This is a genomic window from Vibrio genomosp. F6 (assembly GCF_005146325.1).
Taxonomy (GTDB): Bacteria; Pseudomonadota; Gammaproteobacteria; order Enterobacterales; family Vibrionaceae; genus Vibrio; species Vibrio cortegadensis.
In genome coordinates, this window is sequence record NZ_SYUT01000010.1 from 314,250 (window position 1) to 355,859 (window position 41,610).

Sequence of the window (41,610 nt, forward strand, 5' to 3'; positions counted from 1 at the left end):
ACCCCAAACGAAGTTATCGATGGTTTGCAGTAAAGATTGTAAGTTATTCATGGTTCCCCTTAATAAAACAAAAGTGCGTGGTGCACGATTTAAGGAGAAGAGGGAAAGGGCAGTGATCTGACAGATAGAACCATCAGCCACTACTTAATAGTGATACTTATACATAAAGCAAAGTTAATATTAAGGTTGTAGCTTTCCACTCCTCTGTCCTTTTGCCTGAGAGTTTCACTAAATCATCGAATAAGATGATAAAGCTTGCTCCTTCGGCGACCGATCTAACGGTTCTCTCCAGAGGTTCCTCCAACGACAGTCCTCACTTTTCTGGATTTCTCCAGCATAAAGCGCCTGAAAGATTTACTTCTTCGGCGGGTTTATCTAACCAAATGTTAATATTTGGTTAAAAACCACTCTCCTGCAGTCTTCATCGGAACAATTACCTATAATTTATAGATAATCTGTATGCGAATCCTAACTGAATAAAAGTGTGATGTCAGCAGCAAAAAAACTGTTTGCGCAAAAGTTAAACAAGTAATCGTTGAAACTACTTTTCTCTGACGTTTTCTTCTTACAAAATGAGTTAGAATAGAGAGACTAAGGAGGGGTTATGACTCGATTAATTGCTATCGTATTTCTGATTGCTTTGGCGTTTTTACTTTTTCGTTATCGCACCAATGAAAAGCTTCAGAAGGGAGTGGTATTGAGTGTTATTGTTGGATTTTTAGTTTATACCGCATCGCTTGTGGTTTCAGAATTGGCTCGATAGAACGAGCGCGTTACTTACGGAGTATATGCGAGTGAATCAGAATACTGATTTAGATGAACAAGATGAAGTTGTTGTTATAGAAGAGCGTGATAAACGCAGTCATATCTATATTGCCATCGCTGCCGTCATTGGTATTGCTCTAGGTGGCCTTGTTGGCTCAGCGGTTACGACCAGTAAATGGGAAGCGAGTTATCAAACGTTAGAGAATCAATACCAAGCATTACAAGTCGATAAATCACAACTTGTAACTCAAGTTGAGCAACGATCTGCGAATGTCGACTCTGAAGTTGATGAAAAAATAGCGGCTGCGTTAAAAGAGCAAGATGTTGTTCACCAACAAGAACTCGTTGAGGCTCAGCAGATATCGACAGAACTAGAGAAGGCCAACCTAGCGCTAGAGTCGCAACTCGCTGTACAGAAAACTAAGATTGAAGAGTCTCAAAAGATAAACTCGAAACTGAATCGTCAAGCGGACATGCAAGCCACAATGTTTGAAGGCTCGCGTGATCTTTTTCGTCGTGAACTGAAGGTTTCGCAAGAACTGGAAGCACTGCAAACGGAGAAGAGCCAGTTAGAGCCGAAGCTTAAAGTATTGAAGAAAGAGTGCGATATTTATTTGGATGGAACATCTTGGGATGCGAAATCGGACTCATGCGATAAGCAAGATGAAGTTAACTCGCGTTTAAGCCAGATAAATCAAATGATCGAAGTTCACAAAATGGACTTAAGGCAGATAGAAGCACTAACGGACGAAATGGGTTTGTAATTCCGAAATTTACTCATTATACGGTTGGGTCGAAGTGAAACGCGACAATAACAAAATTAAAGGCTCATTGAGCCTTTTTTTATACCTATCATTCAGAGTGTAAGGAACTGAAGTCGAATAAAATGCATAACTAAGCGGTTTGTCACGGTATGTAGGCGTAGCTTATCAATATATTTATCAACTTAAATTTATAGAATGGATAGATATTATGAGCATGGAGCTAAATCGACAGCAGGCACAACTGGCCTTTGTTGAGAGTGGAGAAAACATTGTAATTGGAACTTTGGATGGAGTTGGAGTCTCATTAGAAGCACTTAAAAAGATAGATGACGACTCCTCTTATGTTGTAGAGTCTTTTTCATCTGGACTGACAGCCAAGGTTTATCACTTGCGGATAAGAGGACGAGATTGGACTCTAAAACGTAAACGGCCAGAGAGTTTAGTTAAAAATGTTGATGGACAAACGTCATTTCTAAATGAAGTTCAAAGGCGACGCGACCTAACCGCTTTAAAGCAAAAGAATCCTGAGAAGTATTCGCACATTGTCGAGACTCAATATGCATCGTTGAATGATGGGATTTTACTCTCACCTTGGATTGAAGGATCGCTCATTACCCATTTTGATGCTGATATTTTTAAGCAGATCTTTTCAACAATATCAGAACTAGAACTGGCAGGTCTGTTTGAGTGGGATTTCTGTCCCGGCAACATACTGATAGATAAGATGAATCAAATAAAGTTGTTCGACTTTGGCTATATGTATCAATTTAAACCCATGACACAATTCAATAGTAATGGGCAAGATACGCCGCTTTTCAATGGTGTGGAACGTTTCGAAACACGCTTTCTGTTTGATTACTTATTAAGAAATCCGCTTGATTTGACCCTTGAACAGATCCTTGATTTGTATCGAGTGGAAAAAAGCGCTGCACTTGCGGCTTATCAATTCAAAAGGGATAAGCTGATTGCTGGTGGAGCCGATAGCCCAGTCGTCGAGTGGGTCACTAACTCTATCGATCAGTGGCAACATGCTTTGGAAAGTCCTTCCGGATTAGAAGCCTTGTATCGTATCGAAAGTTTCCGCTCAAACTCTTTAGATCTTATGGATGATTTGCACGGAAAATCGTGTAGCCCAATCACTTTGAAAAAAGCTGATCAGGTACTGCAATACATTGAAAATGATTTTGATGTGCTAAAGCAAGCGAATGGGTTTTTCTTTGGGGATGAAAACATGAGCCAAGCTGAATTGCTCAGTAAATATCGCGGTCTTAAAACTGACGCTAAGAAATATCAGCTCTGAGAGTAATGATTCTCAAGGTAAAAGATAACCATCACCACAACTAAAATTAAAACTAAAACCGTTAGCGAGCTTGAGTTGTATGTGCTCGCTAACGGCATTTGATTATAAATTCAGCCGATTAAGGGTGAACACGTTGATCAAATTGTAGGCTCCGCTTGAATGACCAAAAAGCTAATGCACCCCAGCCTAATGTTTGCAACCAAAGTTGTGTCCACTGACTCGCGATTTGGCTCCATTGGGCACCTAATTGGTTAACCGATACAAATGCTTGAATACCTGAAGTACTTGGGAATAGTGACGAAACCCAAACCATAGGGGCAGGAATCATTTCAATTGGCCAAATAAACCCGGCGGAAAAAATGAGAGGCATTGAGCTAATCAAAATAATAATGGTGACTAATTCACGGCGTGGAAGGATTGAGCCAAGCCAGATTCCGATAAAGCAAGATGACAACAAAAATGGCACTAAAATAGCCAAAAGTGTCGGAATTTCAGCGAGTCGGGTTATGCCATGCATATCGAAACTTGCGCCGAAGTAATACATACTCAGTAAGAAATAGACACCAACCAGCACTAGCGCTCTGATACTAAATACTGCACGTGGCGAATATTGGTTCCAATACCCAGTCCCAAATTTTTGGCTACCAACCATTAGCCCAGACGCCATGGCTAAGGTTTGCTGTAAAATCAGAACAAAAACAGCAGGAACAACATAATCCACATAACCCATTCTTGGATTAAACGTTGGCTTCAAATTGAGCTTAATTGGTGAAAAGTGCTCTGAAGCTAAAGCGAGTGGTTCACCTTCCATCACAAGTCGAGAGACTTTGGCTTTTGCTGCTAAAGTGCCTCCTGCTTGGGCTAACCCCTCGACAACGGTTCCGTAAACTAAGAAAAACGAAGCATCACCTGCATATGCAAGCGTCGGGCTTTTACCAAGAAGAATGTCTTTATAGAAATGTTCAGGAATCACCAGTATTCCGCTAACAGAGCCGTCAAGAAATGCAGTTTTGGCCGATTCAATCGTGTGATCACGTTGCACTATTTGGACTTGCGGGGTGGCATCAACCATTCTTTCAAGTTGGTAGCTTGATTGACTTTTATCCAAATTAACGACAGTGATCGATTGCTCTCTTGGCGTTTGTTGTGCATATGGAAGAGGGTATAGAAAAGAGTAAAAAACCACTCCGCCAAATACAGTTAATACGACAACTGGATTGGTCATTAAAGCTTTGAATTCTTGCTTGAGTAGAGACAACAAACTCATCATACTTTCTCACTCTGCTTTAAGTGTTTATTGATCAGTAAAGCGGTCAATAACAGCGGGAATAAATATCCAATCATCGGAATCAAATGTACGAGCGATTCAATTTGCGTGACGCCGTAACTCGACTGGCTCACTTGTGTCTCAATATAATGGCTAATTGGCAATAAATTACGCCATGCTTGAGCAAAAGGGTTCATGTCCGTAACGGGAAATGTAATCCCCATGAAGGCAAAACTAGGCGCGGTGAATGCACCAGCAAAACTCATTGCTCTTGCTGGATCTAGGGTCAAAAAGAAGAATAGTGAGCCCATAATCATACAAGCGATAACCGTGGCTAATTGAGCAAAAATTAACACACTAAAACCGCCATTCATTGGCCATTCAAACCCTTTATAGAACCAAAGTAAAAAGCCAATGCCTTGAATCAAGAAAACCGGTATGTAAGCAGCTAATGTTTTGACTACCGTTGTCATCGGTGATGATTTGAGCCACTTTTGAGTGCCGTAAGTACGGTGGTTAGCGGCTAATATCATGATGGTTCCCACTACAATGACAATCTGCCATAGCGCAGGGACAACGGCAGACACAAGAAACTGTGCGTAGTTGGTATTTTTATTAAACAGAGGCGTTATCTGAGTTCGAACCGCTACCGCTTTGCCTAATGCACTTTTGGTGGTTGTATTGCCTGATGTTAACGATTTAACCACATCAAGTTGGGCGTTGAATGTACCTTGGGCTTGAAGTATTGCTGAGTTCACTAATTTACCAATCAAGATGTATTGGCTGTTATAAAAAACAGAAACTTGTGGCGGTGTACCACGGTATATGTCTTTAGTGAAGTTGCTAGGGATAATCACATAGCCGTAAATATCCCCAGAAATTAAGGCAGTTTTAGCTTGGTTTATATCGGCGTAATTGTCGTGAATTGCAAGGCTTGAAGTCGCATCAAATTCACGAGACAAAGTTCGAGAAAGTTGACTGTGTTCCAGATCGACAATGCCAATAGGTAGGTCGCGAGCGATACCCTGCGAGAAAATCCACCAGATAGAAAGTGCTAAGAGCAATGGCACCCATGTTAGGCAAGAAAGTAGCCATTTATCATGTCGAACTATCTGCCATTGGGTACTAACACGCGTCGTTGTTGTCATATTTTTCACAAAACATTTTTTCCACAAAACATACTTTCCACAAACCGGTAGCATACAAAGATTACAGCTCAACAACTAAACTCATGCCCATGCGAAGCGACTGAGTTTGATCAATTGGGCGGGCTTCTACTTCGAACGTTCGTAGGTCGAAGCCTTGTGCTGAATCTGTTGAGCGCCAAGTGGCAAAATCACCCATAACAGCAACATGAGACACTTCAAACTCTAAGGTATCATCAAGGGCAGGAAGGTAAGCTTGAAAGCGAGTCCCTTTTTGGAATGATTTAAGTTGATCTTCACGTACATTTAAAACGGCCCAAGAGTCTTTAGTATCAATAACGGTTACAACAGGGAAGCCTTGTGGAGCAAGTTCACCACTGTTAAGCAGTACTTGTGACACTTCACCGTTGAACCAACTCTCGATTTTTGTATCCGCAGCATACGCTTCCACTTCTGCAACAGCGCCCGCTGCCATTACCGCTTTTTGTTCAGCAGCCAGTTTACTCTCATCACGTAAACCTTCTTTGGTCAGTTGGTACATCTGGAACGCTGCACTTTCGGTGTATTTAGCCGCTTGCCACTGGGTTTTGGCTTCATCTCGTTTCTGTTCAGCAACCACGCCATCGTTATATAGGTTGTTCACACGTTGGTAGGTTTTTTCCATCAAGTTTGCCGCAGCTTTGGCTTTTTGCCATTGGTCTTTAGCGGCTTGAATTTGCTGTGTTCGAGCGCCTTTCTCCGCTTCTTTTGCCATTGCGCCAGCCGCTTTTTGTCCAGCAATAGCTTGCTCTAATTTAGCCGCAATTTCTGGGCTATGAAGAGTGAAGATAAGCTGACCTTTTTCAACCATGTCACCTTTGCGCACGAGAACCTGATCAATTCGCCCCGGTACTTTCGAGGAAATACTGTATTGTTGCGCCTCGATTTGGCCTTGCAAGCGAATCGGTTGAGGTTGATAAGCGTGATAGAAACTACTTCCTACCCAGCCAACGACACCAATTGCAAAAATAGAGATAAGTGCTGGCTTTAGTCGTTTCATGATGGATCCTTTTGTGTTGCATTGTCAGTCGTTGATGCAGAATACTGGTATTGAGGGAAAGCGTTCATTTCACTGCTTAAAGCCAGCAGTTTATTGAGTGAGATTAAATATTGAAAACGTGCAACGGATTGTTGAGTTTTAATGCTGGCTAAGTAGAGTTGTGCGTCAACTACTTCTAATGAGTTAGCCAAACCTTGCGTAAAGGCTTTGCTGCGAAGGCGAAGGTTTTCATCGGCAAGTTTTAAACTTGAATTCAATCCACTGACTTCTTCAACGGATTGTTCTGCTTCTAAATAGGTTTTCTCTACTAGCACGCTTAAGTCTTGTTTGGCTTGTGCTTTTAAATACTTCACCTGAGATACAGCACTATGGGCCGCTTTAATATTTTCCGAACGCCCAGAAGTTTCAATAAGCGGAATATTAACCCCAACGCCAACTAGCCAATCAGGTTTCATCTGGCTTGCGAGTGAATCGTCTTCATGCAGACTGTAATCACCAAATAGGAAAACTTCAGGGTAATATTTGCCTTTTTCAGCGGCGATAAGGCTACTGGCTTGTTTTTGTTTAGCGTCTAAAATAGCGAGGCCAGGGTAGGTATTCAGTGTTTGATCAATGAAAGCGCTGAGCGGCGGTAGATTGTCATTGGTAAACAGAATATCACTTGGTTCTACTTGTGCATCTTGGCTAAGAATTTGAGTGAGAGCCGACTGAGCAATATCAAGGTTACGCTGGGCTTTCTTTCTATCTACGATCGCTTTATCAAGAGAAGCTTCTGCTTGAAGTCGTTCAACATGCGCGATTTGCCCTTGTTGCTCCATTTTTATTGCAAAATCTCGGTGCTGCGTTAACCCCGTTTCTACACTTTTACGTGTCTCTAATACGTCTTGGGCCAGCAATACGGAGAAGTAATATTTGCTTAAGTCTTCGTAACGAGCTTGAACTTCCATCGCCAATTGACTTTTCGCTTCATCCGATTGACCTTCCGCTGCGTTTTGAGCCGCAGTAATTCGACCACCTGTAAAGATAGGCCAGATAGCTCGAATTGATGAACTGAAAATGTCACGTTCGGTAATGGTCGACGTTGTACTGAGTAGAGCATTTGCAATAGCATTTTCAAAGGGAGGAAGTGGTGGTAAAACCGCACCTGTACTATCGAGCAGTTGCTGTCCAGAAACGGTCACATCGGTATCAAGGCGAATGTATTTCGCACCAAGAGTTACTGAAGGTAAGTTCAGGTCATCCTTCGCGCTTTGTAAATGTTGGTAGCGTTCGACGTTAGCTCGTTGTGCAGCTAAAGAGTTGTTGCTTTGCTGCAAAATTTGCCAAGCATCTTGGAATGAGATTGGTGCCGCATAGGGTTGGAAAGAGAGGGCGCTAGAGAGCAAACCTAATAGCGCAGATGCGTATTTAACCTTCATGACAGCCTTGAAATTAAAATTAGAGTAATAGCTCTAATTGTATCATAAAACGATTGATTTGTCTCGAAGTGATGATCAAGTTGAATATATTAGAACTAATTGAAAGCAGAACTGTGAGCCAGAATTTATTGTGATGCAATAAAAAAGAGTACGAACAATATCGTACTCTTCCTTAAGGTTGAGTATAGATGAATCAGCCCGACGTGCTGTTAAAACAAAGCTTAGTCAAATGCAGGACAATGGTGATCGGCTCGCCATTCAAGTTGTCGTGAACCTTGCATGGTGTTCAGCAGATCTCGACCAGACATTTGAGGAAAAGCAAGTAGTACATGCAAATCACTTGGTGAGCTTGCGTTTTTTTCATACGCACGAACGTGTGTGAAAGTAGCTTGTACATTATTTAACAGCATCGCCTTAGTTAGGCAGATTCCAAAACAGTCTCGTTGCATTGTTTTATTCCTTTTAACAATGTTAGAACGTTATGATTATTGTACTATTTTGAATAGACATCCTGATTACGTAGGTAAGTATTCATGATGGAGGCTTGGTTCCTCTCTGCTATTTGCCTTACCACAGGGCAATTCCATTGCGTATTATTTATCCACTGAAATAAGTATATGCGTATTGATCTAAAAATAGATAAAAAAGAGCTAAAATTTACATGATCTAGATCAATTAAATGGCTTATTGATATGCATCTGATAGCGACAGCTTACAGAAGGTTCGGAAAGAATAGTTAGGCATTATATAAAGCAGACTAAGTTTGAATTTATGTGTTACTGAAGAGGTAAAGATAAAAGCCCTCTGTTCACAGTTATTTATACCATCACAAGCCTTGTTGTTGCTTAAATGTTAAATTAGATCCGTTGTAGTGTTTGAATTTTTAATGGGGTGCATTCATGAAGTGGAGGCAAATCAGTTTTCGAAAACGAATGCTGATCATCATGACGTTATCGGGCTTAATTGAACTGCTGATTTTATCGGCGGCGGGCTTTGCCTATATTAAGCACTCTCAAGAGAAAGAGATAGGTTTAAAAGCGTTGGGTGTGGCCTCGTTTTTAGCAAAGTCGGATGCGGTCGTGAATCTGATCGAAACGCGAGATTTTCGTGCAATGAATAGTGCCGATGTACAAGACCGATACCGAAAACTAACGGAAATGATCGGGGCCGCGTTTATTGTGATTGGCGACGACGAAGGCGTTCGTCTGGTTCACCCTGTTGATCATCGTCTAGGTAAGCCAATGAAAGGCGGGGATAACGCTCGGGCTTTAATTCACGGCGAAGCTTATGTTTCTATTGCTCAGGGATCTCTTGGGCGCTCGGTTCGTGGGAAAGCAGCGATATTCAATCGCGATGGTGATGTGATAGGGGTGGTTTCCGTTGGTTATCTACTCGACACATTACAAGACAAAATCGAACCTTACCTCGCTTTTCTGATCTTAATGGCACTTCTAGTCGTTGCCGCAAACGCATTGCTTTCAAGTTATGCTTCACGCCGATTTCAAAAAGCCATTTTAGGTTTTGAGCCCGAAGAGATTGGCCGTTTATATGTGGAGCTGGACGTTACCATGAGTACAATCAAAGAGGGGATCATCAGTATTGATTCAAATGGCATACTGCGCTCAATCAACAAAAGTGCCTGCCAGATTTTAGATATCGACAGGAAATCCTCGCTTAATCAGCCATTAACGAAAGTGTTGCCTGACAGTGACTTGAATAAATTACTCAAATCTGGTGAACACGATCATGATATTGAACTGTATCTAAAACAGAAACGCTTAATTGCAAACCGTAGCCCGATAGTTGTAGAAGGAAAAGTGGTTGGTGCGGTGTCGAGTTTTCGTTTACGAGATGAGATAAATGAACTGACAGAGCAACTCTCCCAAACCAAAGAGTATGCGGATTTATTGCGTTCCCAGACCCATGAACATCAAAATAAACTGAATACTATCAGTGGATTAGTTCAGATGGGGGAATTAGATGCTGTACAAAATTTAATTGGACAAGAAACAGAGCATTATCAAGCATTGATTGAGTTCTTGCGTGAAACAATTAAAGACCCATTGATTGCTGGGATGTTGCTGGGAAAAACAGAACGGGCACGAGAATTAGGCTTAGTGCTAAAAGTTGAAGAAGGCTCCAGGCTTGAAGTCATGCCAACTTGGCTAAACTCCGATGATGTCGTTACGGTATTAGGAAACCTCATTGATAATGCGTTCGATGCGACCATGAGTGTGATTAACAGTGATCAACATGTATCCCCTGATAGGAGGGTCATCGAGGTTTCTTTAAGTGATTTTGGAAATGAAATTATTCTAGAAGTGGATGACCAAGGCTGTGGTTTGCCCCACGATTTAGATACCACAACACTGACGAATAAAGGGGTTTCAAGCAAAGCTAAACACAACCGAGGTGTGGGCTTGTATTTAGTGAAGACGCTGGCAGACCGATATCACGGACAGCTAGAAATGACGAGTGACAAGGAGTACGGAACGAGAATGACGGTCTATCTACCGAAGGAGTCTCAGCTATGATCTCACCCACTAAAGTGATGATTATTGAAGATGATGTTGCGATTGCTGAGCTGCATCACCGCTATTTACTTCAAATGGGTGGCTTTGATGTTGTAGGCATTGCGACGACTCAATCTGAAGCTGAAATGCAACTTGAAGTATTGAAGCCTGATTTAGTGATTTTGGATGTTTATCTTCCTGACGGAAATGGCCTCGATATTTTACAAAAAGTGCGCGGTAATAATCAGCACTGTGATGTTATTTTGATTACTGCTGCTCGTGATGTCGACACACTACAACAGGCGATGCGTGGTGGTGTGGTCGATTATTTGCTTAAGCCTGTGATCTTTTCTCGGTTGGAGGTGGCGCTTAAAAAGTACCAATCTCAACAAACAGAGCTGGATAATGTGGCCGATTTTAACCAAGGTTTGGTTGATAAAATGCTTCAAGCGAATGCCAATGTAGAATCGAGCCATCAACGCTTACCGAAGGGTATTGATAGTGTGACACTCGATAAAATTCGCAACTTATTTCAAGAACCTGTTAGCTTAACGGCGGATGAAGCTGGTGATCAAATAGGGGCAAGTCGAACCACCGCAAGACGCTATCTTGAGTACTTGATCAGTTCCGGAGAATTAGAAGCGGATTTGAACTATGGAAGTGTAGGTAGACCTGAGCGGTGTTATTGTCGAGTCGTTCGTTAGCTAGATCACCATCATGGGCTTGACACTCTAAAGAGATGAACTAATGTTTATGTAACGTTGTACGGTCTGCAACGTAAGGCTTAGGATAATAATAAAAGGGCGTAAATATGGAGTTACTCGAATGTCAGTTGCAACTGAATGATGACAGTTTATATGTGTTTGATTCAGTAGAAAAATCGCTAGCGTATGTAGATAATAACCCGTTAGATAATTTCCACTCTGCTAGTCTAAAAGTGGTTAAGAACGGTCAACAGTACAGTTTTAATGCTCATAGCAGTGAAGATATGATGGAGAGTCTATTCAATCTTTAGTGCTATTTGATGATTTTCCGCAAAAAAGAAGGATCTCATTGAGATCCTTCTTTTTATTGTTATCTACGAGCACGAGAGCCTAATTGTTGTTAGATGACGGCTGTTCAGGTTTTGTTGCGGTTGTGTTCGCTCTTAATCGATTGATTAATGTCATTACCACTGGGCTGGCAAGAACTAGAACAGCAATAACGGTGAAAGTGAGGGTAATTGGTCTCTCCCACAAGAAACTTAATTCACCATCGGCAATCATTAAAGCACGGCGTAAGTTCTCTTCCATTAACCCTCCTAAAATGAACCCAAGTAATAATGGTGCGAGAGGGAAATTGGCTAACCTTAAAGCGATGGCCGCCATGGCAATGAATAACATGATGAACACGTCCATGGTATTAAATGAAACCAAATAGACACCAGTAATAGAGAAGAACAGAATCATTGGAAGCAGTACTGTTCTTGGTACCGCTAATAATTTCGAGATATACGGGATAAGCGGCAGATTCAGAATCACGAGTACAATGTTACCAAAGTACATAGAGATGATGACTGACCAAAATACATCTGGGTGATCAACAAATAGACGTGGTCCGGGCTGAATACCATAGGCGATAAGCGCCCCAAGCATAATGGCAGTCGTTCCTGAACCAGGGATCCCTAGTGTTAATAGCGGAACAAATGAACCACTTGATGCGGCATTGTTAGCCGATTCTGGTGCGACTAAACCGCGAATACTGCCTTTACCGAACTCTTTCTGCTTCTCTTTCGGAGCAAGGCTTCGTTCCATTCCGTAACTTAAGAAGGCTGCTATTGTGGCTCCTGCGCCAGGTAATACACCAGTAAAGAAGCCAAGAATAGAAGAACGAATCGAGACAGGTGCCACTTCTTTAAGTTCTTCTTTGGTGACTTTCATACTACCGATATCGGCCATTTTGTTTTTTTCTTCGCCACTGGTATCTTTCTCTGGATTTAAGATACCCATGAGAGTTTCGCCTAATGCGAAGGTGGCCATTGCAAGCAGTAGAAAACTGAATCCATCCATTAAGTCAGTCAGCCCGAAAGTGAATCGCTCAACCCCGACGCCTTTATCTATCCCGACGGTAGATAACATCAATCCTAATATGGTCATCATCCAAGCTTTGATGACTTGACCGGGCCCGGCAAATGCAGCAACCGCTGATAGGCCGACAAGCATAAGCGCGAAATAGTCTGAAGATTGAAAACTCAGAGAAACCGAGGCTAAAGCAGGAGCGGCAATCAACAGCATAATGGCAGACAGCGTTCCCCCTGTGAAAGAGGAGTAAGCGGCGAGCGCAAGTGCTTTACCCGCTTGGCCTTTCTGTGCCATAGGGTAACCATCAAAAGCGGTGACAACGGTTGATGAACAGCCCGGAGCATTGATTAGAATCGAAGAGGTTGACCCTCCAAATACAGCGCCATAATAAACCCCAGCCATAAGAATCAAGCCAGAAGAGGGCTCTAACCCGTAAGTGATTGGGATCATCAAAGCAATGGCAGATATAGGACCAAGCCCCGGGAGCATACCAATGAAGGTTCCAACAAAACAGCCGATAACGACCATCATGATATTCATGGGCATCACTGCGGTCGATAACCCTTGTAAAATTCCGTCTAACATAATGTGTTCCTACTCATACTTAAAATAAGCCAACTGCGGTTGCTCATTGGCTATCAGTATTACCAAAGGGTGAAGATAAGACCGGGCTCAAGGTAGATGTCTAATCCTTGAGTTAAAAGAAGATAAAACCCGATAACAAATGGGAATGAAGCCCCTAATAGAATCGATTTACGGCGTTCGCCTAGTAGGTAAAACCCTGCGAGTAAGAACAAACTGGTTGCTAATACAAAACCGACGTATGTTAGGCCAAGGCCATATAGCGCCATTAGTGCAAGGAAGGAGAGTAATAGCTTCCAATTGAAGCCAAGGATCGCGCCGCTTTGTTTGTCAGGTTTCCCCATGATAAGAAGAAGGAGTGATAAGCCACTTCCTGCTATCGTGAGCAATATTGGTAATGTTCTTGCGGTGAACGGTTCGTATTCATCGCCTGGAAACAAAGGAATCAGTGTCGTTTGATAGCCATAGCATAGACAGGTAATTAAGAAAATGAGTGCACCAACACGATCTCTGCACAGAAGGTATTCGCGACTAAAAAATTTGGTTGGCAAATCCGACATATCCAACTCCATTTGTGGTTCATAAAAGAAAAAACGTATACAAGCGAGTCAATAAATCACTAACTAAGCGTCATCCGATTGCTGCTAGTCAAACGGGTTCGCAATAAACAAAGGAGTTTGGGTAAACACTTGTATACGTGAAACAGGGTAGGGTCGATAGATTGCCCCAAAGGTTATTGATGTCATCAAGGTGGCATCAATAACCTATATTTCTATATTGATGACCTCAAGAACATTACTTCAAGAAGCCGAGTTCGCGCATCAATGTACCCATCTGCTTCTCTTGCTGCTCTAAGAATGTGTAGAAGTCTTTGTCTGCTTTGTAGTTGTCGATCCACCCATTTCGGTCTCGAACCACTGCCCATTCATCGGTTTTGTACATTTTCGATAACGCTTGGTTCCATTCATCTATTTTTGCTTGGCTGGTGCCGGGAGCGGCGAAGAATCCACGCCAGTTCGCAAATACCGTTTCATTGCCATACTCAACGAGAGTTGGAATGTCTGGCGCGGCTGCAAGTCGTTTCGGAGCGGTAACGGCTAAGATTTTCACTTGGCCTGATTTAGACATTTCAAGCACTTCACCTAAACCCGTAGACAGAAGTTGAGTTTCACCAGAGAGGAGTGCAGCCATTGCCTTGCCGCCAGCATCGTAGGCAATATAACGAACTTTCTTAGCATCGAAACCTTCACCTTTAAACGCGGCGGCTACGACAAGATGATCCATACTGCCGCGAGCTGATCCTCCGGCAATTTTTACTTTACGTGGGTTGGCTTTGAAATCGGCCACCACCTCTTCCCAAGAGTTGTATTTAGAATCAGTCGAAGTCACGATTGCTCCGTAATCGGCAATAGTGGCGGCAACTGGAGTAAGGTCTCTGAATGATTGTGGGAAAATACCAGTAAGAGAGCGCACAACAATAGGTGTCGAGTTCACCATCAAAGTATCTTCTTGACGTTTGGCGGTTTCAATTAAGTGTGCGATTGCTTTACCGCCACCACCGCCAGATAGGTTTTGAAAGGAGACATTTTCAACGATATCGGACTTTACGAGTACATCACCAGTACCACGAGCCGTCATATCCCAACCGCCACCCGCTCCGCCAGGGATTAAGAAATGTATTTTTTCTACGTCTGCTGCAAGAGCACTGAAAGATAAGCTTGCGGTGATTATCGTTGCCGCTAGAGTCGGTTTTAATACCTTAAACATGTTTCACGTTCCTTATGTCGGCGCATTGAATTTGAATCAATCCATGCTTTTTATAATATGTTCACCACAAGAAAGAGCCATTCGATGTGGATAGAGTAAAGTTAATGGCTTGTTATGAAATTGTCGTTATAACGATGATAAAAAGAATAAAGGGCATAAAGGGAGTTTTGGTCATAAAGTTCATGAGTTGCTGATAATAATAATTTGCGAGCAGTAACATAAAGTTACGGATTATTTGCGTGGATTCTCACAAATAAGAGAATCACTGTTGCATATGTGTTATGTTGCTATTAGTTGTGTTGCCAATTTGGATACTATTAAGCAAGGATTGCAAATAATGGGCTCAAGAAAGGTAGGAAACAAAAGAATAACCATCCGAGTGACCGTCGTTGGGATGTTTTTAATCGCAACACTGATAACTGCACTCATCGCGATTAGTTTACAGTACCGTTTTAGTAAGCAGATGGCAGCAGAAAACGCAGTCACAGAATATCGGGGTGTCTCTGAGCAGATCAGCAGTTACATCAAAAGATTAGATAGAGAAGCGACTTATACGGCAGAACTGCTCGGTAAGATCATGAACGAATCTGAATATAATCAGTCGTTCGAAAAGACACGGTCTATTTTTGCGCAGGCAATGAATAAAAACCCTCTGTTCTATAGCCTCTATGTCGGGTATGACAACGAGAATTTTTATCAGCTAATAAACTTAAATTCCGCTCCGATCGTTCGAGAACGAATCCGCGCAATTTCAAGTGATCGCTGGGTTCTAATTAAAATCTCTAATATTGGTAACCAACGAATAAAAGAGACGCTTTATTATGACGCCAATTTCAACATAAGGCATACAAAATCCGAAAAGAGTAATTACTATCCTACTCAAAGACCATGGTACTCCGCCCAAGGAAAAACAGAGGTAGATAAAACCTTACCTTATCTTTTTCAGCATCTAAAAATACCAGGGCAGACTTACTCAATTGGTATCCCTGAATCGAAAGCGGTACTGGGGATTGATATCGTTCTATCATCGGTAGAGTCTGAACTGGCAAAGTCTTCAATAGTAAAACGTAATTCTCAGCATTTGACTGAGGGTGAATTGGTCAATGAACGTGATTCATCGACAATACTAGAAGCTTATATCTATCGTAAAAATGGAGAGGTAATCGCTTCTAATCAATCCTCTTCTCAGCACGTTATTTTGCCACCATCCAAAATATTACCTCTCACCGCGAAACAGCAATCCATTATCGCGGACGCACGTTCATTCAAAGTATCTAATCAAAATGATTGGGCACCTATGGATTTTTCATTGGCAGGCCAGCCACAAGGGTACAGCGTGGATACTTTGGGGCTAGTGTCTGAAATGACAGGGTTAAGGTTTGAATTCATAAACGGTTTTTCATGGAATGAACTGCTTGCTAAGTATCAAAGCAATGAGCTGGATATGCTGCATTCCCTTCAAAATAATAAAATGAATCAAACATTGGGTGTCTTTAGCCAACCGATGTATGAGCTGTCATTTGGAATTGTCACTAACACTGGAGTGGATGATATAAAAACGCTCACAGAGTTGAATGGAAAGCGATTAGCAATTTTAGACGGTTGGTCTGTTATTCCACAAATAAAGAAACAATTTCCTTCCATCCAATTACAAGTTTATCCAAGTGTTCGACAAGCGATTGAAGCCGTAAAAAGTGGTGATGCCGACGCTGTTATTGATTCCCAAGTAATTTTATCGCAAGTGACTCAGCAGTATTTCATCGAAGAGCTACAGGCTCACAATAATATCGTGGAGTTTCAGTATGGCTTCTCTGATGAGTTTCATTTAGTGATGAAAGAGCCGGACCATGAAATTGTGAATATCATCAATCAGGCTCTTGCGAATATCACTCCGGAACAGAAGGAAGCATTAAAGCTGAAATGGTTAAGCGGGCCTGAAACGAGATCATCAAAGCAATCAGATCTTGTTGTGCCTTATGCTGAGCTTATGGAAATAGCCGATCAACCAACACAGCAGCATAAGTTAGTTTTGAAAGATATTGCTGGTGAAAGTAAATATATTTTTGTGAGTGATGTTGGTGTTGATGTGGGCTCTGAAGAGTACTTTGCGGTAGTGATCCCACAGACGGTTATTTATTCGGTAGCCAAAAGTAAGGTTGTTACTTCCGTTTTGTTAACGGCGGGATTTTTATCTCTCTTTCTACCGCTGTCGTGGTTTTTTGGTTCACCCATCGTCAAACCGATTGCGCGGCTTCGAGAGCAGAGTGCCAAAATTAAGAATCGTCAATATGATGATGTGCAGCTTGTGGAAACTCAAGTCAAAGAGTTGTGGGAGTTGTCCGTTTCGATTAAAGAGATGTCGTGTGAACTTAAACGACATGAGGAGGCTCAAGAAGAGTTCGTCGAATCTTTCATCCGCCTCATCGCACAAGCGATCGATGACAAGTCACCTTATACCGCAGGACACTGTAATCGAGTGCCTGAACTTGGAATTATGCTCTCGGAAGCGGCTGAAAAGTCAGAGTCTGGCCCATTTAAGAGCTTTGCGTTTGCGAATGATGATGAACGACGAGAATTTAGAATTGCTGCTTGGTTGCATGACTGCGGTAAAATCACCACTCCCGAACATATCGTAGACAAAGGCACTAAGTTAGAAGCGAGTTATAATCGAATTCATGAAGTAAGAATGCGATTTGAAGTGCTATGGCGGGACGCTGAAATTGAAACCTTAAAACAATTGGCGTTGGAACCACATAATCATGAAATTTTGATGCAGAAATTGAAGCGAGATCAGCAGCTGTTGGTGGATGATTTTGCGTTTGTAGCATCAGCCAATGTGGGTTCAGAGTTTATGAATGATGAGAGCATCGAACGTATTCATGATTTAGCAAGTAAGACTTGGACTCGCTATTTTGATGATCGCCTAGGATTATCACCCATCGAAGAGCTAGCCTGTGAAGGTGAAGCGAGCCCGCTCCCTGTGACCGAAACTCTGCTTGCCGATAAAGCGGAACACATTATCAAGCGTAGCCAGAATGTAGAATTTGATCCACAGTTCAATATAAAAATGGATGTGCCTGAACATCAATACAACTTGGGTGAGATCTACAATTTGACCGTAAAAAGGGGCACTTTAACCGCTGAAGACAGATTTAAGATAAATGAGCATATGATCAGCACAATTAAAATGCTGGAGAATCTGCCATTCCCTCCAGAACTTGCTCGTGTGCCTCGTTATGCTTCAACGCACCATGAGACGTTAAAAGGAACAGGGTATCCAAGAAGACTCACGGGCGACCAGTTATCTGTGCCTGAACGTATTTTGGTTATCGCGGATATATTTGAAGCATTAACCGCAGCAGACAGGCCATATAAAAAGGCGAAACCAATCAGCGTTGCCGTCAATATTATGTATAAGATGGCTCTTGATGATCACTTAGATATTGAGCTATTCAGGCTGTTTCTTGCTAGTGGTACTTACCTTCGTTATGCGAAAGAGTATTTACGACCAGAACAAATTGATCACGTTGATATCAGCCAATATTTGGATGATGAGTTAGCCGCATAGCAATTTTGTTCAATATTTATGGATACATTCAGCCTAGGCTGTCGGTACCACACATTCACTGAATTTAATTATGTTCACTGTTTTTATTTCAATGGCGCTTTTTGCCTTAGTGGGTTCCATTTCTCCGGGCCCAGTTAATGTCATTGCAACTAGTACGGCTGCTAATTATGGGATCAAACGAGCCATGCCTTATGTCATGGGCGCGACGATCTCATACACTTTAATTGTATTTCTTGCTGGCATTTTACTTGAAAGTTTAACGACGTTTGTTCCTCAAATTTCTGGAGGAATGCGTATTGTCGGTGGGCTATTTCTGATCTATATGGCAATTAAAATCGCGACGGCTGAACCTAACGTAGGAAGTAAAGAAGAGAGGCTGTCTGCACCTAGCTTATTTGATGGCGCAATCTCTCAGGGAGTAAACCCGAAGGCGTGGATGGTATCGATGTCAGGGGTCAGCTTATATGTGATTGGTCAGGGAAGCAGTGGCTATTATCTATCAATATTTTGCCTGTTCTCTTTTGTGATTTGCTTTATTGGGGTATCAATATGGGCGGTTGCCGGGAGTGTAATAGGACATTATTTGCAATCACAACGTAGACAGGTGATATTTAATTTGATTATGGCTATGTTGCTTATTGGTTCGGTTCTATCCATGTGGCTTGCCGATTAAGAGCAGGGCTGTTAAAAAAGCACTTTGAAATAGCATGATTTTACCAAGGAGGGTGAGTTGTGAAACAAGATAATTCCGTATTCTTTAAGCGAAGCGACTTGCTGCCCTTTGTTGAGATGCGAAAAGCGACCCGGTCAACGGCTTGTTATCATCAACATTCACATGATGAGTTTTCGTTTGGGATCATTGATCAGGGAAACGCATTATATAGAAACCGACAGACAAACCATTCGATCAGTCAAGGGGACACCGTCACCATTAATCCGAGTGATGTGCACAGTTGTAACCCAGCGAAGGGAAAGTGGTCGTATAGAATGCTGTTCATTGACGCCCATTGGATGGGGGAGATTCAATCTCAGCTGTTCAATCATAACCGCATTGATTATCACCCTTTTGAGCGTCAATATGAAACATCAGAACTTTTTTATCAGAGTTTTAATCACCTGTTTCAATCATTGAACCAAAATCATGAGCCGTTAACGTGTGAAGTGCAGTTAGTCGACTTTTTAGAACTATGCTTCAACGCACAAAATTCAATGGATAGTCGGCAACAGAACCAAACCTATCGCCCTTGCTCTAATATGCGCCGTATAAAAGAGATGATCCTAGATCAAATCGGTGAACAATTAAGTTTAGAAGCGTTAGTTTCTGAAGTTGGTATCAGTCAATATCATCTTATTCGTCGTTTTAGGCACTACTTTGGTATGTCACCCCATGCGTACTTGTTGGATGCTCGAATTAAAAAATCCAAACAAATGTTACGAACAGGTTGTAAAATTGTCGACATATCAAATAGTCTTGGATTTTCAGATCAAGCTCATTTTCAGCGTAACTTTAAAAAAAGAATTGCTGTTACACCAAAGCGTTACCAGTCATATTTCCTTTAATACTCTAATGTCCCCTAAAATTCACCCTTCTAGACCTTAGTCTAAATTGTCGACAATTCACTTGATTGTCGACACTTTGATCGTCTATTTTATATTCAAGTTAACAAATTGTTGACAACTTATCTCGCAGACGAGTGATGAATATGAACATAGCAATGCAGCCAAAAATCAAAGCAACAAGTAAAGAGAATACTAAGTCTGAAAATCTGACTGAATACTTGATTGATGCCATCGTTGAAGGTGATATTGCACCCGGCAGTAAAATCTCTGAACCTGAACTGGCTAAACGATTTGAGGTAAGCCGCGGCCCATTACGAGAAGCAATCATGCGTGTCGAAGGGCTAGGCTTGATTGAACGAATTCCTCACATTGGCGCACGTGTCATCAGCTTTTCTACTGAACACCTGTTAGAGCTTTATTCTGTACGAGAAGCACTTGAAGGTATGGCGGCACGATTGGCTGCTCGCCATATTACGGCAGAAGAAATACGTAGTTTAGAAGCCGTACTGTCGACACATTCAGAACATATCGATCAAGTTGAAGGGGCGTCTTACTTTCATCAACATGGTGACTTTGATTTCCATTATCAAATTATTAAAGCGAGCCGCAATAAAAAGCTAGTGTCATTGCTGTGCGACGAGCTATATCACCTCCTGCGTATGTACCGCTACCAATCACCCCGATCTCATTCACGGCCAGAAGAGGCGCTGGATGAGCACAAATATATTCTTCAAGCGATAACAAACCGAGATGAAGAGTTAGCCGAAATGCTAATGAGAAGACACATCTCAGGCAGCCGTCGTTTGATAGAGCAGCAGTTAGACAATGAACAGGGAGAAGAAAAATGAGCTTAAGTCCAGGCGCTAAATTTCGACAGGCAGTAGAGCAAAACGAGCCATTGCAGATTGTCGGAACCGTGAATCCGTATTGTGCAATGATGGCGAAAAATGTGGGTCATCAAGCGATTTATCTATCCGGTGGGGGAATCGCCAATGCTTCATACGGATTACCTGATTTGGGTATTACAACATTGAATGATGTGCTGGTGGATGTAGAGCGCATTACTAACGCATGTGATTTGCCGCTGCTGGTGGATATCGATACTGGGTTTGGGGGCGCATTTAATATTGCTCGTACTGTCAAAGCGATGGAAAAAGCAGGCGCAGCGGCCATTCATATGGAAGATCAGGTTGCTCAGAAGCGTTGTGGCCATCGCCCAAATAAAGCCATTGTCAGCAAACAAGAGATGGTTGACCGAGTTAAGGCGGCAGCGGACGCAAGAGTGAATCCAGAATTTGTGATTATGGCGCGAACTGATGCGCTTGCCGTTGAAGGTATTGATAGTGCGATTGAACGAGCGATTGCTTGTGTTCACGCTGGTGCCGACATGATCTTCCCTGAAGCGATGACTACTTTAGAGCAGTATGAGGTTTTCTCTCAAGCTCTGAAATCAGCGTGTGGCAAACATGTCCCAATTCTTGCCAATATCACTGAGTTCGGGCAAACCCCTCTCTACGGATGCGACGACTTGGCGAAGTCGAATGTCGATATGGTCCTTTATCCGTTAAGTGCGTTTAGGGCGATGAATAAAGCCGCTGAAATGGTTTACTCACACTTACTTGAGGTCGGTAATCAAGAGGCACTATTAGACTCAATGCAGACTCGAAAAGAGCTATACCAACACCTTAACTATCATGATTATGAAGACAAATTAGATAAGCTTTTTAACGAGCAATCTGATGTGTAATTAACGAATTCGTCAATATTAACTTAATCCAATAACGTAAGAAGTGTGGTCTCAGAGACTGAAAATAGCCCTTAACTATTGGTCGATATCAACCAGTACATTCGTTAGGAAGTCGATGTATTGGGTTCACTATCACGCACTATAAGATGCCGTGATAAGCACCATAGTATAGAAAAAGGCTGAGATCCCGCTGAAAAGGAGTTCACAATGTCAGCAACAACAATCGATAAAAAACCAGCAATTGGTGGTGCAGGATTGCGCGGCCAAAGCGCAGGAACCACGTCATTATGTACCGTAGGGAAGTCAGGAACAGGGCTGACTTATCGTGGCTATGACATTACCGACTTAGCCAATAACGCACAATTTGAAGAAGTCGCTCATCTATTATTGAGAGGCCACCTACCGAATCAGACCGAATTGGATCTCTACAAATCTCGATTAGTCAGTTTACGAGGTTTGCCGCAAGAATTGAAAGCCGCCTTGGAGCTGATCCCAGCGGATGCGCACCCTATGGATGTGATGCGAACGGGTTGTTCAATGCTAGGTAACTTAGAGCAGGAACAAGATTTTTCTGAGCAAGAACAAGCGACGGAACGCATGTTGGCTCTATTTCCAGCCATGATCTGCTACTGGTATCGTTTTAGCCATGATGGTGTGCGCATCGATACAGAAGATCAAAGTGAAACATGCACAGGTGGCTATTTCTTAAAAATGCTGACCGATAAAGCACCCACTGAATTGCACAAAAAAGTGATGCATTGTTCGTTGATTTTATACGCAGAGCACGAATTCAATGCCTCAACATTTGCTGGCAGAGTCTGCGCTTCAACACTCTCAGATATTCATTCGTGTGTGACGGCAGCAATAGGAACCTTACGTGGTCCATTGCATGGCGGAGCAAACGAAGCAGCAATGGCGATGATCGAGAATTGGAAAACGGCGGAAGAGGCAGAATCTAAAATCCTTACGATGCTAGAAAACAAAGACAAAATCATGGGCTTCGGACATGCCGTCTATCGTGAAAGTGACCCACGAAATGCACTCATAAAACGCTGGTCAAAAGAGTTGTCGACTGCTGTTGGTGATACACATCTTTATGCGGTTTCTGAGCGCGTAGAAGCCGTGATGAAACGCGAAAAAGGACTGTTTTGTAATGCCGATTTCTTCCACGCTTCCGCTTATCACTTCTTGGATATTCCGACCAAACTATTCACTCCGATTTTTGTTATGAGTCGTTTAACTGGCTGGGCTGCACACATTTACGAGCAGCGAGCGAACAACCGAATTATTCGCCCAAGTGCTGATTACGATGGCCCTGAGCATCAAGATTGGTTGCCAATTGAACTGCGTGACTAACGATAACAATAAAATGCATGGATGGATCTATGAGTGATGTAAATATGAACAGCCAATATCGGAAAAAACTAGCGGGTACTTCAGTTGAATATTTTGATACCCGTGAAGCGGTGAATAGCATAGCAGCAGGCGCGTATGACTCTTTGCCTTATACATCAAGAGTGCTTGCCGAGAATTTAGTAAGACGTTGCGATCCGAGCTCATTAACTGACTCACTAAAACAGATTATTGAGCGTAAAAGTGAATTGGATTTTCCTTGGTATCCTGCGCGAGTAGTGTGCCATGACATCCTTGGTCAGACGGCATTAGTCGATTTGGCTGGTCTACGGGATGCCATTGCGGATCAAGGCGGCGATCCCGCGAAGGTTAACCCAGTTGTTGAAACACAATTGATCGTCGATCACTCATTAGCGGTTGAGCACGCAGGCTTTGATAGTGAATCATTTGAAAAGAATCGAGCGATAGAAGATCGTCGAAACGAAGATCGATTCCATTTTATTGAATGGTGTAAAACCGCATTTAAAAATGTAAGTGTCATTCCTGCTGGTAACGGCATCATGCACCAGATTAACTTAGAAAAAATGTCGCCAGTGGTTCAAGTGAAACAAGGTGTCGCATTTCCTGATACTTGTGTCGGAACGGATAGTCATACTCCTCATGTTGATGCCTTGGGTGTGCTTGCTATTGGTGTGGGGGGGTTGGAAGCGGAAACGGTCATGCTTGGTCGTCCGTCCATGATGCGCTTACCTGATATTGTGGGAGTGAAAATAACAGGCCAGCGCCAAGCCGGAATTACTGCGACAGATATTGTATTGGCGATAACGGAGTTTTTAAGAAGTCAGCGAGTGGTGTCGTCATATTTAGAGTTTTTCGGAAGCGGTGTGAAAGATCTCACGATTGGAGATCGAGCCACCATTTCGAACATGACCCCTGAATATGGTGCAACAGCGGGCATGTTCTATATCGATGAACAGACCATCAATTACCTTAAGCTTACAGGGCGAGATGCAGAACAGGTGGCGCTTGTTGAACATTATGCAAAACAAACTGGCTTGTGGGCCGATGACTTAGTTAATGCGGAATATGAACGTGTACTTGAGTTCGATTTGTCTATGGTACAGCGTAACCTTGCTGGGCCATCAAATCCTCATCGCAGGCTTCCTACCGCCGAATTAACAGAGAGAGGGATTGCTGGGGAGTGGCAAGAGCAAGACGGTTCAGACAGTGATAAAACGATGCCTGATGGTGCAGTCATTATTGCGGCTATAACCTCATGCACAAACACCAGTAACCCAAGGAACGTGGTTGCAGCGGCGCTACTGGCGAAAAAAGCGAATCAACTTGGTTTGGTGCGTAAGCCATGGGTGAAAACCTCGTTTGCTCCCGGATCAAAAGTCGCAAAATTGTATTTAGAAGAGGCAGGTTTGTTGCCTGAGCTTGAACAGTTAGGTTTTGGCATTGTTGGGTATGCTTGTACCACATGTAACGGCATGAGTGGTGCGCTAGATCCTGTCATCCAACAAGAAATTATCAATCGCGATCTTTACACGACGGCGGTCTTATCTGGTAACCGAAACTTTGATGGACGAATTCACCCTTACGCAAAACAAGCATTTTTGGCGTCACCACCGCTCGTTGTGGCCTATGCGATTGCAGGTACGATACGTTTTGATATCGAGAAAGATGCTCTGGGTGTCGATCACGAAGGCAACGCGATTTACCTCAATGACTTATGGCCAAGTGACGAAGAAATTGATGCGGTAGTGAAGCAGAGTGTTAAGCCTGAGCAATTCCATCAAGTTTATATCCAAATGTTTAAGCTCGATGATGAAGAGAGTAATAGCAACCCACTATATGATTGGCGACCAATGAGTACTTATATTCGTCGCCCGCCATATTGGGAAGGTGCATTGGCAGGCGTTCGAACCTTATCAGGAATGAGGCCACTTGCCGTACTAGGCGATAACATTACCACCGATCATTTGTCTCCATCAAACGCCATTCTTGCTTCCAGTGCTGCCGGAGAATACCTCACAAAAATGGAAGTGCCAGAGGAAGACTTCAACTCCTATGCGACCCACCGTGGTGATCACTTAACTGCTCAACGCGCAACGTTTGCGAATCCAAAACTGTTCAATGAGATGGTTAAAGAGCAGGGAGAAGTGATGCAAGGTTCGATGACCAGAATAGAGCCTGAAGGCAAAGTCAGCCGAATGTGGGAAGCGATTGAAACTTACATGAATCGTAAACAGCCACTTATCATTGTTGCAGGAGCCGATTATGGCCAAGGCTCATCACGAGATTGGGCGGCAAAAGGCGTTCGGTTAGCTGGCGTTGAGGCGATTGCCGCAGAAGGATTTGAACGAATTCACCGTACTAACTTAGTCGGGATGGGGGTCTTGCCTCTCGAATTCAAGGTTGGGACTAGTCGTCAAAGTCTGCAACTGGATGGTAGTGAGCTCTATGATGTTATTGGTGACATTGAGCCAGGTGTCGATTTAGCCCTAATCATTACCCGCACTAACGGAGAAAGAGTCGAAGTGCCTGTGACATGTCGATTGGATACCGCCGATGAAGTGAGCGTCTACAACGCTGGCGGTGTATTACAACGTTTCGCGCAAGACTTTTTGGCTCAATAGGGAGAAGGTAATGACTGATTCTAATCTTCAACCTCGAATTATGAGCAAGCCTCAAATTAAAGTGCCTGCCACTTATATGCGCGGAGGAACCAGTAAAGGGGTATTTTTCAATTTAAATGACTTACCTGAATCGGCGCAGGTCGCAGGGAAATCGAGAGATAACTTACTACTACGAGTCATTGGAAGCCCTGATCCTTATGCCAAACAGATTGATGGTATGGGGGGCGCAACGTCGAGTACGAGCAAGACGGTGATCGTGTCCAAAAGTGACAGTCTTGACCATGATGTTGATTATCTTTTTGGGCAAGTTTCAATTGATAAAGCCTTTGTTGATTGGGGAGGAAACTGCGGCAATTTGTCTGCGGCAGTTGGTCCATTTGCTATCCATAGTGGGCTTATTGATCCTGATAGCGTTCCAAATGACGGCATAGTCAGTGTTCGGATTTGGCAAGTTAATATAGAGAAAACCATTATTGTGCATGTGCCTATTTGCAATGGCCAAGTTCAGGAAATGGGCGATTTTTCACTTGATGGAGTTACCTTTCCCGCTGCGGAAATTCAAGTCGACTTTATGGATCCAGCGGACAGTAATGGGTCGATGTTCCCCACTGGCAACTTAATTGATGATCTTAATGTTCCAAACGTTGGCGTATTGAACGCAACATTAATTAATGCGGGCATTCCAACCATTTTCATTGATGCTCACTCAATAGGTTATCAAGGCACTGAGTTGCAAGATGATATCAATAATAACCCGGAAGCCTTGGCTATGTTCGAATTGATTCGATCTCATGGTGCTTTGAAAATGGGCCTAATTAATGATATTGAGCAAGCAAAACTAAGCCAGCACACCCCTAAAGTTGCTTTTGTTTCTAAACCTAAAAATCATCAATCGTCGAGTGGAAAACCCATTGCTGAGAAGGATGTAGACGTATTAGTGAGGGCGCTATCTATGGGCAAGCTGCACCATGCCATGATGGGAACCGCAGCGGTTGCTATTGCCTCTGCGGCTTGTGTTCCCGGTACATTGGTGAATTTGGCAGCCGGAGGTGACGTAAAAGAGTCGGTTACGTTTGGTCATCCCTCTGGTTCGTTAAAAGTTGGGGCAAAAGCGAATCAAAAGGCACAAAGTTGGATGGTAGAAAAAGCGGTGATGAGCCGCAGTGCCAGAATTCTCATGGAAGGGTGGGTCAGAGTTCCCGCTGAAACTTGTGAGCTGAACGACAGCGAAATGGCTGATTAGTGGCTAGGACAAAATTAGGAGAAGGCATCATGTCTGCTTATTTAAATGAATATCAATTTTCACAAAATGAACCTGAGCAATTTTGGCGACAGCAAGCACAGCAACTTTCATGGTTTGAAGCACCAAAAACGATTTTGCAAAATGATCAAAATGGCATTGAAAGATGGTTTCCCGACGGGGTTTTAAATACATCTTGGTTGGCGTTAGATTACCACAGCGATCAAGGCCGTGGAGAGCAAACCGCAATTATTTATGATTCTCCGGTCACCAACACCAAGAAAAAATACACCTATCTTGAATTAAGAGATCAAGTTGCAAAAGTGGCGGGAATGCTAGCGGAACAAGGTGTGTCGAAAGGCGATCGAGTTATTATCTATATGCCGATGATCCCAGAAGCCGCAATGGCAATGTTAGCGTGTGCGCGACTTGGTGCGATCCACTCGGTGGTGTTCGGTGGGTTTGCCCCAAATGAGTTAGCCGTTCGAATTGAAGATGCTGAACCTAAAGTGATTATGACGGCATCATGCGGAATAGAAGTAAATAAGGTATTGCCATATAAACCACTAGTTGATCAAGCGATTATGGATAGTCGATGGAAGCCTGAAAAAGTGTTCGTTCATCAAAGACCAGAATGTTTGGCGACATTAGATAATGAACGTGATATCGAATGGAACAGTGCCGTTGCCAGTGCGCTTCCACATGCATGCGTGCCTCTACTATCAACCGATCCACTCTATATTCTTTATACTTCAGGAACCACAGGCAAACCAAAAGGCGTGGTTCGTGATAATGGTGGACATGCCGTTGCGATGAAATACTCAATGAGCACAATTTACGATATGCCACAAGATGGTGTTTTCTGGGCGGCATCGGATGTTGGTTGGGTTGTTGGGCACTCCTATATTGTCTACGCTCCCCTTATTCACGGTTGCACGACGGTTTTATTCGAAGGGAAACCTGTGCGAACACCAGATCCAGGTGCATTTTGGCGAGTGTGTGAAGAGTATAATGTTCAAGCATTGTTCTCGGCTCCGACAGCATTTAGGGCCATAAAAAAGGAAGACCCTAATGGCGAATTGTTGGCCCAGTATGACTTATCTAAACTTAAAACCATTTTCATGGCAGGGGAACGTTTAGATCCACCAACATTAGAGTGGGTGATTGAGCAAACCGATAAGCCAGTCATCGATCACTGGTGGCAAACTGAAACTGGGTGGGCGATAGCAGGAAACCCAACAGGATTAGAATTAATGCCAGTTAAACCGGGTTCTGCTACAAAACCTATTCCTGGCTATCAAGTGGCAGTATTGAATGAAATTGGCGACCAATTAGCGGCGAATCAGCAAGGCTTTGTGGCATTAAAACGTCCATTACCTCCTGGTTGTTTACCGACGGTTTGGCGTAATCATGACAGATTTGAATCCGGTTATCTGAGTCAGTTCCCTGGTTACTATGTGTCTGGTGATGGCGGTTATTTAGATGAAGATGGTTACCTATTCATCATGGGTCGAATTGATGATGTCATTAATGTAGCAGGCCACAGGCTTTCAACCGGAGAGATGGAAGAAATTGTCGGAGGTCACCCTGCGGTGGCGGAATGTGCGGTTGTTGGCGTACATGATGATTTGAAAGGGCAAATGCCTCTAGGTTTAGTTGTACTGAAAGATGGCGTTAAAATTGATGATTTAGAATTAGAAGGGGAGCTGGTGGGTAAAGTTCGACATGAAATTGGCCCGGTCGCTTGCTTTAAACATGCTCTTGTCGTCGAACGCTTACCGAAGACTCGATCTGGTAAAATTTTACGTCGAGTGATCCGCCAGATTGCGGATGGTGAAAGTTATACAGTGCCATCGACTATTGATGATCCATCAAGCTTAACTGAAATTGAGCAAGCTCTTCATCACGAGTAGTGTTTTGGTCATCAGTGCTGATTAGCCCCTTCAATTGATATTGAAGGGGTTTTTCGTATGTATGATTGTCGATCTTACAAATAGCAATTCCTAAGTTCGTCAGGTAATCTTCATTCAAACTACTTATATACGTCAATTCATAGGTCATTAATGCACAGTATTGAAATTAGAGCAGCAGTTGTCACGGATCTGGATGATTTGAATGATTTAATGTTTGATTTACATGATCACCATCATCAAGCATGTCCTGAACATTTTAAAACGGCTGAAGATATTGAGCAGGAAAAAAGTATTGCTCGATATCTCGATGACCCAGAATGTGTAGTGTATGTGGCAAAGCAAGGTGATGAAATTATTGGATTTATCACCGGGCATTTTTGTGAATTAGTCTCTACGGTCAGTAAACCTGTTCCAATGGGAAGTGTTGACGAACTGTATGTTGTTCCGAAATTTAGACAATTACAAATAGCGCAGAAATTGTTTGAACATATTGAAGTCATTTTTGAACAATATGGTGTAAAACAGATGTTCGTTGAGGTTTGGGAATTTAACCAATCAGCTCAACATTTTTATCAGAAAATGGGATTCACTCATCATATTCAGTGGATGCGCAAAGCGATAGGTAAATCGACACAGAAGAAAACGTAGAATAGAGATACACTACCACCGCATTACTAATTCAAGGATTTTTATCGTGTCTCAGCGATCGACTCAATGGCTTCATTTTACCCTTCTGTTTAGCATCACCTTTATTTCGATTATGGGCCTCAGCTACTCATTTCCGTCTCATGCTCAAAGCACAGCGCTACCGGATAATATTCGAGGTGCTTTATGCTTAGTTCGGGCTGATGAACAAATTGTTTTAGTCAATGAGAAAATCACAGGTAAGTTTTCTCTTCCTGGCGGTGGGATATCATCACATGAGCCCGCAAGCGTTGCCGCTGAACGTGAAGCATGGGAAGAGACGGGTTTAGTGGTAACGGCAAAGAGCGTCATTGGATACACTGATACGGCGGTTATTTTTGATTGCGTATCTGATTCTGAACTGGTGGCTTATGAGTTCCAGAATCGGGAAGGTGGGTATGTCTTGCCTATTTGGTTTGCTCCACACTATGGCGTAGAGACGAACTCTGCAATGTTGATTGACCCGAATCGAGTGAATGCTTCGCAGTATCGATACCCAGAACAATGGAATGCCATTCGCAAAATATTCGCCATCGCAAGCGAGCAACCGGCATTATATTTAGAAGATTTGATTAATGCTGCTCCGGTCTTTCATCAGCGCGAAATCGAGCTGATCCAAAAAATACAAAATTCAATTTCGTCGCTGCCGGAACCGTTATCTAATATTATTGGATCTATTATTATTACGGGAGATATATTTGGTCAATCTTGGCTGATATTGATCCTATTTCCGCTCTTGTTTTCTTGTGTGAAAAAACAGGCGGCTATAAAGGTAATGTTTGTTTTTGTTTGTACTTCATTGTTGGCTCTCGTCGCTAGACAGGGTTTCTCTTTGCCTGCTCCTTATGCCTATTTCCCGGAGTTACAACGCTTACCTGATGTTGGATTAAGTTTTCCTAATATCGCGATTACATTGTGGGTGAGCTGTTCGTTAGTGTTAATGTCGAGTCTAAAATGGCTAGATTGGAACAAATTTTCAGCATTAATTTTTACGATAGGAGTGTGGTTTGGCTTATCACAGCTTTGTGCGGGGGTTACTTACTTTTCAGACATTGTCGTTGGCGCTATTTTAGGTGTTCTCATTGCTTGGCATGTTGAACGTTTGGAAAGAAAGCCTGAGATTGACTTAGGCAAGCTACTCTCTTCAAAAGGTTTATGGTGTGGGATGGCACTGATTTGCCTAATATTAACGATGATTTGGCCTCAACCAATATTTACTCAATGGCTTGGAGCGACAGTCACTATCGCTGTCGTTTTTTGTTTACCGGGTTCTTCATTTAGTTTTGAGGGCCGTTCATTGGTCCCATTAGTTATATCAATTGGATTGATGACTGTCAGCTCTTTTGCTCTTAACTATCTTAAAATGCAGTTAAATTATAGTAGTCTTTACATACTCATCGTAGATATGTTGCGCTTTCCATTAATGGTTTCAGTTTGGTTATTTGTTTATATGAGTTGTTTGAAAGGGCCAAAAGTACGTTAAAGATTAGGCACCTGTGTTTATATAAAATCCGATATTTCACAATTAAATATCGGACTTTATTGATAGGTAAAAATGTTTTATCTGTTCACTTTAGACTTTGAATTGAGAAACTAATTGATCAAGGCTTGTACACTGCTCTGATAGTGATTCACAAGCATTCTCCGCGCTGCTTACCATCTCAACCATATGCGAACTATTTTCAGCGATCTTATGAACGTTGGTGTTTACCTCTTCACTGACACTCGTTTGTTGACTTGCAGCGGTAGCTATATGGGTGTTCATTTCATTCATTAAACTGATTGATTGGCGAATGTCTTCAAGGGAGTTAGTGGCTGAACCTGCCGTTTCTACCGTTACTTCGCCACTTATTTTGCTTGATTCCATCACTGAAACAGCTTGTTTTGCCCCAGTTTGTAAGCGCTCAATCATAGTTTGTATTTCACCAGTACTCTCTTGAGTTTTACTTGCTAATGCTCGAACTTCGTCAGCTACAACAGCAAAACCTCGTCCCTGTTCACCTGCTCTAGCTGCTTCAATAGCCGCATTAAGGGCAAGAAGATTAGTCTGCTCAGCAATACCACGAATTACATCTAGAATAGAAGCAATGTTATTGACATCTGTGTCGAGGTTATGAATAACACCGCTTGCGTTGTCGATATCGCTTGCCAGACATTCAATTGATGACACTGTCTTCTCAAGAATAATGCCAGCCGCTTTTATTTCGTCATTGGCACTTTGACTAGCTGTCGCAGCATCATTGGCATTAATACTAACGCTTTCACTGGTGGCTTGCATTTCATGAACCGCGGCGGCAACAACTTCACTCTCTTGTTGTTGTTCAGAAGAGAAACCTGCAATCCCTTGAGTCAAAGATTTGATATTCTCCATTTCAGAGCGTACGGCATTGGACGTAATAATTACTTGTTCAACTGTGCCGTGAATTTTTTCAACAAATAAGTTAAATGCACTTGATAAACGTCCCACCTCATCAGAACTGTTTTCCGCAATACGTTGCGACAAATCGCCATCGCCAGAAGCAATATCTTTCATTGCTTTTTCAAGATTTTGAATTGGTTTTACAATCAAACGAGTTAACAGCCAAATTGAAAATAAGGCGTATAAAATAGAAATAGCCGTACCAATTTCGAGAATGATTTTACTGCTGGTAATGGATTCGTTAGATTGCAGACGCAGATCATTTTGTTCTTTTTCTATTAAGTTACTGAGAGATTTAATTTGCTTACGGATAAGTGTAAATTGATCAGAAATCGCCTGTTGATTGGATGCAAAATAGATATGTGATTGCAGAGGTTTCTCGAAAAGAGGTTCATATAATTTAATCCATTTATCAGTGGTATTAATTAATGTCGTAAGCTCACTTTTTGACGATGAAGGAAGAATACCAGCATCGAATAGATCTTGAATTTTTTCTATTCGAGGTATGGCTTTGTAAGCATTATCTTTAAACTCTTCCGTATTGTAACGGATGGCATCATTGTCTGTTGCTAGCAATAAACCTTGGCTTGCCGCAATGACTTGATATATGTCGCGATAAGCATCATCGATACTCGTTAATACAGGTAGAACAACATTGGTCAACTTGTGGTTAATTTCAGCCTGTTGATTAGATTTCATTACATTTACAACGGCAATCAAAGAAAAAAGCAGAACGATCATAGAGACAGGAAGGGCGATCTTGGTTTTGATTGAGAGATTATTTATCGATTTCATTATTATTAGCCACTACAGTAAAAATATAGGCGGATATTACTCTGCGTTCATATTGCGGGCTAATACTTTACAGTATTGAATGTTACAAAGTGTTAAGTGGTACGATAAACTAAAAAATAGTTGCGAGAGGTTTGGCAGTAAATATGATGAGCTTAAAAAATAGGCAATAAAATATTGTTATTGCCTAATGAAAACAATGTTATGGGTTCAAAATAAACTTATCGATTGCAGCAGCAACACCGTGCTCATCGTTACTCAATGTTATGTAATCAGCAATGGCTTTAGTTTCATCCATTGCGTTTTCCATCGCGATGCTTAAACCTGCGAACTCAAGCATGTGGTGGTCATTCTCAGCATCACCCATACATATCACTTCTTCAGCTTTGATGTTTAAATATTCAGCAATGGCTTTGATGCCTACACCTTTATTACTCATCGGATTTAAAAATTCCAAGAAAAAAGGTGCACTTTGCACAATAGTAAATTGATCATAAAGCGCTTTTGGTAGCTTTTTAATGGTCTCTGTCAGGATTGCTGGATCCGCAACAATCATAGTCTTGACGATTGGGTGATCATCTTCTAAGTCGTCGAAATTGAATTCAGTTAAAGACAAGCCGTTGATAGATGCTTCAAGTTCTGTGTATTGGCTTGCTTTAGGCGTGATTAAACCGTGGACCTGGCTGAATGCATGCACATTAACATTTAGTTCTTGCGCGAGTTTTGCAATCTGTTTTGCGGCTTTTCCATCCACGATATGGTTATGGATAATTTCGTTGGTGCCAACATTCTTTACCATCGAACCATTGTAGAAAAGGACGAAATCTTTATCAGATGTAAGAGATAACTCTTCTAGTTTACTTTTCATACCTTCAAGTGGACGACCTGAAGCGAGTACAACAGTGACGCCTAATTCTTTAGCTTTAGCTATCGCTAATTTGTTTTCGGTGGATATCTCTTTTTGGCTATTGAGTAGGGTGCCATCCATATCGAGTGCAACGAGCTTGTACATTACTTACCTAAAAATGAAAGAAAAAAGCAGAATATTGAAGATTGAGTTGAGTTACCAGAAAATTCAGCCTTATAAGTGAAAAAAATGGCGTTAAATTTGACGCAGAAGGATGAGTGATTTACTGTCTTTGCCTCGAAATTTTGATTGTTGGTTATGTTGAGGCTCCGTTGTATAAAATTAATGAAATGTTCGAAACAATCCAAGGTGAAGGTGTATTCACAGGTGTACCTGCCGTGTTTGTACGTTTGCAAGAATGCCCCGTAGGTTGTGCTTGGTGTGATACAAAGCAAACTTGGGACGCAACGCCTCAAGATGAGCGTCCACTTGCCGAAGTATTAGCGAAAACATCAGATAGCCCTACGTGGTGCTCTGTTTCTGCTGCCGATATAGTGAATCAGTATCAAGCCTCTGGCTTTACAGCGAAACACATTGTGATTACGGGAGGTGAGCCATGCATCTATGATCTTATCCCGTTAACAGAAGCTTTTGAAGTTTTGGGCTGTGAGTGTCAAATTGAAACAAGTGGTACATCAGAAGTAAAAGTGACACCAAACACTTGGGTTACAGTGTCACCAAAAGTGGCCATGAAAGGTAAGCTTCCGATTTTGAAAAGTGCATTTTTACGCGCAAATGAAATTAAACATCCAGTCGGAACCCAGAAGGATATCGACCACCTTGATGACTTGATTGAAACATTTGGAACCGCAGATAAGGCGATAGTTGCACTCCAACCAATAAGTCAAAAGGATCGCGCAACTCAGTTATGCATTGAAACTTGTGTTGCAAGAAATTGGCGTTTATCAATTCAAACTCATAAGTATTTAAGTATCGCCTAATCCATTTTGTTAAAGGGTAGAGGACTACCTTTGATGTTTTAAGTAGGTTTAAGATGAAAAAAGCAGTCGTTGTTTTTAGTGGCGGTCAAGATTCCACTACGTGTTTGGTTCAAGCTCTTAAAGAGTTTGATGAAGTTCATGCTATTACGTTCGATTACGGTCAGCGACATAAGCTGGAAATAGAAGTGGCGCAAAATCTTGCTAATGAGCTGGGCGTAACGGCTCATAAAGTGATGGATGTTGGTCTACTAAATGAACTCGCAATAAGCTCTTTGACTCGAGATGATATCGAAGTATCTCACGAACTGCAGGAGAATGGTTTACCGAACTCTTTCGTACCAGGGCGCAATATTCTATTTTTAACGTTGGCTGGGATCTATGCCTATCAAATTGGCGCACAAAGTGTCATCACTGGTGTTTGCGAAACTGATTTTTCAGGATACCCGGATTGCCGTGATGAATTTGTGAAGTCGATGAATACTGCTTTAGTGCAGGGAATGGATCGTCAATTTGAAATTTTAACGCCTCTAATGTGGTTAAATAAGGCGGAGACTTGGGCTTTAGCCGATCAGTACGATGCTCTAGAGTTGGTGAGATCGAAAACGTTGACATGCTATAACGGAATTATTGGTGACGGGTGTGGTGATTGCCCTTCATGTGAATTACGTAAAATTGGTTTGAATGATTACCAAGCCAACAGCCAAACGGTCATGAGTGAGTTGAAGAATAAACAACGCTTGGCAAATCAATAGGATCGTTGTAAGCGTCAATAATACAATCTCGACCATTCTGCTTTGCTTGATATAGCGCTTGGTCGAGAATGGAATACAAATCGTCAAAGTCATGTAATGATTTCGATGTTGCAAGATATGAAAAGCTTGCAGTGATTTTAAGAGTTTGATTAGATTCAGAAATAAATGACTTCATTGAAATGGCTTGATGGAGGCTTTCTACACGGTATTTTACATCTAACTCGTCGACATCTCTTAGTAAGATAATAAACTCCTCACCACCTAATCGTCCAAAGATGTCATATTTACCAAGTTTAGATGAAATTGTATTTGTTACATGTTTCAATGCTAGATCACCAGTAGGGTGACCATGCCCGTCATTGATTGATTTGAAATTGTCTAGATCCAATAAAATTAAAATAGAGTTGAATTCAGAATTATTATTGTGAGGTTGAGCCTTGATAGTTGATATTGAAGCTGCGCGATTTAAAATACCAGTTAAACTATCAACTTGTGCATTTCGTTTTGTTTTTCGATTTAGATAAATGAAAATCATAATAATAATAAACAAAGAAAAAACGATAAAATTGTAAGCCACGCTTTGTCGTTGCATAGTTTCAATTTGTAACGCTTGATATCGGTTTAGATTAAATAACTCTGAACGCTTGTATTCTTGCTCAAAATTTGTTTTTGTTAAATCAAGAGCTTCAATGGCTTTTCTATTATCTATATCTCGGTTAGCAAGCTCGATATTAGAATAAGTCTGATAATACTCATACGCCGTTTTATACGAGTTAGAAGCTGCATAAATTTTTGATAAAATAAATAATGAGCTTGATTGATATTGAGAGTCATGAATTAATTTAGAGATACTAAGTGCATTTTTTGCGTAGTTTGAAGCTGGAATATAAAGCGTACGTTGATAGTAAGACTCAGCTAATGCCAGATAAATTTTCGCTTTCATTTTCTGGTTTTCAAGATCTTCGGCAAATTCAAGCCCTTTAGTTAGATATGAATCGCCTAATTGATGATTTCCTTTCCCAATATAGGCATCGCCAATCCCAATATAAGTCAGTCCTAGTCCGTAGCTATTGCTCTCAGATTTTAGAATTGTCAATGCAGACTTAAAATACTTTAAGCTTAAGTCGAACTGTTTTTTTTCTAAGTACAGGCTCGCGAGGCTATGTTGAACTTGAGCTAATTTCATTGAATTACTTGATTTTAGTCGAAGGTTTAACGCTTGAAGTAAATAAGTCTCAGACTGTTGAAAACGACCTATGACTTTGAGTAGGTTTCCAATATCGTTGTATACAGCTGATATATCACCGTGAATTGGAAATACTTCTATTAGGTGTAGATAAGCCGCAAGAGCATTATTATGCTCACCACGAAAGAACTGATTGTTCGCAATTACTCTTAGTGCCAAATGTAATGGGAGTATGGATATAGAATTGTCATTGACATGTGTTTGTAGGGCCGAGCAATAATAATTCGCTTTATTGTATTGAGCTTGATGATTTAATACTTTACACAAGTGATATTCAAAAATCATTTTCCCGTTTATGTCATTCTTTTTTTTCATAATATCGAGTAAAGATAGGTAATGCTCACTCGCTTTTATAAAATCACCATTGCTTTCATCATTTAGAGCATGAACATATGATTGTTCCATTTCACTATATTCAGGTTGATTTTTAATTAAGCGACCAAAATACGGCTGATGATAACGGTTCATGAAGTCATAGATTAAAGAGCTGACATAAAGTTTTTCCGCACCTGGAGATAATGAATTATATCTCTCTTCAAGCATACTAAGCGCATTGTCTTTGTTATCTCGAAGGTTATGTTCGTAAATTGAAAGCCATTCTCGGTCATCGAAACTTTGCCCCGAAAATGAATAGGCACTATAAAATAAAATAATAATCGCAATTAAATAACGGACGAACATAACAGGCCTTGCAATGATTTAATCACGCATTTTAAAAACCAATGCAAAATAGAACAACAAATTATTGTCTGAGTCTAAAGAAGTGTGAGATAGATAGTGTTTATTGTATAAATTATTGATTCAAATAACTTTATATTTAGGTGGGGTGGAACCATCGAAGGGAAAATTTGAATAGAGGCAGAGGGTGAGAACCTCTATTCAGGATTACTTTTATTCAGATGTTGAACTAAAGGTATAGTTTCGCCATCTCAGATGGTTCAAGTTCTTTGCCATCTAAAGTACTATTCCAGTTAGTACCAATCAAAACGCCATCTTCAGCTAAAGTTAAAAGCCAATCTTCAACAAAAATGTCTAATGGAATTTCTAAGATTTCAAAGTCAGCCCACTCTTCTACATTATGAGCTTGAGCATCTTCTTTTGATGACCAAAAAGGCATAACTTCGCTATTTTCAAATTCTGTAGAGTCGCATGCTAACCAGCCTTCATCATTTTTAAGGCCCCAAACTAGTTGGTTTGCTTTGGTTTCAGCAACAAAAAGGTCTAAGTTTGCTTGGATGTCTGCAGTCAATTTGCTCATTGTATATTTCTCGGTAGATAAGACGCGGTTAGATTACCATTTTTTGTAAAAGATGCACGAAATATTCAGTTGAGAGGATGGTTATAAAAGGAAAAGGGACATATAGCCCCTAATCTCAAGTGATAACTTTAAAGTTAAGTTACTTACCTATTTTAGTGAATATAGTCCACTCTTCTTTAACTTCACCTTTATGACCAACAACGGTGGCAACAACTTTTCTGTTTAACGCATGGCTAACTTGATCTGTCCCTTGTTCTGAAAGGTTATGATCACCAAAGCCAACATTGCGAATACGAGTTTGGCTAATACCGTAACTGATGATCATCGACTCAACGTTTTCTGCTCGTCTTTTCGATAACGTCATATTCGCTTGTGGGTTACCCACTTTGCTTGCGAAGCCTTGGAGTTCGATAGACGTTGAAGGGTACTGTTTTAAAAAATCGGCCATTTGACGGATTTGACCACGAAAAACGGGATTGATTTCAGTTGAATTATTAGCAAACAATATTCGAAGCTTCATCTGTTCTGAGGTTTTAATATAAGTACCACAGCCGTCATTATCAATTTCAGCTTTGCTTGGCGTTCCTGGGCATAAATCTCGATCGTTGATCACTCCATCACGATCATCATCAAGTAAATCGGCTATTTGTTCAGCTTCTGGTGTCGCCCGATAGTCATATTCGTCTTGAGAAAACGAAGCAGTCGCATGAGTCAGAAGACAAAATGCCAGTGGTAGAAATGCGATTTTCATATTAATAGTCCACCTTTTTTGCCCACTCTTTAGGAATATCCACTCGCAACGAAGATAACAAATTGCCCGTAGCATTCAGAACTCGATATTTAGCGTATTGCTCTGCAAATTTTGCATCAACATAGCCTTTTCGGGCCTCAAATAGTTCATTTTCAGTGTTGAGTAAATCGAGCAATGTTCGCTTGCCGATTCTGTATTGTTTATTATATGCGATGACAGTGTCTGAAGCGGAGTCTACATGATCGGATAAGAACTCTTTCTGCTGTACAGTTAAATCGAGTGCGCTCCAAGATAATCTTAATCCCTCTTCAACACTTCGGTAAGCTCTATCACGTAAATCCTTTGCTTTATTCAATTGATAAGCAGCGCTATCTGTGCGCGCGGAATCTGAGCCACCATTGTATAAGTTATATTTCATTCTTAGCATGGCTGAAAATTCATCACTGCTTCCCTCAATACCGCCTGCATCATCCCGCCAAGTTTGAGCTGCTTCAAAAGAGAGTGTTGGGTAGTTTCGGCCTTTCGTTTGATCGTATTGAAATTTGGCAGAATCAACATCGGTCATTGATATTTTAATGACAGGGTGGTTAGTAAATGCAGTCTCTATTGCGCTGTCAATTGTTAAAGGTAATGTACTTTGATCCGCTCTTGGAAAAATTAAGCCCTGTGGGTTCTGACCAACAATGCGCTTAAATTGGGTATGAACATCAAAAAGATTATTTTGCGCTGCCAATAGGTTTCCATGTGCTTTAGCAATACGAGCTTCTACTTGAGAAAGGTCAGCTGTAGAGCCAATACCTGATTCTGCTCGTCGCTTGATATCTTTGTATATCTCTTTATGAACCGCCAAATTACTTTCCGATAGACTCAGTATTTCAAAGGCTTTCACGGCATCTAAGTAGATTTTTGTCACCTCTAATGCAGTGTCTTGTGCATCAGAAAGTAGTTGGTATCGGACCGATTCTGCATCTGCAGCTGTACGATCCATATCATTAAGCGTAGATGAACCGTCCCATATCAGCTGAGTTAAAGTAATTGTTGCTTCTTTTCTGGTTAGTTCATCTTCGGTGCCAGACGCTAAATCTACAGCTTCATAGCCAATCCCTGCATCTAAATCGATACTCGGACGATATGCCCCTCCAGAAGCTTCATTTTGATACCGCTTACTTACGTATTCGTTAAATGCGCTTTTAATTTCTGGGTTAGTCGCAAGAGTTATCGATACTGCTTGTTCAAGGGTTTGGCTAGCAGCAGGAGAACTTATGATTACAGCGGCACATAACATTTTAATCCGAGTGCTCATTAATGAGATGCTCCATGAATTATTGTTGATAAATATAATACTAGGGTATTAGGCGTCTTAATAATGAGAATAAAGACCAAGCGCCAATAAAGTAACACTATATATGTTAAAAATCGAACGAATAATACTAACTTTCACCACCGATGGTTAACTTATTTTTATAAATACGAAGTGTGGTATAAATCATTGGTTTCATTTGATTTTGAGGCTTGACTTATAATTATGTGTAGGTTTTGTGTGATATTGCTCCATTTTTATGTGTGATGGGAATCAATATTTTGTAATCGTTTGGTTAACGGAATGTCGTTTTGAGCTGATGTTGAATATGTTTAATGTTATCTTATTAATTATATAAATAGGACCAATGTCAACTTATTGACGACATTGTTAATAACTAGACGGTTTAGCAGAGGCTTATATGGATTTTAGTGCTTTAGTTGCAGGAGGTATCTCCTCATTAGATCAAATAATGGTCATCGACCTTAACGGTAATGTGAAGGTTTTAAAAGAGGGTGAAATAGTACTTCCTGGAGAGCTTGTCATTGAAAATAATATTTCTGATATGACGGATCTCACTGCTTCTGAAGCACAGGTTAGCCGAGTTAATGATCAAAATGAACTTGATGACATCACAGATGACATCGAGCAGATATTCGCTGCATTGGAAGAGGGGCAAGACCCAACGCAAATTAATGAAGAATTTGCAACGGCAGCAGGTACAAATTCTGGTTCAAGCCTAATAACAAGCGGAGCCGTAGAGCGTGATGGAGCGGAAGTTCTCGCTGATACGAATTTTGTTACATCAGGGTTGGAAGCATTAGGCTTGTCACAAACACAAAGTTTGTCTTTGCTTGAGGCGTATCAGACGTCGTCAGCAACACCAGTATTACCAATAACACTTGATGCACCAAGCGTGGTGATCACCGAAGATACTAACAATGACGGCACGTTAACCAACAGCGAAATCGACGGCTTAGTTGATGTCCTTGTGACACCACCTGCCAATGCCAACGTAGGCGATACCTTAACCGTATCGGGTCAACCGGATCGCGTGTTGACGCAAGACGACTTGGATAACGGTGTCACGTACCAATACCCGGTACCAGCGGATGGCGAGTCACTGACGGTGACGGCTACCGTGACAGACCCATCGGGCAATACATCGCCACAAGCCAGTGATAGCGTAACGGTCGGGGATACGACAGCACCAGACGCCCCAACGGTGGTGATCACTGAAGACACCAACAATGACGGCACGTTAGCCAACAGTGAAATCGACGGCTTAGTCGATGTCCTTGTGACGCCGCCGGCCAATGCCAATGTGGGCGATACCTTAACTGTATCGGGTCAACCGGATCGCGTGTTAACGCAAGAGGACTTGGATAATGGCGTCAGCTATCAATATCCCGTGCCAGCGGATGGCGAGTCACTGACCGTGACGGCAACTATTACTGATCCGTCAGGTAACACTTCGCCACAAGCCAGCGACAGCGTGACCGTTGGCGATACCACCGCTCCAGATGCCCCAACCGTGGTGATCACCGAAGATACTAACAATGACGGCACGTTAGCCAACAGCGAAATCGAAGGTTTGGTCGATGTCCTTGTGACGCCGCCAGCCAATGCCAATGTGGGCGATACCTTAACCGTGTCGGGTCAACCGGATCGCGTGTTGACGCCAGGCGACTTGGAGAATGGCGTCAGCTATCAATATCCTGTCCCAGCGGATGGCGAGTCACTGACGGTGACGGCTACCGTGACAGACTCATCGGGCAATACCTCACCACAAGCAAGCGACAGCGTGACGGTCGGAGATACGACCGCGCCAGACGCCCCAACGGTGGTGATCACTGAAGACACCAACAATGACGGCACGTTATCCAACAGCGAAATCGACGGCTTAGTCGATGTCCT

The 41,610-nt window shown here is 41.9% G+C and carries 33 protein-coding genes, 2 pseudogenes and 1 riboswitch (1 of these 36 cut by a window edge); of the genes and pseudogenes, 20 read left to right on the forward strand and 15 right to left on the reverse strand.

Annotated elements, in window-relative coordinates; translation table 11 throughout:
- Nucleotides 1-51, reverse strand: partial view of an alanine/glycine:cation symporter family protein gene (locus tag FCV43_RS01950; RefSeq protein ID WP_136993855.1) — the start only. The gene continues 1,320 nt to the left of window position 1, outside the view; the window shows 51 of its 1,371 coding nt (coding positions 1-51); it begins with the start codon at nt 49-51; the stop codon falls past the left edge of the window.
- A gap of 143 nt (nt 52-194) precedes the next feature.
- Nucleotides 195-302, reverse strand: a riboswitch (glycine riboswitch).
- A gap of 302 nt (nt 303-604) precedes the next feature.
- Here FCV43_RS01950 and FCV43_RS20315 point away from each other — a divergent pair.
- The 3 genes from FCV43_RS20315 to FCV43_RS01960 all read left to right on the forward strand — a co-directional run bounded on the left by FCV43_RS20315 (nt 605) and on the right by FCV43_RS01960 (nt 2,829).
- The gene (locus tag FCV43_RS20315; RefSeq protein ID WP_017052717.1) at nt 605-763 is read left to right on the forward strand and encodes a hypothetical protein; all 159 of its coding nucleotides are present in this window, start codon (nt 605-607) and stop codon (nt 761-763) included.
- 31 nt (nt 764-794) lie between these two features.
- Nucleotides 795-1,529 carry a chromosome partitioning protein ParA gene (locus FCV43_RS01955; protein ID WP_170961585.1) on the forward strand — a complete coding sequence of 245 codons (735 nt, stop codon included), beginning with the start codon at nt 795-797 and terminating at the stop codon, nt 1,527-1,529.
- A gap of 208 nt (nt 1,530-1,737) precedes the next feature.
- Nucleotides 1,738-2,829 (forward strand): hypothetical protein, encoded by a 1,092-nt coding sequence (locus FCV43_RS01960; protein ID WP_136993857.1) that lies wholly within the window; start codon nt 1,738-1,740, stop codon nt 2,827-2,829.
- Nucleotides 2,830-2,947: 118 nt separating this feature from the next.
- On the opposite strand, the gene FCV43_RS01965 is transcribed toward FCV43_RS01960, so the two are convergent.
- From FCV43_RS01965 to FCV43_RS01985, 5 genes are all read right to left on the reverse strand, one after another.
- Complete coding sequence (locus FCV43_RS01965) at nt 2,948-4,096, reverse strand: ABC transporter permease (protein WP_113796983.1); 1,149 nt, start codon at nt 4,094-4,096, stop codon at nt 2,948-2,950.
- Entirely contained in the window at nt 4,096-5,244 is a 1,149-nt protein-coding gene (locus FCV43_RS01970) for an ABC transporter permease (protein ID WP_136993858.1), read from the reverse strand. Before FCV43_RS01970 ends, FCV43_RS01965 begins: the two co-directional genes overlap by 1 nt.
- 61 nt (nt 5,245-5,305) lie before the next feature.
- Nucleotides 5,306-6,280, reverse strand: coding sequence for an HlyD family secretion protein (locus FCV43_RS01975; protein ID WP_017052712.1), 975 nt, complete (start codon nt 6,278-6,280; stop codon nt 5,306-5,308).
- The gene (locus FCV43_RS01980; RefSeq protein ID WP_136993859.1) at nt 6,277-7,698 is read right to left on the reverse strand and encodes a TolC family protein; all 1,422 of its coding nucleotides are present in this window, start codon (nt 7,696-7,698) and stop codon (nt 6,277-6,279) included. The genes FCV43_RS01975 and FCV43_RS01980 overlap by 4 nt, the downstream gene beginning before the upstream one ends.
- Before the next feature lie 221 nt (nt 7,699-7,919).
- Nucleotides 7,920-8,147, reverse strand: coding sequence for a hypothetical protein (locus FCV43_RS01985; protein ID WP_113796931.1), 228 nt, complete (start codon nt 8,145-8,147; stop codon nt 7,920-7,922).
- A gap of 450 nt (nt 8,148-8,597) precedes the next feature.
- Between FCV43_RS01985 and FCV43_RS01990 the strand changes: the two genes are divergently transcribed.
- The 3 genes from FCV43_RS01990 to FCV43_RS02000 all read left to right on the forward strand — a co-directional run bounded on the left by FCV43_RS01990 (nt 8,598) and on the right by FCV43_RS02000 (nt 11,226).
- Nucleotides 8,598-10,232: an ATP-binding protein gene (locus tag FCV43_RS01990; protein WP_113796933.1), complete on the forward strand. Its 1,635-nt coding sequence runs from the start codon at nt 8,598-8,600 to the stop codon at nt 10,230-10,232.
- Nucleotides 10,229-10,915: a response regulator gene (locus FCV43_RS01995; RefSeq protein ID WP_136993860.1), complete on the forward strand. Its 687-nt coding sequence runs from the start codon at nt 10,229-10,231 to the stop codon at nt 10,913-10,915. The genes FCV43_RS01990 and FCV43_RS01995 overlap by 4 nt, the downstream gene beginning before the upstream one ends.
- 107 nt (nt 10,916-11,022) lie before the next feature.
- On the forward strand, nt 11,023-11,226 hold the full coding sequence (locus FCV43_RS02000; RefSeq protein ID WP_113796949.1) for a hypothetical protein: 204 nt from the start codon (nt 11,023-11,025) through the stop codon (nt 11,224-11,226).
- Nucleotides 11,227-11,305: 79 nt separating this feature from the next.
- Here the strand turns inward: FCV43_RS02000 and FCV43_RS02005 are convergent, their stop codons facing one another.
- The 3 genes from FCV43_RS02005 to FCV43_RS02015 all read right to left on the reverse strand — a co-directional run bounded on the left by FCV43_RS02005 (nt 11,306) and on the right by FCV43_RS02015 (nt 14,620).
- Complete coding sequence (locus tag FCV43_RS02005; RefSeq protein WP_017052667.1) at nt 11,306-12,856, reverse strand: tripartite tricarboxylate transporter permease; 1,551 nt, start codon at nt 12,854-12,856, stop codon at nt 11,306-11,308.
- A gap of 59 nt (nt 12,857-12,915) precedes the next feature.
- A complete protein-coding gene (locus FCV43_RS02010) occupies nt 12,916-13,413 on the reverse strand; it encodes a tripartite tricarboxylate transporter TctB family protein (protein WP_017052666.1) in 498 nt (165 codons plus the stop codon).
- A 235-nt stretch (nt 13,414-13,648) separates the two neighbouring features.
- Nucleotides 13,649-14,620 carry a tripartite tricarboxylate transporter substrate binding protein gene (locus FCV43_RS02015; protein WP_017052665.1) on the reverse strand — a complete coding sequence of 324 codons (972 nt, stop codon included), beginning with the start codon at nt 14,618-14,620 and terminating at the stop codon, nt 13,649-13,651.
- Between the two features lie 337 nt (nt 14,621-14,957).
- On the opposite strand from FCV43_RS02015, the gene FCV43_RS02020 reads away from it, so the two are divergent.
- The 11 genes from FCV43_RS02020 (at nt 14,958) to FCV43_RS02070 (ending at nt 30,810) form a co-directional block, all read left to right on the forward strand.
- Nucleotides 14,958-18,188, forward strand: a complete 3,231-nt coding sequence (locus FCV43_RS02020; RefSeq protein WP_136993861.1) for an HD domain-containing phosphohydrolase — start codon at nt 14,958-14,960, stop codon at nt 18,186-18,188.
- Nucleotides 18,189-18,258: 70 nt separating this feature from the next.
- Nucleotides 18,259-18,861, forward strand: coding sequence for a LysE family translocator (locus FCV43_RS02025; RefSeq protein WP_136993862.1), 603 nt, complete (start codon nt 18,259-18,261; stop codon nt 18,859-18,861).
- A 59-nt stretch (nt 18,862-18,920) separates the two neighbouring features.
- A complete protein-coding gene (locus FCV43_RS02030; RefSeq protein ID WP_136993863.1) occupies nt 18,921-19,748 on the forward strand; it encodes a helix-turn-helix transcriptional regulator in 828 nt (275 codons plus the stop codon).
- A gap of 155 nt (nt 19,749-19,903) precedes the next feature.
- A complete protein-coding gene (locus FCV43_RS02035; RefSeq protein ID WP_017052661.1) occupies nt 19,904-20,596 on the forward strand; it encodes an FCD domain-containing protein in 693 nt (230 codons plus the stop codon).
- Nucleotides 20,593-21,495, forward strand: coding sequence for a methylisocitrate lyase (gene prpB, locus FCV43_RS02040; protein WP_017052660.1), 903 nt, complete (start codon nt 20,593-20,595; stop codon nt 21,493-21,495). Before FCV43_RS02035 ends, prpB begins: the two co-directional genes overlap by 4 nt.
- Before the next feature lie 207 nt (nt 21,496-21,702).
- Nucleotides 21,703-22,851 (forward strand): bifunctional 2-methylcitrate synthase/citrate synthase, encoded by a 1,149-nt coding sequence (gene prpC / locus FCV43_RS02045; RefSeq protein WP_113796961.1) that lies wholly within the window; start codon nt 21,703-21,705, stop codon nt 22,849-22,851.
- Nucleotides 22,852-22,880: 29 nt separating this feature from the next.
- Nucleotides 22,881-25,490, forward strand: coding sequence for a Fe/S-dependent 2-methylisocitrate dehydratase AcnD (gene acnD, locus FCV43_RS02050; protein WP_136993864.1), 2,610 nt, complete (start codon nt 22,881-22,883; stop codon nt 25,488-25,490).
- A 10-nt stretch (nt 25,491-25,500) separates the two neighbouring features.
- On the forward strand, nt 25,501-26,733 hold the full coding sequence (gene prpF, locus FCV43_RS02055; RefSeq protein ID WP_170961586.1) for a 2-methylaconitate cis-trans isomerase PrpF: 1,233 nt from the start codon (nt 25,501-25,503) through the stop codon (nt 26,731-26,733).
- Between the two features lie 29 nt (nt 26,734-26,762).
- The gene (locus tag FCV43_RS02060; protein ID WP_136993865.1) at nt 26,763-28,643 is read left to right on the forward strand and encodes a propionyl-CoA synthetase; all 1,881 of its coding nucleotides are present in this window, start codon (nt 26,763-26,765) and stop codon (nt 28,641-28,643) included.
- A gap of 150 nt (nt 28,644-28,793) precedes the next feature.
- A complete protein-coding gene (locus FCV43_RS02065) occupies nt 28,794-29,291 on the forward strand; it encodes a GNAT family N-acetyltransferase (protein WP_136993866.1) in 498 nt (165 codons plus the stop codon).
- 46 nt (nt 29,292-29,337) lie between these two features.
- Entirely contained in the window at nt 29,338-30,810 is a 1,473-nt protein-coding gene (locus tag FCV43_RS02070; protein WP_136993867.1) for a bifunctional NUDIX hydrolase/phosphatase PAP2 family protein, read from the forward strand.
- Between the two features lie 90 nt (nt 30,811-30,900).
- Here FCV43_RS02070 and FCV43_RS02075 read toward each other — a convergent pair whose 3' ends face one another.
- Together FCV43_RS02075 and FCV43_RS02080 are read right to left on the reverse strand one after the other, a co-directional pair.
- A complete protein-coding gene (locus FCV43_RS02075; protein WP_136993868.1) occupies nt 30,901-32,541 on the reverse strand; it encodes a methyl-accepting chemotaxis protein in 1,641 nt (546 codons plus the stop codon).
- 199 nt (nt 32,542-32,740) lie between these two features.
- The gene (locus tag FCV43_RS02080) at nt 32,741-33,550 is read right to left on the reverse strand and encodes a Cof-type HAD-IIB family hydrolase (protein WP_017052652.1); all 810 of its coding nucleotides are present in this window, start codon (nt 33,548-33,550) and stop codon (nt 32,741-32,743) included.
- Between the two features lie 167 nt (nt 33,551-33,717).
- Between FCV43_RS02080 and queE the strand changes: the two genes are divergently transcribed.
- Together queE and queC are read left to right on the forward strand one after the other, a co-directional pair.
- Nucleotides 33,718-34,386, forward strand: a complete 669-nt coding sequence (gene queE, locus FCV43_RS02085; RefSeq protein WP_136993869.1) for a 7-carboxy-7-deazaguanine synthase QueE — start codon at nt 33,718-33,720, stop codon at nt 34,384-34,386.
- Nucleotides 34,387-34,436: 50 nt separating this feature from the next.
- Nucleotides 34,437-35,138 (forward strand): annotated as a pseudogene (gene queC / locus FCV43_RS02090) (7-cyano-7-deazaguanine synthase QueC); the annotation flags it as partial.
- On the opposite strand, the gene FCV43_RS02095 reads toward queC, so the two are convergent.
- The 4 genes from FCV43_RS02095 to FCV43_RS02110 all read right to left on the reverse strand — a co-directional run bounded on the left by FCV43_RS02095 (nt 35,095) and on the right by FCV43_RS02110 (nt 39,696).
- Nucleotides 35,095-37,065, reverse strand: a complete 1,971-nt coding sequence (locus FCV43_RS02095; protein WP_136993871.1) for a GGDEF domain-containing protein — start codon at nt 37,063-37,065, stop codon at nt 35,095-35,097. The pseudogene queC and the gene FCV43_RS02095 overlap by 44 nt on opposite strands.
- A gap of 226 nt (nt 37,066-37,291) precedes the next feature.
- Nucleotides 37,292-37,642 (reverse strand): DUF2750 domain-containing protein, encoded by a 351-nt coding sequence (locus tag FCV43_RS02100; RefSeq protein ID WP_017052648.1) that lies wholly within the window; start codon nt 37,640-37,642, stop codon nt 37,292-37,294.
- 139 nt (nt 37,643-37,781) lie between these two features.
- A complete protein-coding gene (locus FCV43_RS02105; RefSeq protein WP_136993872.1) occupies nt 37,782-38,393 on the reverse strand; it encodes an OmpA family protein in 612 nt (203 codons plus the stop codon).
- A gap of 1 nt (nt 38,394) precedes the next feature.
- The gene (locus tag FCV43_RS02110) at nt 38,395-39,696 is read right to left on the reverse strand and encodes a TolC family outer membrane protein (RefSeq protein ID WP_136993873.1); all 1,302 of its coding nucleotides are present in this window, start codon (nt 39,694-39,696) and stop codon (nt 38,395-38,397) included.
- Nucleotides 39,697-40,114: 418 nt separating this feature from the next.
- Here FCV43_RS02110 and FCV43_RS02115 point away from each other — a divergent pair.
- Nucleotides 40,115-41,610: pseudogene (locus tag FCV43_RS02115) on the forward strand (hypothetical protein); the annotation flags it as partial.

Coding starts and splice junctions, on each gene's coding strand:
- FCV43_RS20315 (WP_017052717.1), top strand. CDS start 605: ATGACTCGATTAATTGCTATCGTATTTCTGATTGCTTTGGCGTTTTTA.
- FCV43_RS01960 (WP_136993857.1), top strand. CDS start 1,738: ATGAGCATGGAGCTAAATCGACAGCAGGCACAACTGGCCTTTGTTGAG.
- FCV43_RS01965 (WP_113796983.1), bottom strand. CDS start 4,096: ATGAGTTTGTTGTCTCTACTCAAGCAAGAATTCAAAGCTTTAATGACC.
- FCV43_RS01970 (WP_136993858.1), bottom strand. CDS start 5,244: ATGACAACAACGACGCGTGTTAGTACCCAATGGCAGATAGTTCGACAT.
- FCV43_RS01975 (WP_017052712.1), bottom strand. CDS start 6,280: ATGAAACGACTAAAGCCAGCACTTATCTCTATTTTTGCAATTGGTGTC.
- FCV43_RS01980 (WP_136993859.1), bottom strand. CDS start 7,698: ATGAAGGTTAAATACGCATCTGCGCTATTAGGTTTGCTCTCTAGCGCC.
- FCV43_RS01985 (WP_113796931.1), bottom strand. CDS start 8,147: ATGCAACGAGACTGTTTTGGAATCTGCCTAACTAAGGCGATGCTGTTA.
- FCV43_RS01990 (WP_113796933.1), top strand. CDS start 8,598: ATGAAGTGGAGGCAAATCAGTTTTCGAAAACGAATGCTGATCATCATG.
- FCV43_RS01995 (WP_136993860.1), top strand. CDS start 10,229: ATGATCTCACCCACTAAAGTGATGATTATTGAAGATGATGTTGCGATT.
- FCV43_RS02000 (WP_113796949.1), top strand. CDS start 11,023: ATGGAGTTACTCGAATGTCAGTTGCAACTGAATGATGACAGTTTATAT.
- FCV43_RS02005 (WP_017052667.1), bottom strand. CDS start 12,856: ATGTTAGACGGAATTTTACAAGGGTTATCGACCGCAGTGATGCCCATG.
- FCV43_RS02010 (WP_017052666.1), bottom strand. CDS start 13,413: ATGTCGGATTTGCCAACCAAATTTTTTAGTCGCGAATACCTTCTGTGC.
- FCV43_RS02015 (WP_017052665.1), bottom strand. CDS start 14,620: ATGTTTAAGGTATTAAAACCGACTCTAGCGGCAACGATAATCACCGCA.
- FCV43_RS02020 (WP_136993861.1), top strand. CDS start 14,958: ATGGGCTCAAGAAAGGTAGGAAACAAAAGAATAACCATCCGAGTGACC.
- FCV43_RS02025 (WP_136993862.1), top strand. CDS start 18,259: ATGTTCACTGTTTTTATTTCAATGGCGCTTTTTGCCTTAGTGGGTTCC.
- FCV43_RS02035 (WP_017052661.1), top strand. CDS start 19,904: ATGCAGCCAAAAATCAAAGCAACAAGTAAAGAGAATACTAAGTCTGAA.
- prpB (WP_017052660.1), top strand. CDS start 20,593: ATGAGCTTAAGTCCAGGCGCTAAATTTCGACAGGCAGTAGAGCAAAAC.
- prpC (WP_113796961.1), top strand. CDS start 21,703: ATGTCAGCAACAACAATCGATAAAAAACCAGCAATTGGTGGTGCAGGA.
- acnD (WP_136993864.1), top strand. CDS start 22,881: ATGAGTGATGTAAATATGAACAGCCAATATCGGAAAAAACTAGCGGGT.
- prpF (WP_170961586.1), top strand. CDS start 25,501: ATGACTGATTCTAATCTTCAACCTCGAATTATGAGCAAGCCTCAAATT.
- FCV43_RS02060 (WP_136993865.1), top strand. CDS start 26,763: ATGTCTGCTTATTTAAATGAATATCAATTTTCACAAAATGAACCTGAG.
- FCV43_RS02065 (WP_136993866.1), top strand. CDS start 28,794: ATGCACAGTATTGAAATTAGAGCAGCAGTTGTCACGGATCTGGATGAT.
- FCV43_RS02075 (WP_136993868.1), bottom strand. CDS start 32,541: ATGAAATCGATAAATAATCTCTCAATCAAAACCAAGATCGCCCTTCCT.
- FCV43_RS02080 (WP_017052652.1), bottom strand. CDS start 33,550: ATGTACAAGCTCGTTGCACTCGATATGGATGGCACCCTACTCAATAGC.
- FCV43_RS02095 (WP_136993871.1), bottom strand. CDS start 37,065: ATGTTCGTCCGTTATTTAATTGCGATTATTATTTTATTTTATAGTGCC.
- FCV43_RS02100 (WP_017052648.1), bottom strand. CDS start 37,642: ATGAGCAAATTGACTGCAGACATCCAAGCAAACTTAGACCTTTTTGTT.
- FCV43_RS02105 (WP_136993872.1), bottom strand. CDS start 38,393: ATGAAAATCGCATTTCTACCACTGGCATTTTGTCTTCTGACTCATGCG.
- FCV43_RS02110 (WP_136993873.1), bottom strand. CDS start 39,696: ATGAGCACTCGGATTAAAATGTTATGTGCCGCTGTAATCATAAGTTCT.